Source organism: Hydrogenophaga sp., assembly GCF_019635465.1.
Taxonomy (GTDB): Bacteria; Pseudomonadota; Gammaproteobacteria; order Burkholderiales; family Burkholderiaceae_C; genus Hydrogenophaga.
The window spans coordinates 114,803-169,777 of the sequence record NZ_JAHBZK010000008.1; the positions used below are offsets into that span (position 1 = coordinate 114,803).

Sequence of the window (54,975 nt, forward strand, 5' to 3'; positions counted from 1 at the left end):
GTGGCTGTCCACCGAAAGCCACTGCCTGATCCTGATGGGCGCGCTGGTGATGGCCTCGCTCGGGCCACAGCGCGCAAGACCCGGGTCCGCCGTCATCGCCGCCTAGTGTTCTGTCCCGCAAATAACGGGCATTTCGCTGCGCCGAATCGGGGCGCAGGCTAGGCGTGGGCGCAGGTCAAGCCTGGGCGGCTTGACCTGTGGCCGCAACGACGCATGCGCCCCGATTCGACGCAGCCCGGAGGGTTCGGCGCCTGCGGGGCTCTCGCCGGGCGCCCATAGGGGATCAAGACGTCCAGTCTTGACCCCCTTTGAGCACCCACCGATAGCTCCCGCATCCATCGAACGAAATGCCAGTTATTTGCGGGACAGAACACTAGCGCCGCGCAAGCACCTGCCCCGCGCCCAGGCGGTCGTAGCGCAAGGCCGCGTAGCGGAAGAAGCACTCCAGCGCGATGAAAAAGCAAAACAGAAAGCCTTCGGCACCGCACAGGAAGCCGCGGCGGAAGATGTAAAGCCGCACGAAGATGGCAAACGCGGAGGCCATGCCCCGCAGCACGCCACCCCGTTTGCCTTGTTCGGCGCGCTTGGAGGCACCGAGCTGCACATACTGCGCAAGCTTGAGCAGGCTGTCATAGACCGTCTCGCGGGAGTAGTGCAGCAGCCGGTTGCGAAACCGGTGGCAAGGCACCTGCGCACGGCGCAGCACGCCGTCTTCGTGCACCACGCCAGCAAAGTGGCTCAGGTTGTCGGCGCGAAACAGGCGTCGAATGCCACCGGTGGACTTCATCAAGGTCAGCGCCCGGCCATAGGCCACCTGGTTCCACTGCACCTCCCACACCGCGTCTTCGCCTGACTGCACGGCACGCGAGATCTCGTCGGCCAGTTCAGGGGGAACGATTTCGTCGGCGTCGAGAAAGAACACGTAGTCGCAGCGCACGTGTTCGAGCAGCCGGTTGCGCTGCACCGCGAAGCCCTGCCAGTCGGCGTTGAGATGCACCTCGGCGCCCGCCTCGGCCGCCACCTCGCGCGTGCCGTCGGTGCTGCCGCTGTCAAAGACGATGATCTGGTCAGCAAACCTTGCCGACGCAATGCACGCCGCAATGCGGCGCGACTCGTTGACCGCCAGAATGCCCACACACAGGGTGGGCCGCGTTTCAGGAACGGGGTTCATACGGTCTCCATTGCGCCAGGCCCATCCAGCGGCCGGCCATTCGCGCCAGCAGGCGCGGCGACCAGGCAATGGCACGCAGTGGCAAGGCCAGCGAGGTGGTCAGCAACACACGCCAGCGCTGGCTGCGCGCCAGGGCAAGCGATCGGTGCTTGACGGTGTAGGTGAGTTTGGACTGCGCGTGGTGATAGCCACGCAGGTACTCGCTGCGCCAAGGGGTGTTGCCCTTCACCGAGCCCCGGGAGCGGTGGATCGCTTGCACGGCCGGCCACACGATCATCGGTCGCTGGTTCTGGAACAACCGCAGACAAAGGTCGTCGTCCTCGTAGTAGAGAAAGAAGCGCTCGTCGAAGAAACCCAGGTCACTGAAGCGCTCCATACGAAACAGCATGGCCGCACCCACCACGAAGCCGACACAGGCCGGCGCGTCGGCGCCCGGCCCCCTGGACGCCCACACCGTGCCCGGCCAGCGGTAGTTCGCTTCGGGTTGGCCCGAGGCGGCGCACAACTGCGGCGCGACGATGGCAGCGTCCGGCATGTCGTCGGCCACACGCACCAGTTCGCGCAGGCCATCGGGGGTAACTTCGCAGTCGGGGTTGAGCAAGAAGGCGTAGGGCGTCTTCACCTGCGCCAGCGCACGGTTGTTGGCGGCGCCAAAGCCGAGGTTGCGGCCATGCTCGAGCACCTGCGCCTGCGGCCAGCGCGAGCGAACCTGCCCGGGCGTACCGTCGCTGCTGCCGTTGTCGGACACCACGATGTGCGGGCAATGCGCCAGCAACGCGTGCAGCGCATCCAGGCAGTGGGCGCTGTGGAAGGTCACCAGCACCACGGTGACGCGATCAAGCGGATCGGGCATCGACATGTTCAGTGCGCGCTCGCGCCCACCACCGCGTCCGGCTTGGCCTGCTTGAGCAACGCCAGCATGGCGGCCTCGATGCGATGCAGGGCCTCGGGCGTGTGGCCTTCAAATCGCAACACCAGCACCGGCGTGGTGTTGGAGGCGCGAATCAAGCCGAAGCCATCGGGCCAGTCCACCCGCACGCCGTCGATGGTCGAGACCTTGGCGGGTGCGTCGAATCGGGCCAGTTCCACCAAGGTCTTCACCACAGCGTGCGGCTCGCCCTCGGCACAGCTCACGTTGAGTTCGGGCGTGCTGTGACTTGTGGGCAGCGCGTTGAGCACCGCGTTGGCGTCTGGGTGGCGACTGAGGATCTCCAGCAGACGCGCGCCGGCGTAAGTGCCGTCGTCGAAGCCGAACCAGCGCTCCTTGAAGAAGATGTGGCCGCTCATTTCACCGCCCAGAGGGCTGTCGAGCTCCTTCATGCGCGCCTTGATCAGCGAGTGACCCGTCTTGTAAATGTGCGGCACACCACCGGCAGCCTCGATGGCCGGGCCCAGGCGCTGCGAGCATTTCACGTCGTACAGGATGGCACCGCCGGGCACGCGCGAGAGCACGTCCTGCGCGAACAGCACCATCTGGCGGTCGGGGAAGATGTTCTGGCCGTCCTTGGTGACGATGCCCAGCCGGTCGCCATCGCCGTCAAATGCCAGTCCCAGTTCGGCGTCGGTGCTGGCCAGGGTGCGGATGAGGTCGCGCAGGTTCTCGGGCTTGCTGGGGTCGGGGTGGTGGTTGGGGAAATTGCCGTCGACTTCGCTGAACAGCTCGATCACCTCGCAGCCCAGCGCGCGAAACAGCGCGGGCGCCGAAGCCCCCGCCACACCATTGCCGCAATCCACGACGATCTTCATCGGTCGCGATAGGGTCACATCGCCGAGGATACGGTCGCGGTACGGGCCGGTTACGTTGACGTGGCGCACGCGCCCCCCCTCGGCACGCTCGCCGCCGTCGCGCTCGATCAGCTGGCGCAAGGCCTGGATGTCGTCGCCGTAGATGGCACGTCCCGCCATCACCATCTTGAAACCGTTGTAGTCCTTGGGGTTGTGGCTGCCGGTGACCTGGATGCCGCTGCTGCACAGCGTGGCAGCGGCGAAATACAGCATGGGCGTGGTCACCATGCCGACGTCGATCACGTCCATGCCCGCCGCCACCAGGCCCCGGATCAGCGCGGCCGACAGCGCCGGACCGCTCAGTCGCCCATCGCGCCCCACCGCCACGCTGCGCTCACCTTGCTGGCGCGCCACCGTGCCGAAGGCCAGGCCCAGCGCCTCGGCCACACGCTCATCGAGGGTGTTGGGCACCACGCCGCGGACGTCATAGGCCTTGAAGATGGAGGCGGACACTTGCATGCAGGAACTCCTGTTGGCTGGCAAAGCGGGCATTGTAGAAAGGGCCCGACATCCGGCCACGGGGATGATGTCCGGAAATGGCGAGTCGGGCCGTCCGATCGGACCTACCATGCCGCCCATGGACAGCGCACCCACGCCCACCCCGCTCGACGACGACGCCCGCTACCTTGCGCTGTGCACCCGCGACGCGCGCTTTGACGGCCGCTTTTTCACCGGGGTCACCTCCACCGGCATCTACTGTCGCCCGGTTTGCGCGGTGCGCACCCCCAGGCGCGCCAATTGCCGCTTCTTCGACCACGCCGCGCAGGCCGAGCGCGCGGGTTTCCGACCCTGCATGCGCTGCCGCCCGGAGCTGGCCCCCCTGTCGCGCACCTGGTCAAGCCAGGACGCGGCGGAATTGCTGGTGCAGCACGCCAGCCGATTGCTCGACGACCCGGCGCACTGGCTGGGCGAGGACGGACCTGCGATGCAACGCCTGGCGGCCCGGCTGGGGGTGAGCGACCGCCATCTGCGCCGCGTGTTTGAAGCCCGACTCGGCGTCTCTCCCTTGCAAGTGCTGCACACCCGCCGCCTGCTGGCGGCCAAGCAGTTGCTCACCGACACCCGCCTGCCCATCACGGCGGTCGCGCAGGCCGCCGGCTTTGCCAGCCTGCGCCGCTTCAATGCGGCACTGCGCGAGCGCTACGGTCTCAGCCCGATGGCCCTTCGTCGCGGCGGCGAGCTACCGGCGAACGGCCGCGCCATTGCCCTGGGTTGGCGCCCACCACTGGATGCGCCGGCCCTGCTCCGCTTTCTGGCCGATCGCCTGCTGCCCGGCGTCGACGCGATCGACATCACCGCCTTGCGCTACTGGCGCACCCTGAGGCTGAACGTGGGCGGCACCGAACACCACGGCTGGTTCGGCCTGCAGTTCGAGCCCGCACGCCAACGCGTCTGGCTGCACGCCAGCGACAGCCTGCTGCCGGCACTGCCCGCGCTGATCTGGCGCGTGCGGGCGCTGTGCGATCTGGACGCCGACCCGCAAGCCATCGACGCGGTGCTGGGTGCGCACTTTCCCGGTGGCACGGCCTTGCGCGTTCCCGGCGCGGTCGACGGATTCGAGCTGGCGGTGCGTGCGGTGCTGGGCCAGCAGGTGACGGTGGCCGCGGCACGCACCCTGGCTGGCCGTCTGGTGACGCGCTTTGGCGAGCTCATCGACACGCCCGACCCCACGCTGAACCGCATGTTTCCCACGCCACAGAGCCTGGCGGGCGCCGATCCGGATGCGCTGGGCAGTCTGGGCATCGTGCGCCAGCGCCAATCCGCCATCCGGGCCTTGGCCGAGGCCGTGGCCAGCGGCGTGCTCGATCTGGGTCCGCACGCCGATCCGGTGGCCACCACCGCCGCACTGCAGGCCTTGCCCGGCATTGGCGCCTGGACCGCGCAGTACATCGCCATGCGGGCCCTGCGCTGGCCCGACGCCTGGCCGGCGGGCGACATCGCGCTGCACAACGCGCTCCAGCTCAGTGGCAGCCCGCGCGAACGCGAGCGTGCCTGCGAGGCTCTGGCACAACCCTGGCGCCCCTGGCGCAGCTACGCCGTGCTGCGCACCTGGGCGGGCTTCTACCAGCCCACCCCCCACCACCTGTGAGATCGACATGCCTTTGCCCAAACACCTGGTGCGCTCGCGCATCGACACCCCGCTCGGCCCCATGACCGCTGCCGCCAGCCCGCTCGGTCTGGTGGGTCTGTGGTTCGACGACCAGCGTCATGGCCCTGCCGCCGAGCTCGTTGAGGGCTGGTCACTCGCCCCCGATCACCCCGTGCTCGTCCGCACGCGGGAGCAGTTGGCGGCGTACTTCGACGAAGCCAGCGGCGCGTTCGATCTGCCGTTGGACCTGTCGCATGGCACGCCCTTCCAGCGTTCGGTGTGGCAGGCCCTGCTGGCACTGCCCTATGGCGCCACCTGCTCGTACGGTGCCGTCGCCGAACGCTTGCAGGCTCCGCAAGCGGTGCGCGCCGTCGCGGCGGCCATCGGCCGAAACCCGATCGGCATCGTTGTGCCCTGCCACCGGGTGCTCGGCGCCAACGGCGCGCTCACCGGCTATGCTGGCGGGCTTCACCGAAAGGCCGCGCTGCTGCAACTCGAGGCGCGCGCGCACTGACCATGCCCCCCTCACTCCTGCTCGAATTCTTTGCCCTGGCTGCGCTCTGGGGCGCGTCCTTCCTGTTCATGCGCCTGGGCGCGGCCGAGTTCGGCCCGGTGCCCACTGCCGGTCTGCGCGTCGGCCTGGCCGCCCTGTGCCTTCTGCCGCTGCTGCTGCGCCCGCGCGTGCGCGCCGACTTTCGCGCGCGTTGGGGTCGCATCCTGTTTGTGGGCCTGCTCAACTCGGGCATCCCGTTCCTGCTGTTCGGCTTTGCGGTGCTGCACATCGCTACCGGGCAGACATCCATCCTCAATGCCACCGTGCCACTCACCGGCGCCCTGGTGGCTTGGTTGTGGCTCAAGGACAAACCCGGCGGCTCGCGCGTGCTCGGCCTGGTGATCGGCTTCGTCGGCGTGGCACTGCTGGTGCTGGGCAAGGCCGGCGTTAGCGCCCAGGGCATGGTGGGCAGCGGGGCCAACGCGGCTTCGCTGCTGGCCATGGGCGCGTGTCTGCTGGCGACGTTGTGCTACGGCATTGCGGCCAGCTTTACCAAGCGCTACCTCAGCGGTGTGGATCCCCTGGCCTCCGCCACCGGCAGCCAGATCGGCGCCACCCTGGGTCTGGCCTTGCCCATGTGGTGGCTCTGGCCCGAGCACCCGGTGAGTGCAGGCGCCTGGGGCGCCATCGCCGCGGTCGCCGTGCTGTGCACCGCCATCGCCTACATCCTGTATTTCCACCTGATCGAGCGCGCAGGGCCGGCACGCGCCCTGACCGTGACCTTCCTGATCCCGGTGTTCGCGCTGGGCTATGGCGCGGTGTTTCTGGGCGAGACCATCAGCGCGTGGATGGTGCTGTGCGGGCTCGTGATCATCAGTGGGACCGCCCTGTCCACGGGGCTGGTGAAACTGCCGTTTCTGGAGCGGCGGCACGCCTGAGTGCACCCACGGCGCCACCAGCAGGCATGAAAAAACCGCCGGACCTTGCGGCTTCGGCGGTTTCTGGTATCTGGCGGAGTGGACGGGGCTCGAACCCGCGACCCCCGGCGTGACAGGCCGGTATTCTAACCAACTGAACTACCACTCCTGGCAGGCGGCTTTCGTTCTTGCGAACCAAGTGCCACGACTTGTGCCTACTTGCCTTGCGGCTTGTTTGGCGACCCTACGGGGATTCGAACCCCGGTACTCACCGTGAAAGGGTGATGTCCTAGGCCTCTAGACGATAGGGTCATAACCTGGACGGAAGCCTCGCATTGTATCAGCGGCAGAAGCTTGATTTCTGCCGTCGCCACCATGCGCGACTTCGAATCTGTGGTGGAGGTAAGCGGGATCGAACCGCTGACCTCTTGCATGCCATGCAAGCGCTCTCCCAGCTGAGCTATACCCCCACAGGGTTCACTGCCTACCCCGTTGACCTGAATCACCGGTGCGTCGCAGCGAGCCTCGCATTATATGTCAGAAATTCAGGCTTTTTGGAGACGTGCGAGAACGACGTCACGCGAATGCAGTTCCAGCACGGCATCCAGCGATGGCGTCTGCGCGGTGCCCATCACCAGCACGCGCACCGGCATGGCCAGTTGGGGCATCTTCAGGCCGTGGCCGGACAGCACTTGCTTGAGGGCCGCGGCGATGGCTGCCTTGTCCCAACTCACGTCACTCAAGGCCTGCGCCAGCGCCGCCAGCGCGGGCCGCACGGCGTCGGTGATGTGCTGGCCGCGCTCGGCTTCGTTGGGCACCACGTCGGTGTAGAAAGCAGCGGCCCAGTCGGCCAGCGCCACCGTGGTATCGCAGCGGTCCTTGAACAAACCACAAATGCGCGGCAGGCGGTCGTCGACCGCGATGCTGCGCTTGGCCAATTGCGCGGCCACCAATGGCGCGAGCACGTCATCGGTCAGCGCCTTCAGGTGCTGGGCATTGACCCAGCGCAGCTTGGCTTCGTCGAACTGCGCCGCGCTGCGACCGAGGTGATCCAGGTCGAACCACTCGAGGAACTGCGCACGACTGAAGATTTCGTCGTCGCCATGGCTCCAGCCCAGGCGTGCCAGGTAGTTGACCATCGCATCGGGCAGGTAGCCCTCGTCGCGGTATTGCGTGACCGGCTTGGCGCCGTTGCGCTTGGACATCTTCTCGCCCTGCTCATTGAGCACCGTGGGCAAGTGCGCGTATACGGGCGGCTCCTTGCCGAGCGCGCGGAAGATGTTGATCTGGCGCGGGGTGTTGTTGACGTGGTCGTCGCCGCGAATCACGTGGGTGATGGCCATGTCGATGTCGTCCACCACCACGCAGAAGTTGTAGGTGGGCGTGCCATCGGGGCGCGCAATGACGAGGTCGTCGAGCTCGTGGTTGCTGATCTCGATGCGGCCTTTGACCTTGTCGTCCCAGGCCACCACGCCGTCCTGCGGATTTTTGAAGCGCAGCACCGGCTTGGCATCGGCGGGAACAGGCGGCAACACCTTGCCGGGCTCGGGCCGCCAGGTGCCGTCGTAGCGCGGCTTTTGCTTGGCCGCCATCTGGCGCTCGCGCAGCGCGTCGAGTTCTTCCACGCTCATGTAGCAGGGATATACCAGGCCCTGTGCCCGCATCTCTGCCAGCACCTCCTTGTAGCGCTCCATGCGCTGCATCTGGTAGTACGGCCCTTCATCCGGGTTCAAGCCCAGCCAGGCCATGCCTTCCAGGATGACGTCGACCGCTGCTTGCGAGGACCGCTCCAGGTCGGTGTCTTCGATACGCAGGATGAAGTCGCCCTGCTGCGAGCGCGCAAACGCCCAGGGATACAGGGCCGAGCGGATGTTGCCGAGGTGGATGAAGCCGGTCGGCGACGGTGCAAAACGGGTACGGACTTTCATGGGAGCGTTTCCAGCCCGCGCGACAGGTCGGCCTGGATGTCAGTGATGTGTTCGAGGCCCACGGCTACGCGGATCAGGCCTTGCCCGATGCCGGCGGCCTGGCGTTGCGCTTCGGTCAGACGCCCATGGGAGGTACTGGCCGGGTGCGCGCAGAGCGTCTTGGTGTCACCCAGGTTGGTGGACAGCGACAGCACGCGCAGCGCGTCGAGCACATGAAACGCGCGCTGGCGGGCCTGCTCGGGCGACGAGGCCTTGACGTCGAAGGACAGCACCGCCCCACCCACGCCCGATTGCTGGCGCATGGCCAGCGCGTGCTGCGGGTGGCTCGCCAGCCCCGGGCAGAACACCCGCGACACGCCCGGGTGGGCCTCGAGCCACTGCGCCAGGGCCAGGGCATTGGCGCTCTGCGCGCGCATGCGGATGTCCAGCGTCTCCAGACCCTTGAGCATCACCCAGGCATTGAAGGGCGACAGCGTCATGCCGGCGCTTTTGAGCACAGGCAGAAACTTCTCGGTGACCAGTTGCTGCGAGCCGCACAAGGCACCTGCCATCACGCGGCCTTGCCCGTCGAGGTACTTGGTGCCTGAATGCATCACGATGTCGGCACCCAACGCGATGGGGCGTTGCAACGCGGGCGTGGCAAAGCAGTTGTCCACGCACAGCAGCGCGCCGGCGTTGTGGGCCAGGTCGGCCAGGGCGGCGATGTCGCACACCTCGGTGAGCGGGTTGGTGGGCGTCTCGGCAAACAACAGCCGCGTGTTGGGTTGGATGGCGGCGGCCCAGGCGGCCACATCCGATTGCGCCACGAAGCTTGACTGCACGCCAAACTTGGCCAGATCGCTGCCGATGAGCTTGATGGTGGAGCCGAACATGGACCGCGAACACACCACGTGGTCGCCCGCCTTGAGCAGGCCCAGGCACATCAACAGGATGGCGGACATGCCCGAGGCGGTGGCCATGCAGGCCTCGGCCCCTTCGAGTGCGGCCAGGCGTTGCTCGAAACTGGCCGTGGTGGGGTTGCCGTAGCGCCCGTAGGTGAAGCCCTCCTCGTCGCCGGCAAAGCGCTGCGCTGCCGATTCGGCCGACGGCTGCACATAGCCGCTGGTGAGGTACAGCGCTTCGGAGTTTTCGCCAAAGGGCGAACGCTCGACCGCCTCGCGCACGGCGAGCGTGTCGCGGTGCAATGTCTTTCTCAACGCGTCGTCCACGGCTCAGCTCTCCTGCGCGTTGGGCAGCGCCAGGCGCGAGGTATCGGTGTCGCCCTCTTCGTCCTGTGGTCGGCCGGCGTTGAGGCGCGCGATGTCGTCGGCGGTAATGTCGCCGGTGACGTACACCCCGTCAAAGCACGAGGCATCGAAGCCGGCCAGCGCGGTGTTGAGCGAACCCACGGCCTGCTTCATGCCCTCGACGTCCTGGTAGATCAGCGCGTCGCAGCCGATGATCTGGCGCACCTCTTCGACCGTGCGGTCGTGGGCCACCAGCTCGTCGGGTGTGGGCATGTCGATGCCGTAGACGTTGGGGTAGCGCACCGGCGGTGCGGCACTGGCCAGATAGACCTTGCGCGCGCCGGCATCGCGGGCCATCTGCACGATCTCGCGGCTGGTGGTTCCGCGCACGATGGAGTCGTCGACCAGCAGCACGTTGCGGCCCTTGAACTCACTGCCGATCACATTGAGCTTCTGGCGCACGCTCTTCTTGCGCACCGCCTGGCCCGGCATGATGAAGGTGCGGCCCACGTAGCGGTTCTTCACGAAGCCTTCGCGGTAGGGCAGACCCAGCAGACGGGCCAGCTCCATGGCGCTGGGGCGTGACGATTCGGGGATCGGAATGACCACGTCGATGGCGTTGGGCGGCACGGTCGAGATCACGCGCTTGGCCAACGTGGTGCCCAGGTTCAGGCGCGCCTGGTACACCGAGATGCCGTTGATGGTGGAGTCGGGCCGGGCCAGGTACACGTACTCGAAGATGCAGGGTTTGAGCGCTGCATTCGATGCGCACCGCTCGGTGTGCACATCGCCCTCCAGATTCACGAACAGCGCCTCACCCGGCTCCAGGTCGCGCTCGACGTGGTAGCCCGTCCCTTCCAGCGTCACCGACTCGCTGGCCACCATGACATTGCCATCGCTGTGCCCAAAGCACAGCGGACGGATGCCATAGGGATCGCGAAAAGCCAGCAGACCATGGCCGGCGATCAGTGCCACCACCGCGTAGGAACCTTTGACGCGCGCATGCACCCCGCGCACCGCCGCAAACACGTCAGCGGGCTTGAGCGGCCCGCCTCGCGTGGCCTTCTCCAGCTCGTGCGCCAACACGTTGAGCAGCACCTCGGAATCGCTCTCGGTGTTGATGTGGCGGTGGTCGGTCTGGAAGAGCTCCTGTTTGAGCGCCTGTGCGTTGGTGAGGTTGCCGTTGTGCACCAGCACCAGACCGAAGGGTGCGTTCACATAGAACGGCTGCGCTTCTTCTTCGCTGTAGGCATTGCCCGCCGTTGGGTAACGCACCTGGCCGAGACCGCAGTTGCCCGGCAATGCACGCATGTTGCGGGTACGGAAGACATCGCGCACCATGCCTTTGGCTTTGTGCATGAAGAACTTACGACCGAGCTGGGTGACGATGCCCGCGGCGTCTTGCCCGCGGTGCTGCAACAGTAGCAAGGCGTCGTAGATCAGCTGGTTGACCGGTGTCTGACTGACGACACCAACGATTCCGCACATGGTGTGCTCCTTGGACCTGGAAACGGGTAACTGGAAACGGGATTCAGGGTATGTGCCGCGCCAACGGATCGGGCAGCAGCGGCTTGACGTTGTGCAAGGTGTGGCTGAGCAAACCCGCTGTGGGCGAGCCCTGCCACCACTGGGCGCTCTGCATCTGGGTCATGGTGATCACCAGGGCGATGGCCAGCAGGATGACCGCACCCCGCACCAGGCCAAACGCGCCACCCAGGACGCGATCGACCGGGCGAAGCCCGACCGAGGCCACCAGCTTCTGCACCAGCCAGGCCACCAAACCCCCCAGGAAAGCCACCGCGATGAACACCAACGCAAAGCCGATGGCCAGTTGCAGCGGAGGCGACACCCGCTCGATCGGCAACCAGGGCACCACGTCATCGGCCAGGGCCTGCGCCACGAACAGCGCCGCCACCCAGCCGGCCACCGAGAGCACCTCGAACATGAGGCCGCGCCAAACGCCCAGTGCCACGGACAGCACCAGCAAGGTCAGCAACACCCAGTCGGTCAGCAACATGGCGGGGACGCCTACAAGGTAAGAATGGCCGCCGGCAGACCCAGGGCTTTGATGCGGGCGGCTGCCTTTTCGGCCTCGGCGCGGCTGTCGAACGGCCCGACACGCACGCGCACCCGGCGACCCTCGGCCGTCTGTGCCACGTGCACATAGGTCTTGAGCCCGGCGCGCTCGAGCTTGAGCCGCGTTTCACGGGCCCTGGCCTCGTCTGCGAAAGCACCCACCTGCACCACGACACGCTCGGCCACCGCGGGTGGCTGTTTGCCCTGCAGGATGGCCTGCGCGCGGGCCGCTTCGGCGGCCGCGCTGGCGGGCGCCGGTGCTGGTGCGGGCGCCGGTGCTGGTGCGGGCGCCGGTGCTGGTGCTGGTGCTGGTGCTGGTGCGGGCGCTGGCGTGGGTGCCGGCGCAGGTGTCGGAGCCGGCGCGGGTGCGGGTGATGGCGCAGGCGCAGGCGCCGGTGCCGGCGTTGGCGCCGGTGTGGATGGCACTGGCGTTGCCGGCAAGGTCGGCGCAGGACTGCTGCGCGACGGGATGTCGATGGGAAGATCGATCGCCACCTGGCGGGGCTGGCTGTCAAACAGCAGCGGGAAGCCGACCACACCGGCCACCACCAGCACACTGGCGCCGATCAGGCGGTGGCGGGCGCGCCGTCGCACGGCTTCGACGGTGGGTGGCGATGCCGACGGGCTGCCCTGGGAACCTGAGCGGGGGCTGGACATGGGTCTCGGGGGGCCTGGACGGCGGTGTTCAACGGGGTTCAGGTCGCCAGGTGCTTGGCAACCCGTTTCGGCAGACCGTTCTGCAGCACACCACCCACGGTGTAGAACGAGCCGAAGGCGAGAATTCTATCAGCGGGGTCTGCCACCGCCGCCGCTGCGGCCAGGGCATCCCCGGGGCTGGCATAGGTACCCGCGACCTTGTCCGCACAGCCGGGCATGGCGGCCACCAGCTCGGCCAAAGCCCTCGCGCCGATGGCGCGCGGCAACGGCAAATCGGTGAGGTACCAACGGTCCACCAAAGGGGCCATGCGCGCGAGCATGGCCGCCAGATCCTTGTCGGCCATGGCACCGAACACCGCGTGCGTGCCCGGGTAGAAGCCCATGGCGTCGAGGTTCTCGGCCAGGGCCGCCACCGAATGCGGGTTGTGGGCGACGTCGAGCACGATGGTGGGGTTGCCCGGCAGGATCTGGAAGCGGCCGGGCAGGTTCACCAGCACCAACCCGGTTCGCACCGCCTGCGCGGTCACCGGCAGGCGCGCGCGCAAGGCCTCGATGGCGGCCAGCGCGCCCGCGGCATTGAGCAGCTGGTTGGCGCCCCGCAGCGCCGGGTACGGCAGGCCGCTGTAGCGCCGGCCGCCGCGCGAAGGGTGCATGGCCCAGCCCCACTGCTGCTGATCGCCTGCAAAGTGGAAATCGGCACCCACCCGCCACAGCACGGCGTCAATCTCGCGCGCGTGGTCCAGCAGGCTCTGGGGTGGCGCCGGGTCGCTCACCACCACCGGGCGGCCGGTGCGCATGATGCCGGCCTTCTCGCGCCCAATGGATTCGCGATCCGGCCCCAGCAGCGCGGTGTGGTCGAGGTCGATGCTGGTGATGACGGCGCAATCGGCGTCGATGATGTTGACCGCGTCGAGCCGGCCGCCCAGACCAACTTCGAGGATGGCCACGTCCACGCCCGCGCGGGCAATGGTGCGCAGGATGGCCAGGGTGGTGAATTCGAAGTAAGTCAGGCTGATCTCGGCGTCACCACCCTGCCCACGGCGAGCCACCTCGACCTCGGCCAGCGCGGGCACCAGTTCGTCGGCGGCCACTGGCGCGCCGTCGATGCGGCAACGCTCCTCGAAATCCACCAGGTGCGGCGAGCTGTACACCCCGGTGCGGTACCCGGATTCGCCGTAGATGCTCTCCAGCAGGGCGCAGGTGCTGCCTTTGCCATTGGTGCCGGCCACCGTGATCACCGGGCAGTTCAGCGTCAGCCCCATGCGGCGGGCCACCGTCTGCACGCGGTCCAGGCCCATGTCGATGGCCTGCGGGTGCAGCCGCTCGGCGTGGTCAAGCCAGTCGGCCAGCGTCGTTGGGTGGTTGGGCACAGGAATGTCAAGCATGGGGCGGATTGTCCCATCGGCCTTTCGGCCTTACCCCCTGACCGACAATGGCGCCCATGATCACGCTGCACGGAATCCCCAATTGCGACACGGTGAAAAAGGCGCGCGCATGGCTTGACGCCCATGACCGGCCCTACCAGTTCCACGACTTCAAGAAACTCGGCGTGCCCGAGGCGGCGCTGGATCGCTGGCTGGCCGCCGCGGGCTGCGACAAGGTGCTCAACCGCAAAGGCACCGCCTGGCGCGCACTGGACGAGGCCACCCGCAACGCCGTCGTCGACGCGGCGTCGGCCAAACCCGTCATGTGCGCGCACCCCAGCGTCATCAAACGCCCCGTCGTGGTGTGGAGCGACGGCGCCATCACCGTCGGCTTCGACCCGGCCGACTGGGCACAGCGCGCCTGAGCCGCTGCGCCAGCGGTGGCGGCCTAAAATCCGCGTTTCGCCGCGCGGCACCCTCTTCCATTCCCACCTCCATGAGCACCACCCAGATCAGCGGCGTGAGCGTCGCCACCCAGGCCAACGTGTATTTCGACGGCAAGTGCGTGAGCCACGGCCTGACACTGGCCGATGGCACCAAGAAGTCGGTCGGCGTCGTGCTGCCCGCCACGCTCACCTTCAACACCGGCGCACCGGAAATCATGGAATGCGTGGCCGGCGCCTGTGAATACCTGCTGGCCGGCAGCAGCACCTGGGCGCAGTGCGGCCCGGGCGAGCGCTTCAGCGTGCCCGGCAACAGCAGCTTCCAGATCCGCGTGAGCAACGCCTTCCACTACATCTGCCACTTCGGCTGAGCCCGCACCAGGACACCCCCATGGCCACCATCCTGCAAAGCCTCCCCACCCAACAGAAAGTCGGCATCGCCTTCTCCGGCGGCCTGGACACCAGCGCGGCGCTGTTGTGGATGAAGAAAAAGGGCGCCGTACCCTATGCCTACACCGCCAACCTCGGCCAGCCCGACGAAGACGACTACGAGGCCATTCCGCGCAAGGCCATGGCCTATGGCGCCGAGAAGGCCCGCCTGATCGACTGCCGCTTGCAACTGGCGCACGAAGGCATTGCCGCCCTGCAGTGCGGCGCGTTCCACATCAGCACCGCCGGCATCACCTACTTCAACACCACGCCGCTGGGGCGCGCCGTGACCGGCACCATGCTGGTGGCCGCCATGAAGGAAGACGACGTCCACATCTGGGGCGACGGCTCGACCTTCAAGGGCAACGACATCGAGCGCTTCTACCGCTACGGCCTGCTTACCAACCCCAGCCTGAAGATCTACAAACCCTGGCTGGACCAGACCTTCATCGACGAGCTTGGTGGCCGCAAGGAGATGAGCGAGTTCCTCATCGCCAACGGCTTCGACTACAAGATGAGCGTCGAGAAGGCCTACAGCACCGACAGCAACATGCTCGGCGCCACGCACGAGGCCAAGGACCTGGAGCACCTGAACTCGGGCATCCGCATCGTCAACCCCATCATGGGCGTGCCCTTCTGGCGCGAGGACTGCGCGGTCAAGGCCGAAGAGGTCACCGTACGCTTCGAAGAAGGCCGCCCGGTCGCGCTCAATGGCCAGACCTTCGACAGCCCGGTCGACCTCATCCTCAAGGCCAATGAGATCGGTGGCCGCCACGGCCTGGGCATGAGCGACCAGATCGAAAACCGCATCATCGAAGCCAAGAGCCGCGGCATCTATGAGGCCCCCGGCCTGGCGCTGCTCTACATCGCCTACGAACGCCTGGTCACCGGTATCCACAACGAAGACACCATCGAGCAGTACCGCATCAACGGACTCAAGCTCGGTCGGCTGCTCTACCAGGGCCGCTGGTTCGACCCGCAGGCCATCATGCTGCGCGAGTCCGCGCAACGCTGGGTGGCGCGCGCCGTCACCGGCGAGGTGACCGTCGAGCTGCGCCGCGGCAACGACTACTCCATCCTCAACACCGACAGCCCCAACCTCACCTATGCGCCCGAGCGCCTGAGCATGGAGAAGGTCGAAGACGCGCCGTTCTCGCCGCTGGACCGCATCGGCCAGCTCACCATGCGCAACCTCGACATCACTGACACGCGCGGCAAGCTGGGCGTGTATGCCCGCACCGGGCTGCTCTCGCTCGGCGACGGCGCCGAGATGCTCAAGCTCGAAGGCGAATGAACAGCTGCGTTCAGTGTTGAGCTTTCGGCGCTGAGCGCACCTTGCGCAGCTAGGGATGATCTGCGCGACCCCCGCCCTGCGCGTTCGGGTCCACAACGGGATGGATGGCGTGCCTGCTTGGCGCCGTGTGTGCCGGTGGCACACACAAACCAACAGGTGCGTCAGACGCCCGTTGTGGGCCGAACCCGAAGGGCCGCGATCTGGCGGGCGATCCGCTGCGTTGCGAATGCGGGCAAGCCGTCCAGGCTTGCCCTGGCATTCGCGCCTTGCGGCTCATCCCGCCAGATCGCGGCGCGCACGGCGCGGGTCGCGCAGAGCATCCCTAGGCGTGCAGCCGCGACGTCTTGGGCAAGTGCGCCATCAGAAACTCCATCTGGTCCGCCAGGATGCGGCGGTTGCGCAAGATGAAGTCCTCCCAGAGGCTGGGCACGTAGGGCGTGTACAGCAGCGGCATGTGCGCCTGCTCCGGCGTGCGGTTGGCCTTGCGGTGGTTGCACGACTTGCACGCCGTCACCACATTCATCCACACATCGCGCCCGTTCTGTGCCAGCGGCACGATGTGCTCGCGCGTCAGGTGCTCTTCGTGAAAGTGCGCGCCGCAGTAGGCGCACACATTGCGATCGCGCGAGAACAACTTCTGGTTGGTCAGGGTCGGGCGCAGATCGAAGGGGTTGATGCGGGGCACCCCTTGCGTGCCGATGATCGAATTGACCGTGACGATCGACTGGCGCCCGGTGACCGCGTTGTGGCCCCCGTGAAAAACCGCGATTTCGGCGCCCATCTCCCAGCGCACCTCATCGGCCGCGTAATGCAACACGGCTTCTTCGAGGCTGATCCAGGACTGAGGCAGCCCCTGGGCCGAGAGCTTCAAGACCTTCAAAACCGGCTCCTTCGTGCAGTCAAGACATCGGAAGTGCCCGTGCCAACTGGGTTGGCGCGGGGCCTGCGTTTTCGTGTGCCAATATAACAAGGTCTTGCGACGATTGACTTACGGTCGGGCAAGACAGATAACCCACGGCTATCAGAGGGCATGTGTTGGGGAGCAACGACACGTGAGGCGAGTAACTCGCATGCCTCAAGGCACAGCCGAGGCTTTAACCGGTTGCTGTCACCACCAATGCACACAAACACACGGAGCCACTGGCAGACTCCGGTGACTCATCGTGAAAGACGCTGTGGGTAGGGAAGCCCGACAAGCGCACTGCGCTGACGGGAACTGCAGAAAGATTCAGAGGGAGCGACTCATGCTTAGAAGGCTGCTTATCGGGCTGACGATAGGGTTCTATGTGCTTTGTGCGGGGGCCGCATCTCCTGAGGCAACGGTAACCCCAGCCCCGCCCGACAAGTTGATCCCACTTCTGAAGGCCGACCGCTTTGAGGAGGTCTCAAGACTGCTTCGGGAATCGCACGATAGATACGAAGCCGATCGGAGAACCGAGGATGAGTTTCACAGGCTTGCATCGGAATTCTCTCGAGCAGATTGGCAAATTACCGGCCCCTTGCAAAGGTGGGTCAAAAAGAGTCCAAACGACCCGTTCGCACATCTGGCACTAGGAATTCACTTTGCAGCAACTGGCTGGTCCGTTCGAGGATCCGACTGGGCAAGCAATACCAACGAACGCCAATTCACCCTGATGAGGAAGTGGTTCGACTCTGCCAAGGCAGGTCTCCTACGCGCGATCGAACTCAACCCGAGACTTGTGGAGCCCTACGTCTACCTGATTGACATCGACATGACCGAAGGGAGCCGTAATACGTCCAAGCTCTTCAATGCAGCTCTAAAAATCAACCCGTCAAGCCTTATTGCCCGCGAAGCCATGCTGCAATCGCTTTTGCCAAGGTGGGGCGGAAGCTACGAAGCAATGGCAAGATTGCTTGAAGCCTCTCAGCGCTACTACAAACAGATGCCTCGGCTTGAACTGCTTGAGAGCAAACTTTACGCAGACGCAGGCTCTGTCTACTTCGCTCAGCGCAACCTCCCTATGGCGGAAAAAATGTTTCGCCAGGCGCTGGCGAAAGGAGACTTCTGGTTCGCGAATAACGAGTACGGGCATTTTCTTTACCGGAACGGCAAGTACGAAGAGGCTGCTGAGCAGTTCACCAAAGTCATTGATGCTCGCCCGGCGTACATGCATGGATGGCGAATGCGAGCCAATGCGAATATTGCGACCAGACGACTCGACGAAGCGTATCGGGACGCAAGTCGAGCGATTCAAATTGAACCGGATGATGAATGGGCCCTCGCCGCCCGAGGGGGTGTCTATTTTGCCAGAGGGGATCTCGAACTGGCATTGCAAGACTACAAAAAGGCCTTGAACACCAGCCCAAATGATTTCTTTCGAGAGCGCACCATTACCATCGGAAATCAACTGCAGGAAAGCAAAAACCGCTCACAAAAGCTCCAAAAGTGAGGCCAGGATGCCTTGAAAACTTATCAAGGTCTTGCGACGATTGACTTACGGTCGGGCAAGACAGATAACCCACGGCTATCGGGGGTCATCTGTTTGCGTTGCGCGACACTCCAAAGGGGTGTCAACGCCCGTCGAGGCTCGACGTGTAGTGACCAGATGACGCCTATCGGCCAGGAGCGGACCTTCTCAAACACGGTGACCGATGCATCAAAAAACCCAGAATCGCGCAGTTCGAGATGCAATCCAAGCGGGAGACATTGAGCGCTTCGTGCAGCTCGTTGGTGCCAATCCGGAAGTCATACAGCAAATGACGCCGTTTGGGACGTGGCTTCATGTTGCCGCAAGCTACGGGCACGTTGACATTGCTAAGTACCTCGTAGAGGCTGGCCTCGATGTCAATCAACGAGGAGGAACATTCGAGGGCACCGCCTTGAAGTTGGCAGCTTCAGCGGGGCACTTAGAGATGGTCAAGTTCCTTGTAGCGTGCGGCTCTGTACTTGACGTTAGCGAGCCAGAGAAGAATCCGTTGTTTGGAGCGATTTTCGGTGGGCATGCGTCTGTTGTGGAGTTCCTCCTGCAGCAAGGCATAGACTACTCTGCAACATACAGCGGGCAGTTCATGCAGCACTTGGACGCCAAGGCGTTTGCGAAGGAACGCGGTCAATTGGCTATCGCTGACTTGATTCAGCGCATGGGATAGCCCGTCATCGGTTTTTCTGCGGGGCCACTGACTGTCCGCTCAGGGCCCGTAGCGGACGCCGAGGACTCTGGCCTCGCACAGTCAAGTAGACAATTTTTGATGACACCCAGCGTTCATGCGGGACATGGCCCCGCGATGTGACAAGGCAGACTCGCAAACATGCAGATCATCCGCGGCCTCTGGAACCGCCCCCACGGCACCCCCGACAGCTTGCGCGGCTGCGCACTGACCATCGGCAATTTTGACGGTGTGCACCGTGGCCACCAGGCCATGCTGGCGCTGCTGCAAAGCGAGGCACGCCACCGGGGCGTGCCCAGTTGCGTCATGACTTTCGAGCCGCACCCGCGCGACTACTTTGCAGCGCTGCACCGCAAGCCCGAGCTGGCGCCCGCGCGCATCGCCACCTTGCGCGACAAGCTCGAAGAACTGGCGCGCTGCGGCGTTGACCGCTGCGTGATCCTGCCGTTCAACCAACGCCTGGCCGGTCAGCGCGCCGAATCCTTCATCCAGGACACGCTGATCGGCGCGCTGGGGGTGAAGTACGTGCTGGTGGGTGACGACTTCCGCTTCGGCGCGCAACGCGTCGGTGACTACGCCATGCTGGACGCTGCCGGTGCGCGAGCGGGCTTCGACGTGGCTCGCATGCAGAGCTACGAGGTGCACGGTCTGCGCGTGTCGAGTTCGGCCGTGCGCGAGGCGCTGGCTGAAGGCCGGATGGACGACGTGGCGGCACTGCTTGGGCGCCCCTACGCCATCAGCGGCCACGTGGTGCACGGGCGCAAGCTGGGCCGTGCGCTGGCCGAGAGCGCGCCTGGTCGCGGCGACGGCTTTCGCACCCTCAACCTGCGGTTTGCTCACTGGAAACCCGCAGCCAGCGGCATCTTCGCGGTGCTGGTCCACGGTCTGTGGACGGCGCCGCTGGCCGGGGTGGCCAACCTGGGCGTCAGGCCATCGCTCGATCCCGACGACGTCAACGGCGGGCGCGTGCTGCTCGAAACCCATTGCCTGGACTGGCCAGCGGGCCTGGCGGCCAGCCTGCCCGGCGGGGAGGCCTACGGTAAAATCGTGCGCGTGGAACTGCTGCACAAACTGCACGACGAGCTCAAGTACGACAGCCTCGATGCCCTCACGCAAGGCATCGCCAAGGATGTCGCTGACGCGCGTGCCTACTTCGAGTCGCTGCACACGCGCACGCACCGCCAGACCACCCGCGACCGAATTTGACGACCGCCCACCCGGCGGTCGTTGCCCTTTCACCGGCTCGGGGCACGCGCCCGTCGTCACCCTCTTGTCCGCCCACCCTGGGCTGAGCTTGGCCAAGCCACCACGGAACCACCATGTCCGAGACGAAGAACAACTACCCCGTCAACCTGCTTGACACCCCATTCCCCATGCGCGGCGATCTGCCCAAGCGCGAGCCAGGCTGGGTCAAGCAGTGGAACGAACAGGGCCTGTACCAACGCCTTCGCGACGCGCGACGCGGAGCGCCGCTGTTCGTGCTGCACGACGGCCCGCCCTATGCCAACGGCCAGATCCACATGGGTCACGCGGTCAACAAGGTGCTCAAGGACATGATCGTCAAGAGCCGCCAGCTCGCCGGCTTTGACGCGCAATACATCCCCGGCTGGGACTGCCACGGTCTGCCGATCGAGAACGCCATCGAGAAAAAGCATGGCCGCAACCTCAGCCGCGACGACATGCAGGCCAAGAGCCGCGCCTACGCGACCGAGCAGATCAACCAGCAGCGCGAGGACTTCAAGCGCCTGGGTGTGCTGGGCGACTGGGAGCGCCCCTACCTGACCATGGCGCCGGGCAACGAAGCGGGTGAGATCCGCGCGTTCAAACGTGTCATCGAGCGCGGCTTCGTGTACCGCGGCCTCAAGCCGGTGTACTGGTGTTTCGACTGTGGCAGCTCGCTGGCAGAATTCGAAATCGAGTACGCCGACAAGGGCAGCGACACGCTGGACGTGGCGTTCGAGACCGACGACGCGGCCAGGCTCGCCGCGGCCTTCGGGCTGAGCGCGCTGCCCACGGGCAAGACCGGCTTTGCCGTCATCTGGACCACCACGGCCTGGACCATTCCGGCCAACCAGGCGCTCAACGCACACCCCGAGCTGCAATACGCCCTGGTCGATACACCCAAAGGCTGCCTGGTGCTGGCAGAGACGCTGGTCGAGCAGTGCCTTGAACGCTTTGGCCTCGAAGGCACGGTCATCGCCACCACCACGGGCGACAAGCTCGGCGGCCTGAACTTCCGCCACCCGCTGTACGACGCGGACGCCGGCTACCGGCGCCTGTCGCCGGTCTACCTGGCCGACTACGTCAGCGACACCGACGGCACCGGCATCGTGCACTCCTCGCCAGCCTATGGTCTGGACGACTTCAACTCCTGCATCGCGCACGGCCTCAAGGTCGACGACGTGCTCAACCCGGTGCAGGGCAACGGCGTGTACGCGGCCGACTTCCCGCTGTTCGGCGGCCAGCACATCTGGAAAGCCATCCCCACCATCATTGCGGCGCTCAAGGCGGCGGGCCGGCTGATGAGCACGGTCGGCATCACCCACAGCTACCCGCACTGCTGGCGCCACAAGTCACCGGTGATCTACCGCGCCGCGGCGCAGTGGTTCATCCGCATGGACGAAGGCGTGGGCGTGTTCACCAAGGACAAGGCGCCCAAGACGCTGCGCCAGCTGGCGCTCGATGCGATCGAGCACACCGGCTTCTACCCCGAGAACGGCCGCGCGCGCCTGCGCGACATGATCGCCAATCGACCCGACTGGTGCATCTCGCGCCAGCGCAGCTGGGGCGTGCCGCTGCCCTTCTTCCTGCACAAGGCCACGGGCGAGCTGCATCCGCGCACCATGGACATCCTCGACCAGGCCGCCGACATCGTCGAACAGGGCGGCATCGAGGCCTGGAGCCGCGTCAGCACCGAAGACATCCTGGGCGCCGAGGACGCGCCGCATTACGACAAGAGCAGCGACATCCTCGAGGTGTGGTTCGACTCGGGCTCCACCTTCTGGCATGTGCTGCGCGGCAGCCATGCGCACGCCTACCCCAACGGCGCCCACCACTCGCAAGGTCCCGAGGCCGACCTCTACCTCGAAGGCCACGACCAGCACCGCGGCTGGTTCCACAGCTCGCTGCTGCTGGGCTGCGCCATCTTCGACCGCGCGCCCTACCGCGGCCTGCTCACGCACGGCTTCACGGTCGACAGCCAGGGCCGCAAGATGAGCAAGTCGCTCGGCAATGGCATCGACCCGCAAGACGTCAACAAGAAGCTCGGCGCCGAGATCATCCGACTGTGGGTGGCGGCCAGCGACTATTCCGGGGACATCGCCGGCGACGACAAGATCCTCGCCCGCGTGGTCGACGCCTACCGCCGTATCCGCAACACGCTGCGCTTCCTGCTGGCCAATCTGAGCGACTTCGACGCAGCACAACACGCCGTACCGCTGGGCGAGCTGCTCGAGATCGACCGCTGGGCACTGGCACGCGCCGCGCAGTTCCAGGGTGAGGTCACGGCCCACTTCGATCGCTATGAGTTCCATCCGGTTGTGGCCAAGCTGCAGGTGTTCTGCTCCGAAGACCTGGGGGCGTTCTACCTGGATGTGCTCAAGGACCGGCTCTACACCAGCGCCCCCGACAGCCGCGCGCGCCGCAGTGCGCAGACTGCCTTGCACCAGATCGCCCACGCCATGCTGCGCTGGATGGCACCCTTCATGAGTTTCACCGCCGAAGAGGCCTGGCCGATCCTGGCCGGCGCGCAGAACCAGGGCTCCATCTTCTTCGAGACCTGGGCCGACCTGCCGCCGGCCGAAGAAGGGCTGCTGGCCAAGTGGTCGCGCATCTGCGAGATCCGCGATCTGGCCAACAAGGAGATCGAGAACGTGCGCACCCAGGGCACGGTGGGCTCTTCGCTGCAGGCCTTGCTGACCATCACCGCCCCGGCCGACGACGCGGCGCTGCTGCGCTCGCTGGGCGAGGACCTGCGCTTCGTCACCATCACCTCGTCCGCGACCGTGGTCGATGGCGATGACCTGGCGGTGCAGGTGACGCCGGCCACCGCCGCCAAGTGCGAACGTTGCTGGCACTACCGCGACGACGTCGGCCACGATGCCGCGCACCCCACCCTGTGCGGGCGCTGCACGAGCAACCTGTTTGGCGCCGGTGAAGCGCGCGCGGTGGCCTGATGCCCCGCCACGCATCCCGTATCGTCCCGTGGCTGGCGCTGGCGCTGGCCATCGTCGGCCTCGACCACCTCACCAAGTGGCTGATCCTGAGCAACTTCCAGCTCGGTGACAGTGTCGAGGTCACCGCCTTCTTCAACGTCGTGCGCGTGCACAACAGCGGTGCCGCCTTCTCATTCCTGGCCGGTGCCGGCGGCTGGCAACGCTGGTTCTTCACCGCCATCGGCGTGGCCGCAGCAGTGTTCATCGTCTGGATGCTGCGCAGCCACCCCGGACAGAAACTGTTCGCGCTGGCGCTGTCGCTGATTCTGGGCGGCGCCATCGGCAACGTCATCGATCGCCTGGTGCACGGCCACGTGGTCGACTGGCTGGACTTTCACTGGGCATTCCTGGCCGGCCTGTTTCCCGGGGGGCACTTCCCGGCCTTCAACCTGGCCGACTGCGCCATCAGCCTGGGCGCGGTGTTGCTGGTGATCGACGAAATCCGCCGCATGCGCCGCGGATGACGCATGACGCCGCCGCTGCGCGGCGGGCATGACAAATGACCGGTGCGTGCGCAGCAGCACCGCGGCAGTGCCAGAATGCGGCGGTCATCCGTCATCAAGCGGCGCAGCCGCGAAGTCATCCGTCATTCCACCAAGAGGAGAACACCATGCCCGGCCTGCTGCCCGACGTCGATCCCGACGGTCTGTACGAGTTCTCGGTGGTCTACACCGATCGCGCCCTCAACCACATGTCCAAGCGCTTTCAGGGCGTGATGACCGGCATCTCGGCCATGCTCAAGCGCGTCTACGGTGCGCACTCGGCGGTGCTGGTGCCGGGCAGTGGCACCTTCGGCATGGAGTCGGTGGCGCGCCAGTTCGCGCACGGCAAACACGTGCTCGTCATCCGCAACGGCTGGTTCAGCTACCGCTGGACGCAGATCTTCGACATGGGCGCGATTCCGGCCAGCCACACCGCGATGAAGGCCCGCCCGGTCAGCAGCGGTGCGCAGGCCCCCTGGGCACCCGCGCCGATCGACGAGGTGGTGGCCACCATCGCGCGCGAAAAGCCCGCCCTGGTGTTCGCGCCTCACGTGGAAACCGCCGCCGGCATGATGCTGCCCGACAACTACCTCAAGGCCGTGGCCGATGCGGTGCACGCTGTGGGCGGTCTGTTCGTGCTCGACTGCATTGCCTCGGGCGCCATGTGGGTGGACATGCGTGCGACCGGTGTCGACGTGCTCATCAGCGCGCCGCAAAAAGGCTGGAGCAGCTCGCCCTGCTGCGCCATGGTCATGCTCAGCGAGCGCGCCCGCCAGGCCATCGACGCCACGCAAAGCACCACCTTCGCCATGGACCTGAAGAAGTGGCTGCAGATCATGGAGACCTACGAAGGCGGTGGCCACGCGTACCACACCACCCTGCCCACCGACGCACTGGCTCGCCTGCACGCGACCATGCTCGAGACCGAGGCCTATGGCTTTGCGAAAGTGCGTGACGAGCAGATTGCCCTGGGCAAAGCGGTGCGCGCGCTGGTGGAGCGCCACGGCTTTGCCAGCGTGGCGGCCGATGGCTTCAAGGCGCCTGGCGTGGTGGTGAGCCACACCACCAACGCAGAGGTGCAATCGAGCAAGGCCTTCCTGGCCCTGGGCCTGCAGACCGCCGCCGGCGTGCCGCTGCAGTGCGACGAAGGTGCGGACTTCAAGACCTTCCGAATCGGCCTGTTCGGTCTGGACAAGTGGCACGACGTGCCGGCCACGGTGGCGCGGCTCGAAGCTGCGCTGCAGCAGGTCGCGCCGATCGCCGAAGCCCACACCGCCTGAAACGCCTGCCCTCTACCGGACCGCCATTCACAGGGCCGGTAGAGAGCCGCTGCGCGTCAGGGCAACAACACCGTGCAGCCGGTGGTGGCGCGTGCCTCCAGGCTCTCGTGCGCCTTCTTCACGTCGGTCAGTGCAAAGTGCTGATCGATGCGGATCTTGACCGCGCCGCTGGCCACCACGCCAAACAAGTCATCGGCCATGCGCTGCGTGCGCTCGCGGCTGGTGATGTGGGAGAACAGCGTCTGGCGGGTCACGTAGATCGAACCCTTGGGCCCGAGGATGCCCGGCGCAAACGGCGCCACCGGGCCCGACGCGTTGCCGAAGCTGGCCATGAGCCCGAAGGGCCGCAGGCAGTCGAGCGACTTGTCCCAGGTGTCCTTGCCTACCGAGTCGTAGACCACCTTCACGCCCTTGCCGCCGGTGATCTCCTTGACTCTGGCCGCGAAGTCGTCGGTGCGGTAGTTGATGGCGTGGGCCGCGCCGTGGTCGAGCGCCAGTTGGCATTTGTCGTCGGAGCCTGCGGTCCCGATCAGGCGCAGGCCCAGGTGCTTGGCCCACTGGCAGGCAATCAGGCCCACACCGCCGGCCGCGGCATGGAACAGCACATGGTCGCCGGGCTCCAGGCCCTCGACCGGCTTGCAATGCTTGAGCAGGTACTGCGCGGTCAAGCCTTTGAGCATCATGGCCGCGCCGGTCTCGAAGTCGATCGCGTCCGGCAGCTTGCACACATTCATGGCCGGCATCACGCGCACGTCGCAATAACTGCCGGGCGGGTTCGACGCATAGGCCGCGCGGTCACCGGCCTTGAGGTGCGTCACCCCTTCGCCCACCGCCTCGATCACGCCGGCGCCTTCCATGCCCAGCGACAGCGGCATGGGGAACGGGTACAGGCCGGTGCGCTGGTAGACGTCGATGAAGTTCAGGCCCACCGCGTGGTGGCGGATGCGGACCTGGCCCGGGCCTGGCTCGCCCACCTCGACGGTGTCGATGACCAATTGATCGGGGCCGCCGGTGGCGTGAATGCGCACGGCGCGACTGGTGCTGCTCATGGGGTCTCCTCTTGTGTTGCTCGGGGGTGTCGATGACGGATGACAAATGATGTCGCGGCTGCGCCGCTGGATGACTGGCGCATTCTGGCATCGCCCGCGCAACGGCGTGCGTGGCCCGGTCATTGGCCGTTCTGTGGCATGCGATGGCATGCGATGACGGATAACCAATGACTTCGCGGCGGCGCCGCTCGATGACTGGCGCCGCCTGGCCGCGCCATGACGACACCCTAGGACCACCGGTCATCCGTCATCCCCGCCGCGAAGCGGCGAAGTCATTCGTCATCCGCCAAGGTCATTCCTTGCCGCGATGCCTGAGAGCGGCGCACAGCGCTACAGTCGCGCCCCATGTCCGCTGCACCCGCGGGACGGCTGAGCCCGTCCACCATCGCCCTGCTCACGCTGCCGCCCCTGTTCTGGGCCGGCAACGCCGTTGTTGGCCGATTGATGAACCAGACCGTGCCGCCGAGCACGCTGAACTTCCTGCGCTGGGGCCTGGCCCTGCTCATCCTGTTGCCCGTCGCGGGCTGGGTGTTGCGACCGGGCAGTTCCCTGTGGCCGCAATGGCGCCGCTTTGCCCTGCTGGGTGCGCTGGGCGTGGGCAGCTACAACGCCTTGCAGTACCTGGCGCTCAAAACCTCCACACCCTTGAACGTGACGCTGGTGGCCTCCAGCATGCCGGTGTGGATGCTGCTGGTGGGACGCATCGGCTTCGGCGCGCCGGTGACACCGCGCGCGGCGCTGGGCGCGGCCTGCTCGCTGGCCGGTGTGGCCGTGGTGCTCTCGGGGGGCAGCCTGGCGCACCTGCTGGCGGTCAAGCTGGTGCCGGGCGACGGCTGGATCCTGCTCGCCGCGCTGGTCTGGGCCTGGTACAGCTGGCTGCTGGTGCGCCCACCACAAGGCGGCTACGCGCCGGACATCAAGGCCGACTGGGCCGCCTTTCTGATGGCGCAGATGGTCATGGGCCTGGTCTGGTCGGGCGGCTTGGCGGCGGCCGAATGGCTGTACCTGCCGAGCGACACCCGCATCGTCTGGGGCTGGCCATTGGCCGCAGCGCTGCTTTACGTGGCCATCTTCCCGTCGCTGCTGGCGTATCGGTCCTGGGCGGCCGGCGTGGGCCGGGTCGGGCCGGCCGTCGCCAGCTTCTTCGTCAACCTCACGCCGCTGTTTGCCGCCGTACTGTCGGGCGCCATGCTGGGTGAGTGGCCACAGTGGTTCCATGTGGCCGGCTTTGGCTGCATCGTGGCCGGCATTGTCATCTCCAGCCCGCGCAAGTCGCGCTAGCCGGTGAGCGCCTTGCGCGCCAGCGCCAGGAAGGTGGCGCTCTCCTTGGCGGTCAGCGCGCCCACGATCTCCGCCTGCAGCGCCTCGACCACCGGGCGGCACGCGCGAAGCACCTGTTGACCGGGCTTGGTGAGCTCAAGCTGACGAGCGCGCCGGTCTTCGGCACTGACGCTGCGCAGCACCAGGCCCTTTTGTTCCAACCGGTCGACCACGCCGCCGATGGTGGCGCGGTCAAAGCCGATGGTGGCGGCCAGACTGGCCTGGTCGACGCCCGGCTGCTGGGCAATCGCATCCAGTGCAGCGAACTGCACCGAGGTCATGTCGAACCCCGCCGCCTGCATGCGGGTCTGGAACACCTGCGTCGACTGCTGGTGCAGCCGCCGGATCAGGTGACCCGCCATTTCCATCCTGTCCATCCGTACCTCCATCGCGCCGCATCATGCCCCACCCGCACCGGTGGCCGCTGATCGGTGGGCTTGACGATTTTAATATGTATACATACGATATGCATGCATATTTGATTCGCACTCACATCCACGCCAGGAGACACGCATGCAGTACCACGTCAACGGTTTCATCCCCGGCGACCCCGATGTGCAACCGGCCACGCCCGGCCACCGCCAACCGGGTGACCCACTGCCCAGGACGGTCGACGTGCTGATTGCCGGCTCCGGCCCCGCCGGACTGTGTCTGGCCGCCCAACTGGCGCGGGTGCCGCAGATCCGCACCATGCTCGTGGAGCCCAAGATGGGCCCTATGGAAAAGGGCCAGGCCGACGGCATCAGCGTGCGCACCATGGAGATGTTCCAGGCCTTCGGCTTTGCCGAGAAGGTCATGCGCGAATCGGTCTGGATCAACGAGACCACCTTCTGGTCGCCCGCCGAGGCCAACAGCCTGTCGCGGGTGGCCCGTGTGCAGGACGTGCCCGACGGCATTTCGGAGATGCCGCACGTGCTGATCAACCAGGCACGCGTGCACGACATGTTCCTGGACGTGATGCGTCAGTCGCCCACGCGGTTGGTGCCCGACTACGGCCTGAAGGTGGCCACGCTGACGGTGGACCCGACGACCACCGAGTACCCCGTGACCGTCACGCTGGCCCACACCGCGCCCGGGCGCGAAGGCCAGACCGAAACGGTGCGCGCCAACTACGTCATTGGCTGCGACGGTGCCCGCTCCAACGTGCGCACGGCCATTGGCGGCAAGCTGCACGGTGACGCCGCGCACCAGGCCTGGGGCGTGATCGACCTGCTGGCCGTCACCGACTTCCCCGACTGGCGCATGAAGTCCTTCGTGCGCTCGCAAGGCGACGGCATCCTGATGGTGCTGCCGCGCGAGGGCGGCCACCTGGTGCGCCTGTACGTCGAGCTCGATCAACTGGGCGAGCAGGAGCGCGCCGCGGACCGCGGCCTCAACGCCGACGACATCATCGCCAAGGCCCAGCGCATCTTTGCGCCCTTCACGCTGGACGTGAAGGAAGTGGTGTGGTGGTCGATCTATGAAATCGGCCACCGCCTGACCGACAAGTTCGACGACGTGCCTGAGGCCGAGGTGGCCACCCGATCACCGCGCGTAATGCTGGCCGGCGACGCCTGCCACACCCACAGCCCCAAGGCCGGGCAAGGCATGAACGTGTCCATGGGCGACACCTTCAACCTCGGCTGGAAGCTGATCTCGGTGCTCACCGGCCGCGCCGATGCGTCGCTGCTGCACAGCTACTCCGGCGAGCGCCGCGCCGCCGCCAAGGGCCTGGTGGAGTTCGACCACAAGTGGTCGCGCGTGGTGGGTGCCCGCGCCGAAGACGACGCCACCACCGACGGCCTGCCCCGCGTGGCGCGCGAGTTCGTCAACAACCTGCCCTTTACCTGCGGCCTGACCATCCAGTACGAACCGGGCACGCTGACCGGCGACGCCGCGCACCAGTCACTGGCCACCGGCTTCGACATCGGCAAGCGCTTTCACTCGGCGCCGGTGGTGCGCCTGGCCGACGCCAAACCGATGCAACTGGGGCACGCGATCGACGCCGACGCACGATTCCGCCTGTTCGTCTTTGCACCCGCCAACGATGCAGGCGCACCGGGCGGCGCGGTGGCGTCGCTGTGCGACTGGCTGTCCAATGACCCAACTTCGCCGATCCGCCGCCACACGGCTGCAGATGAAGACATCGACGCGGTGATCGACACACGCGCCGTCTTTCAACAAGGCTTCCGCACGCTGGACCACAACACCCTGCCCGCGCTGTTGCGTCCGGCGGTGGGCCGCTACGGCTTGTGCGACTACGAAAAGGCCTTCTGCGCCAACCAGCAGAACGGTCAGGACATCTTCGATCTGCGCGGCATCCACCGCGCCGACGGGTGCATCGTGATCGTGCGGCCCGACCAGTACGTGGGCGCCATCCTGCCGCTCACGGCGCGCGAAGCGCTGACCCGCTACTTCGCAGGCATCCTGCGCGTGCGCGGCTGAGCTGCCGCGCACGGGGCGTCAAAACGTGCCCGGGTAGGCGCCACCATCGGCCAGGATGTTCTGGCCAGTGATGTAGCCCGCCTGCACGCTGCACAAAAACGCGCAGACCGCGCCGAACTCGGCCGAGTTGCCGAAACGCTTGGCCGGCACGCCCTGGCGGCGCCCGGCCGCCACGTCTTCGTAGGTCTTGCCCTGCTTGCTGGCCAGGCCGCCCAGCGTGGTGCGCAGGCGGTCGGTCTCGAATGCGCCCGGCAGCAGGTTGTTGACCGTGACGCCCTGCGCCGCAATTTCGCTGCGCGCCAGACCGGCGACGAACCCCGTGAGCCCGGTGCGCGCACCGTTGGACAGGCCCAGCACTTGCAGCGGCGCCTTCACCGCGCCCGAGGTGACGTTGACCACCCGGCCAAAGCCGCGCGCGGCCATGCCGTCCACCGTGGCCTTGATCAGCTCGATGGGCGTGAGCATGTTGGCGTCGAGCGCGGCGATCCAGGCATCGCGGTCCCATTGGCGGAAGTCACCCGGCGGCGGACCGCCAGCGTTCGTGACCACGATGTCGAACGCGGTGCCCGGGCCACCGGCCACGGAAAACACCGCCTCGCGCCCCGCCGGGGTGGTGATGTCGGTGGCCACCGTCAGCACCTTCACCGCCGGGCACGCGCCGCGCAAGGCCTGCGCAGCCGCCTCCAGCGCCTCGGCGCCGCGGGCCACCATGACCACGTTCACACCCTCGGCGGCCAGCGCCTGTGCGCAGCCCAGGCCAAGGCCCTTGCTCGACCCGCCCACCAGCGCCCACTTGCCTTTGATACCCAGATCCATCGATCAATCTCCCGTCTTGTCCAACACCTTGGGCGCGCCGAAGCGCGTCACCAGATACACACCCGACAGCACGAGCACCGTGCCTGCCACGATCCAGCCATTGAAGGGTTCGCCCAGGATGAGCACGCCCATGACGATGGTCGACATCGGGCCGATCATGCCGGTCTGCGCCGTCAGGCCCGAGCCGATGCGCTCGATGGCCATCATTACCAGCAACACCGGCACAAAGGTGCACAGCGAGGCGTTGAGCAAGGACAGCCAGACCACCTCGGGCTGCACCGCCGCCGACGACAGCGGGCGCAGCACCACAAATTGCGCGATACACAGCACACAGGCCACGCTGGTGGCCAACCCCACCAACCGCAGCGAGCCCAGTCGCTTGACGAGTTCACCGCTGTAGACAAGGTAGATGGCGTAGCTGATGGCACTGGCGAACACCAGGCCCGCACCCAGTGCGGCGTGCGGCCCCTGCTGACCCGCCTCGCGACCAAACACCAGCAGCACGCCCGCATAGCTGATGCCCATGGCCACGGCCTGCAGCCGCGTGATGCGCCGGCCATACAGCAACCAGCCCAGCACCAGCACGATGGTGGGGTTGAGATAGAGGATCAGCCGCTCCAGGCTGGCACTGATGAACTCCAGCCCCCAGAAGTCGAGAAAGCTCGCGAGGTAATAGCCCGTCACCCCCAGCCCGATCACTCCCAGCCAGTCGCGCCGCGTCAGCGGCGGCGGCGTGTGCCCGTTGCGGGTTCGACTGGCCCACCAGGTGAGCGCCAGGAACAGCGGCAACGCAAACAGCATGCGGTACATGATCAGCGTGACCGCATCGACGCCGTAGCGGTACGCGAGCTTGACGATGATGGCCTTGCCACTGAAGGCAATGGAGCCGAGCGAGGCCATGAGCAGGCCGGAGGCCAGGTGGGGGTGGGGGTGGGCGGCGGACATGAAGCGCTGGATTATCGATCTCGGCCTTCATGGGTGGCGTTTGCGGGGCTTTGTGGGGGTCGGTGCACCCCACTCGTGGCGCCTCGCGCGCTCGCGGTCGCGGGGTATTCCACTCCGCGGCTGTCCCCCGGCCCGGCTGCGCCGGGCCTCCTCCTTTATGCCGCTGCGTGAAGCACCCTACACCCGCGAGCTCAAGTGGTGAATAGGCAAGCCGGCACAGCGAAGACGTTCAAACGCATCTGACGACCGAAGCACACTGTCGCTGGATATAGTGCTGCGAATCCTCGGCCGCTTCCGGCTAGGAGCGGACATGGGAGTGGCGATGCCAGAAGCGTCGGGATTGAAGTTGGCGGACTTGCCCGCAGCAGATGACCGGCGGGCCGTCTTTGCATTTGCAATGACATTCAACGGCTATGAGCACTACGGCTCATTGGAGGCGTCGGCGTCGTCCGCGCGAGAGAAGAAGCGAGAGTCAATCGCCGACCTGCGCAATGAATTGTTCATTTCCGCCAGAGCCTCGCGACACTCCGACAGTGACGCGTACCTAACGCGATACGCCGAACTCTTGCCGTACTTTCGCAAGCTCATCGTCGCTTAGCGATGTCTGCAAGGGGCCCGAAGCCGAACCTGGATGCCCTCACCGCCACCAGGTCACTGGTGATCGGGGTGTCCGATGTAGCGAAGTAAAGGAGGAGGATCGGGCTGCAAGCCCGATCCGGGGGACATGAGCGGAGTCGGATGCCCCGGTCGCCGGTGACCGCCGCAGCCGGAGACAAGCTCAAGCCAGCGGCGGCGTAGCCGCCAACACCTCATCGAGCGTCGTCACCCCTTCGGCCACCTTCGCCGCCCCCGCCAAGCGCAGCGGCCGCATGCCGTCGGCCACGCCCTGCGCGCGCAGGGCCTCCATCTTCGGCTCCCGGCTCACCTTGTCCTTGAAGGCCTCGGTCACGCTGAGCAGTTCGTACAGGCCCATGCGGCCGCGGTAGCCGGTCATGCGGCAGTCCACGCAACCCACGGGCTGGTAAGGGCGGTAGCCGCCCGAGACCTGCCAGGGCTTGACGATGTCGGCGAGTTGCTCGCGGCTGCTGGCCACCTCTTCTTTCGGCAGGGGTTGCTTGCAGGCCGGGCACAGGGTGCGCACCAGGCGTTGCGCCAGCACGCCCAGCACGGTGGCGCTGATGAGGTAGGGCGGAATGCCGAGCTCCATCAGCCGCATCACGGCCGAGGGCGCGTCGTTGGTGTGCAGGGTCGAGAAGACCAGGTGACCGGTGAGTGCGGCCTGCACTGCCATCTCGGCGGTGGCCAGGTCGCGGATCTCGCCGACCATGATGATGTCCGGGTCCTGGCGCATGAGGGCGCGCAGGCCCTGGGCGAAGTCGAGGTCGAGCTGCGGCTGCACCTGGGTCTGGTTGAAGGCCGGCTCGATCATCTCAATCGGGTCTTCCACCGTGCTCACGTTCACCTCTTCGGTGGCCAGCCGCTTGAGCGTGGCGTAGAGCGTGGTGGTCTTGCCCGAGCCGGTGGGGCCGGTGACCAGCACGATGCCGTGCGGGCGGCGCGTCAAGGCCTCCCAGCGTTGCGCGTCGTGCGCGGCAAAGCCCAGGGCCGACAGGTCTTTCACCGTCGACTCGGGGTCGAAGATGCGCATGACCAGCTTTTCACCGAAGGCGGTGGGCAGCGTGGACAAACGCATCTCCACCTCGTCGCCGCGGGCCCCGCTCGCGCCGCCGGCGCCAGGCTTGACCGTCTTGATGCGCCCGTCCTGCGGGCGGCGGCGCTCGACCACGTCCATGCGGCCCAGCAGCTTGATGCGCGCCGTCATGGCGTTCATCACGCCCAGCGGCAGCTGGTAGACCGGGTGCAGCACGCCATCGATGCGAAAGCGGATCACGCCCTGCTCGCGTCGCGGCTCCAAGTGGATGTCGCTGGCGCGCTGGTCAAACGCGTATTGCCACAGCCAATCAACCACCTGCACCACGCCCTGATCGTTGGCGTCGAGCTGTTTGTTGCCTTTGCCCAGCTCCACCAGTTGCTCGAAGCTTTGCAGGCCGGCCGACCCGCCGGCTTTGTTGGCCGCGCGCACCGACTTGGCCAATGCAAAAAACTCGCCCGTGTAACGCGCGATCTCGGCCGGGCTGGCCAGCACCAGTCGCACGCGCTTGCGCGTTTGCCGTTCGACCTCGCTCACCCAGTCGCGCACAAAGGGCTCGGCCGTGGCCACCACCACCTCGGCAGCGGTCACCTGCACCGGCAACACGCGGTGGCGCTCGGCGTAGGCCGCACTCATCACGTCGGCCACCTTGCCCACCTCGACCTTGAGCGGATCGATGCGGAAGTAGTCGAGCCCGCTGCGCTGCGCCAGCCACTCCGCCAGCGCCTCGGCGTCGAGCAAATGCCCGTCCGCCGCGCGTGTCACGCCCACCACCGCCAGGCGCTGCAGCGGGTGTTGCGCGCTGTGGGCCGAGGCGATGCGGGTCTCGGTGCGGCGGGCTTCGTCCTCGCTGATGAGTCCGTCCTCACGCAACCACTTGAGCAGATGGCGCCATTCGATGGGACCCTGGTGCGCCGCAGCGGCGTGGTGGGGAGCGGCAGATTTCATGTCAGGACACCTGGGTGGACACACGCTGCATGTTGCGCAGCCACTTGGGGGCGGGCAGTCCCCAGCGTCGCTTGATCTCGCTGGCGCGCGCCGCCAAGGTGGCCGAGCCCGGGCGCTCGGCGTGGCGCTGCGCCAGCACGATGGTGTTGCCGTCGCGCGTGGGGCGAAATGCCCAGACCGCGTCGTCGCCAAAGGCCTCGCACAGGCTGGCCAGCGAGCGCTCGTAGCTGGCGTCACGCCCGAACAGGTTGACGGTGAGGCAGCCTTCGTCGGTCAGCGCGTCGCGGCAGTCGGCGTAGAAGCCGGGCGAATCGAGCACCGGAGCCGCGGCTTCGTGGTCGTAGAGGTCCACCTGCAGCGCGTCGTAGCGGCCCTGGTGTTCCGGGCGGCGAATGGCCTGCCCGGCGTCGTCCAGGATGATTTGCAGCCTCGCGCTCGGCGCGGGCAGCTTGAACCAGCGCCGACACACGGCCACCACTTGCGGGTTGATTTCGATCACCGTGGTGTCCATGCGCAGCCGCTTGAAGCAGAACTTGGTGAGCGTGGCCGCGCCCAGCCCCAGCTGCAGCGCGCGCCGCTTGGGCACAAAGTCGGGCTCGACGAACAGCAACCAGGCCATCATGCGCTGCACGTACTCCAGGTGGATATCGAACGGCTGGTCGAGCTGCATCGACCCCTGTACCCATTCGGTGCCCAGGTGCAGGTAACGCACCTCGTCGAGTTCGGAGATGTTGACTTCGGGCAGCGCGGGTGGGGTCTTCATGGGCACGGCCGATTATCAACACCTCGGTTCAGGCCACGCCGTGTGCGCATAGAACCGCTTGCCATGCCTGCAGTTTGCGATCGAAGGACCAGCCGGCGTTGGCCGGGCTGGTCGAGGGCAGGGAGTGCACCGGCAGGCCCAGGGCGCGGGTGTGGCGCGCGTGGCGAAAGCTCTCGCCGCCGTTGTGCGCGATGGCCTGCAGTTGCGGGCAGCGCTGGCGCAGCGAGGCCAGGTCGTTGAGCTCGGCGTCGCGGATGGCCGTGTCCAGGCTGCCCTCGCGTTCGCAGCTGGCGTAGACGTCCCAGATGCCCAGGCCATGGTCGCGCGCCGCGTCCAGGCGGGCGGCGTAGCTGAACTCCATCAACGGCAAGGCCCACAGGGTGCTCAGGATCTTCCAGAACGCGTTCTGCGGGTGCCCGTAGTACTGCTGCGCCCGCAAGGACGCCACACCCGGAAAGCTGCCCAGCACCAGCAGACGTGTGCGGGCATCGATGACCGGCGCCAGGCCTTGCAGACGCGTCATGCCAGCGCCGCCAGCCGGGGCAGCACCCGCCGGGCGTTGGCGGTGGTGGCCTGCGCCAACTCGGTGGGGTGCAGCCCGCGCAGCGCCGCCAGCACGGCGCCAATGCGCGGCAGCTCGCGCGGGTGGTTGATGCCTTGCGCCCGCCCGGCCGCCCGCTCGGCCGCCGGCACGTACAGCCATTGCGGCGGGATGTCGGGCGCATCGGTCTCAACCACCAGGGCCTGCAGCGGCAGGTCGCTGGCCAGGCGGCGCAACTGCCGCGCAGGCTCGAAGGTGAGCGCGCCGCCAAAGCCCAGCGCGAAGCCCAGATCGACAAACGCCTGTGCCTGCTGGGCACTGCCGTTGAAGGCGTGCGCGATACCGCCGCCCGTGGGCAGTTCGCGCAGGCCCTTGAGCAAGGCGTCGGCGCTGCGCCGCACGTGCAGGATCACCGGCAGGCCATGCTTGCGGGCCAGGCGCAGCTGCGCGCGGTAGAAGTGCTGTTGGCGCTCACGCATGGCGGGCTCGGTGAGCGCCGGCACAAAGAAGTCCAGCCCGATTTCGCCCACCGCCACCAGACGGGGGTCGCTTCGATGCTCGCTCAGGGTGGCGTCCAGCGCGTCAAGGTCGTCTTCGCCAGCGCGCGGCACGTACAAGGGGTGGATGCCCAGCGCGTAGGCGTCATCGAAACGGTGGGCCAGGGTGCGCACCGCGTCCCAGTTGGCGCGCTCCACCGCCGGCAGCACGCAGCGGCCCACGCCATGCTCGCGGGCCTGGGCGCGCCAGCTGATCGCGGTGGTCGCGTCGAACTCCGGCGCGTCGAGATGGCAGTGCGTGTCGATCCACATCGGGGGTATAAGGCGTGTCGCTGCGCATTGTCACCGCCAGAGGAGGAACCGCATGAGCCCGCTTCGCATTGCCCTTGCCCTGCCATTGCTGTGCACCCTGTTCGCCTGCGCCATGCCGGGCGGGTCAGCGCCCGACGTGGTGGGCACCGAATGGCGGCTGCAGGACCTGCATGGTGTGAAGGTGGTCGATGGCGTGCAGGCCACCCTCGCCTTCCCCGAGGCGGGCCGGGTGGCGGGCTTCGGGTCGTGCAACCGATTCTTTGGCACCTACACCCAGGTGGGGCACCGCATGGCGTTCGGGCAACTGGGCATGACGCGCATGGCCTGCCCGGGGCCGATCGGCGAGCAGGAGACGCGCTACCTGGCGGCCTTGCAGCAGGTCAAGGGCCTGCGCCTGGAGCGCAACGAACTGCTGCTGGAGGTGGAGGGCCAGATCTGGCCGCTGCGCTTCGCGCCTGTGGTTCGCTGACGCGCCGACCCTGGCAACGCCTGGTCAGCCGAGGCGCCCGCCCGCCAGACGCAACACGCGGCCGCAGCGCGCTGCCAGACCTTCGTCGTGGGTCACCAGCACAAAGGCCGTGCCCTGGTCGCGCGCCAGATCGAGCATGAGCTCGAACACGCCATCGGCGGTGGAGCGATCGAGGTTGCCGGTGGGCTCGTCGGCCAGCACGCAGGCTGGCTGCGTGACCAGGGCGCGCGCGATGGCCACACGCTGGCGCTCGCCGCCCGACAGCTCTGCCGGCCGGTGCATCAGGCGCGCCGACAGACCCACGCGGTCGAGCACCTTTGCAGCCTGGTCGGCGGCTTGCTCGCGCGGCAGGCGCCGGATCCACAGCGGCATGGCCACGTTGTCGCGCGCGGTGAACTCGGGCAACAAGTGGTGGAACTGGTAGACAAAGCCGAGGTGGCGGTTGCGCAGCACGCCCTGTTGCGTGGCATCGAGCGCCGAGAAGCGCTGGTCCATCAGGCGCACGTCGCCCGCGCTGGGGGCATCGAGCCCACCCAGCAGGTGCAGCAAGGTGCTCTTGCCGGAACCCGAGGCGCCGACGATGGCCACGGTATCACCGCGGCGCACCTCGAGGTCGACACCGTCGAGCACGCCAACGTCCAGGCGGCCCTCTTTGAAGCGTTTGCGCAGGCCCTGCGCCGCAAGCACCACTTCACTCATAGCGCAGCGCCTCCGCCGGGTTGACGCGGCTGGCGCGCCAGCTGGGATACAGCGTGGCCACGAAGGCCATGAGCAGCGAGATGAGCGCCACCGGCACGATGTCGGCTTGCTGCGGGTCGCTGGGCATGCGGCTGATGAGGTAGACATCCTGCGGCAAAAAGCTGGTGCGCAACAGGTGCTCCAGCGCAGGCACGATGGTGTCGATGTTGAAGGCCACCGCCAGCCCGAACAACAGGCCCAGCCCAGTGCCGATCACGCCGACGGCTGCGCCCTGCACCACGAAGATGCCCATGATGCTGCGCGGGCTGGCGCCCAGCGTTCGCAGGATGGCGATGTCGGCGCGCTTGTCGGTCACCGTCATCACCAGCGTGGACACCAGGTTGAACGCTGCCACCGCAACGATGAGCGTGAGGATGATGAACATCATGCGTTTCTCGAGCTGCACGGCGGCAAACCAGGTGCGGTTCTGGCGCGTCCAGTCGCGCACCACCAGGCCCTGATCCAGGTCGCCTGCCATGCGCACCGCAACCTCGCGCGCGGTGTGCAGATCGCGCAGCTTCACGCGCACGCCGGTCGGCCCCTCGACGCGAAAGATGCGCGCGGCGTCGTCGATGTGCAGCATGGCCAGCGAAGCGTCGTACTCGTAGTGGCCGGAATCGAAGGTCCCCACCACCGTCATGGTGCGCACGCGCGGCACCACACCGGCGGGCGTGACCTGGCCCGTGGGCGCGATCAGCGTCACCGTGTCGCCGGCGATCACGCCCAGGCTGCGCGCCAGCGCGCCACCCAGCACGATGCCGAATTCGCCCGCGTGCAGACGCGGCAGCACGCTGTCGGCCAGTTCGGCGGCCAACGGCGTCACGCGCGGCTCCAGCGCGGGGTCGATGCCGCGCACCTGGGCGCCGCGCATGTCTTCGCCGCGGGCGATGAGCGCCTGGGCGCCCACAAAGGGCGCGGCACCCACCACTTCAGGTTGCGCCTCAATGGCGGCCAGGGTCTTGGGCAGGTTCACGATGGCCTGACCGTCGGCCTCGAACACCTCGATGTGCGACAGCACGCCCAACATGCGGTCACGCACCTCCTTCTGGAAGCCGTTCATGACCGAAAGCACGATGATCAACGCAGCCACCCCCAGTGCAATGCCCAGCATGGACACGCCCGAGATGAAGGAGATGAAGCCGTTGCGGCGGGTGGCGCGACCAGCGCGGGTGTAGCGCCAGCCCAGCAGAAGTTCGTAGGGGGTTTGCATGAAAGTTCGGCGAGCGGCGGGCATTGTGGCATCCCCGACAATCGCCCGATGCCTGCCCTGCCCCTGAACCTGGATTCCGATCACCACTGGGTGGTTCCTTTCGCCAGCTTCGGGCAAGGCGGCCAGCGCCCCGACATCCCGCCGCTGCCGAATCTGCAGCGGCTGTTGGCGATCCTGCGCGAGGCGCATTGCATCGAGACCGAGTCCACCGCCTTTGACGCGCCACACGAGCTGGCCCTGGCCTGGGCGCAGGGTGTGCCAGCGTCGACAACGGGCTGGCCCGGGGCCGCCCTGGCCAGCGCGCAGCCCGGCACGCCGCAGGCCTGGGTGCATCCGGTGCACCTGCAGGTCGGCATGGACCAGGTCCAGTTGCAGCCCGGCGAAGGGCTGGCCCTGAGCGAGGCCCATGCCCGTGCCCTGTTCGACGCCCTCCAACCCCTGTGCGCAGAGGATGGCGTTGAACTGCGCTTTGACAGCCCCACGCGCTGGCACGCCCAAGGCACGCGACTGGGCCGGCTGCGCTGCGCCAGCCTGGACCGGGTGGCCGGCCGCTCGGTGGCCGCCTGGCTGCCCCAAGGCGACGAGGCGCGCTGGCTGCAGCGCCTGATGAGCGAAGCGCAAATGCTCTTCTACACCCACCCCGTCAACGACGAACGCGAGGCATCGCGCCAGCTCGCCATCAACGGCATCTGGGTCGATGCCGCCGGCGCGGTGCCGACCACGACGTCCGGCCGGCCGGCGCCGCATTGCGTCGACAGCCTGCGCGCCAGCGCCCTGCAAGGCGACGTGGCGGCCTGGCAAAACGCCTGGAAAGCGCTCGACGCCACGCTGATGCGCGACCTGCTGGCGCGGCACAACAGCGGGCAGGCCCTGACCTTGACCCTGTGCGGCGAACAAGCCGCACTCACCCTGACCGCCTCGCGGCCGGGCCCATGGCAACGCCTGGGCGCGGCACTGGGCATGGTCCGCGCAACGACGCCGACCCAACTGCTGAACACGCTATGAAGATCATCACCCGCGACGTCCCACCGCGCGCCGCCTGGGCGCTGGAGCAAAGCGGCCTGCACCCCTTGCTGGCCCGGCTGTTTGCTTCGCGCGGCATCGTCGAGCGCGACCAGCTTGACGACGGCCTGGCCCAGCTGCTGCCACCGACCGACCTCAAAGGCGCGGCCGAAGCCGCCACCGCTCTGGCCGACGCCATGGCCGCGAAGCAGCGCATCTGCATCGTGGCCGACTACGACTGCGACGGCGCCACCGCGTGCGCCGTGGCCGTGCGTGGCCTGCGGCTGCTGGGAGCACCCCTGGCTTTTGACGATGTGCATTACCTGGTGCCGGACCGGGTGGTCGATGGCTATGGCCTCACACCCGCCATCGCACAGCGCGTCAAGGCCACCGGCGCGCAGGTGCTGGTCACAGTGGACAACGGCATCGCCAGCCTGGACGGGGTGCGGGTGGCGCGCGAACTCGGGCTGTCGGTCATCGTCACCGACCACCACCTGCCGGCCCAACAAGGCGGGCAGACGGTGCTGCCTGCCGACTGCCTCATCGTCAACCCCAACCAGCCCGGCTGCCCTTTCGAGAGCAAGAGCATTGCCGGGGTGGGCGTGATGTTCTACGTGCTGCTGGCCCTGCGCGCCGAGTTGCGTGCGCGCGGTGTCTTCACGCCCCAGACGCAGCCCCGCATCGACGCCTTGCTGCCACTGGTGGCACTGGGCACAGTGGCCGATGTCGTCAAGCTCGACACCAACAACCGCCGCCTCGTGGCGCAGGGGCTCAAGCGCGTGCGCGCGGGCGCGCTGCCCGCCGGCATGGCGGCCTTGTTCACGGCGGCCGGCCGCCGCACCGAGACGGCAACCACCTTCGACTTCGGCTTTGCGCTGGGCCCCCGGCTGAACGCCGCCGGGCGCCTGGCCGACATGACCCTCGGCATCGAATGCCTGCTCACCGACGAGCGCGCGCGCGCCGACGAACTGGCGCGCACCCTGGACGGCATCAACCGCGAGCGCAAAGCCATCGAGGGCGAGATGCGCGAGCAGGCCCTCATGCTGGCCGAAGAGATGTTCGACGAGAGCGAACAACCGCCGCCTGCGCTGGTGGTGTTCGACCCCGACTTTCACGAAGGCGTGGTCGGCATCGTCGCCTCACGCCTGAAGGACAAGCTGCACCGGCCCACCTTCGTGTTTGCCTCCAGCACCGCGCTGGGCAAGGAGCACGAACTCAAAGGCTCGGGCCGCTCCATCCCCGGGTTTCACCTGCGCGATGCGCTCGATCTGGTGGCCAAGCGTCATCCGGGCGTGCTGCTGCGCTTTGGCGGCCACGCCATGGCGGCGGGTTGCACCATCGAAGAAGAACACCTCGACACCTTTGAGCAAGCCCTGCAACAGGTCGCACACGAGTGGCTGGACGCAGCCACGCTGCAACGGCGCATCGAAACCGATGGCCCGCTCGATCGCCAGTACCGCCGACCCGATCTGGTGGACACCCTGCACCAGCAGGTGTGGGGTCAAGGCTTCGCGCCCCCTGTGTTCAGCGAGGAGGTGCGCGTGGTCAGCCAGCGCATCGTGGGGGAGAAGCACCTGGCTCTGAAGCTGCAGCACCAGGGCGACGCGGTCGACGGCATCTGGTTCGGCCACACCGAGCCACTGCCCGAGCGCGTGACGATCGCCTTTCGCCTGGACGCAGACGAATGGCAGGGGCAGCGAAGGGTGCGGTTTCTGGTGGAGGCGGCGGACGTCTGAGTCTGCGCCACGGCGGCCGGGTCGGCCGGGGCGTCAGGCGCCGATCAACCCATCAGGGCTTCGCGCACCGCCGCCAGCTGACGGCGCGAGACGGCCAGGCGTTCTTCGCAGCCGTCCAGGCGCACCGTCCAGCCTTCGCCTTCCACGGGGTCGCTGTGCTTTTCGACCGCGCGCACAGCCCGGCGCGACACCAGCGCGTTGCGGTGCACACGCACGAACAGGTGGGAATAGCGCGATTCCAGGTCGCTGAGCGCGCCGTCGTAGATGTGCTCTTTCTCGGCCGTGCGCACGGTGATGTACTTGAGTTCGGCCTTGAGGTAGATGATGTCCGACAGGGCCACGCGCTCGCTGCGACCGCGCTCCTGGATGATGAGCGCCTCGGGCGGGCCGGCGTCGGGGTTGCCTTCCTTGCCAGCGCGCGTCTTGACCACTTTCTGCAGGGCTTGCTGCAGCCGCTCGCGGCGCACCGGCTTGGTGAGGTAATCGATGGCCTCAACCTCGAAAGCGCTCACGGCGTGTTCCGGGTAGGCCGTGACAAACACAATCGAGGGCGGCGCGGGCATCTGGCGCAAGGTGTTGGCCAGGGTGATGCCATCGACTCCGGGCATGTGCACGTCCAGCAACACCAGTTCGCAGTGCGAGCGCTGGATCATGTCCATCGCCTGCACCGCGTTGCTGGCCTCGCCCACCACATCGGTGCGGGGCTCGGTGCATTCGGCCAGCAGGGTGCGCATGCGCGACCGCGCCAGGGTTTCATCGTCGACGATCAGAACCTTCAATGCCATGTCTCGCTCCGTGCTCAGGCGTGTGCCATGTCGCGCTTATACCGGGATTTCGAGCCGAACCTGAAACACGCCGTTGACCAGCGCGCTCTGGAAGCGACCCTGCACATCATGCAGCAAGGACAGCCGCTGCCTCACATTGTCGAGTGCCAGGCCGTTGCCTTTGCGCCCGGAGCCCGCTGGCACAGTGTTGGTCACCTTGATCACCACCACCCCGCCGCGCCGCTGCGTGCTGATACGCACCGTGGCGCCCGTGGGGCTGGGCTCCACCCCATGCTTGATGGCGTTTTCCACCAGCGGCTGCAGGATCAGGGGCGGCAAGCGGGCCCGGGAGGCCGACTCGTCGATGGCCCACTCGATCTGCAGCCGGTCGCCAAAGCGCACATGCTCGATGGCCAGGTAGTGCTCGGCCAGCTCCAGTTCCTGCCACAGCGGCACGGCCTCCTTGGGGTCGGCCAGGGCGTGGCGAAACAGTTCGCTCAGGTCCTCGAGCAGGCTTTCGGCCTTGGCCGGCTCCTCGCGCACCAGCGCAATGGCGCTGTTGAGGGTGTTGAACAGGAAGTGGGGGCGGATGCGGGCCTGCAACTCGGCCAGACGCGCCGTGGTGCTGGCCGGCATGCGCGCCTTGGCCCGCCACACCAGCCCGGCCACCAGCACCGCCGCAACCAGGGCACCCGCCGCCGCACTCGCCACCCACAGCGGCTGCTGCACGATGTCCAGCCAGGCCATCATGCCGAAGCCATACACACCCGCCAGTGCCCCCAGGGACACGCCGACACCCCACTGGGCGGGCGCCTCCAGCCGGCCCATGAAACGTTTGAGCGCACACACGGCCAGCAACCAGGTCAGCACCGCCGGCAAGGCTGCGCCCGTCAGCACCGCCATTGAAATGGCCCAGGAGACAAAGCCGTCCGCGATGAACAGGGCGCCCACGGCGACCACCGCTTCGACAAACAGCACGGCGCGCAGCACCACGCCCACCTGGCAGGTATCGAAGACCTGCACGCGCGCCCGCACGTACTCGGGCATCTCGGTCAGGGGCCGCGCACCTGCCGCGTGGGGCAGTTCCTGGAAGGTCGATAAAATCCGCGAATCTTTCATGGGAAGCGATGCCGTTTTCCGTTCGGTCGGCCACCCAGGCCCGCGCATGGTTGCCCAGGCGCTTGATAACCCCCTCATCCAGCCGCTGACAACACCATGTCATCCAACCAACTCGACAAGAAATCCGAAGCCTGGTCCGCCCTATTCTCGGAGCCGATGAGCGAGTTGGTCAAGCGATACACCGCCAGCGTCTTCTTCGACAAACGCCTGTGGCAAGCCGACATTCAGGGCAGTCTCGCACACGCCGAGATGCTGGCGGCGCAGAACATCATCGGCCAATCGGACTACGCCGACATCCAGCGCGGCATGGCGCAGATCACCCAGGAGATCGCCTCCGGCGCGTTTGACTGGAAGCTCGACCTCGAGGACGTTCACCTCAACATCGAAGCGCGCCTGACCCAGCTGGTCGGCGACGCCGGCAAACGACTGCACACCGGGCGCAGCCGCAACGACCAGGTGGCCACCGATGTGCGCCTGTGGCTGCGCAGCGAGATCGACCTCATCACCGACTTGCTGGTCGATCTGCAGCGCGCGCTGGTGGACGTGGCAGAAGGCAATGTCGATGTCATCCTGCCGGGCTTCACCCACCTGCAGGTGGCGCAACCCGTGAGCTTCGGGCACCACCTGCTGGCCTATGTCGAGATGTTCGCGCGCGATGCCGAGCGCATGGCCGATGTGCGCCGACGCACCAACCGTTTGCCGCTGGGCAGTGCGGCGCTGGCCGGCACCACCTACCCACTCGACCGCGAACGCGTGGCGCGCACGCTGGGCATGGAGGGCGTGAGCCAGAACAGCCTCGACGGCGTGAGCGACCGCGACTTCGCCATCGAATTCACAGCGGCGGCATCGCTGTGCATGGTGCACATCAGCCGTTTCAGCGAAGAGCTGATCCTGTGGATGAGCCAGAACTTCGGCTTCGTGAAGATCGCCGACCGCTTCACCACCGGCTCGTCGATCATGCCCCAGAAGAAGAACCCGGACGTGCCCGAACTCGCACGCGGCAAGACCGGTCGGGTGGTGGGCCACCTCATGGGCCTGATCACCCTCATGAAGGGTCAGCCCCTGGCCTACAACAAGGACAACCAGGAAGACAAGGAACCCCTGTTCGACACCGTAGACACCCTCAAGGACACCTTGCGCATCTTTGCCGAGATGGTGGGTGGCCAGGCCGATCCGGCCACTGGCGTCAAGTCGGGCGGCATTACCGTCAATGCCGCGGCCATGGAAGCCGCCGCCAACAAGGGCTACGCCACCGCCACCGACCTGGCCGACTACCTGGTGAAAAAGGGCTTGCCCTTCCGCGATGCGCACGAAACCGTGGCCCACGCCGTCAAGGCCGCCACCAGCCACAACTGCGACCTGTCCGAACTGCCGTTGACCGTGCTGCAAGGCTTTCACGCCAGCATCGACAAGGACGTCTACGACGTGCTCAGCCTGCGCGGCTCGCTGTCGGCGCGCAACACCCTGGGCGGCACCGCGCCGGCGCAGGTGCGCGCGCAGATCGAGCGGCATCGTCAGCGGCTGGCCACTGCGGGTTGAGGCGCCACGCCACCCGCTTGACCTTCGTCAAGGCCGCACTGCCCGCCCGCCCTTAGTCTGCGGGCCATGGACACCACCCTGGCTTCACCCGCGGACACCTGGCGCACCGGTGACGTGCGCATGGACGACACCCACGAAGAATTCCTGGCGCTGGTCGACGACCTGCGCCAGGCGTCGCCCGACACGCTGCTGCCTCTATTCGAGCGGCTCATCGCACACACCGAGGCGCACTTTGCCCAGGAGGAACGCTGGCTGCAGGCCATCGGCTTCTCGGCGCAGAACTGCCATGCCATGCAGCACGCTGCCGTGCTGGACACCTTGCTCGAGGTTTTCAAGCGCGCAGGGCAAGGCCAGACGGGTCTGGTGGCACAGATGCTCGACGCCCTGGCCGAATGGTTTCCGCAGCACGCGGCCAGCATGGATGCCGGTCTGGCCCAGCTCATGCGGCAAGCCGGCTTCGACTCGGCCAGCGAGTCGTTCGCTTCGGGCGCGGCCTTCACGCCCGCCAACCCTGGTGGGTGCGGCAGCCTGCACTGCAGTTGAAACGCAGCCCCGCCGGACCACGGGCGCGGTGCTGACATCGACCCGGCGGGCCGGCCTTGCACCTGCCGAGCGGCTCACTCAAGAATTTTCAATCGGCGCTGTCTCGCTTTCACGTGCCGCCGCGGCCGTGCCTCGCTACCATCGCGGCCAGGCAACAGGCGCACCCGAGGAGACAAAGCCATGACCGTGATCACCAACATCGAAGACCTGCGCGTGCTGGCGCAAAAGCGCGTGCCGCGCATGTTCTACGACTACGCCGATTCCGGCTCGTGGACCGAAGGCACCTACCGCGCCAACGAGAGCGACTTCCAGAAGATCAAGCTGCGCCAGCGCGTGGCGGTCAACATGGAGAACCGCAGCACCCGCACCACCATGGTGGGCGTGGACACCGCCATGCCGCTGGCCATCGCGCCCACCGGCCTGACCGGCATGCAGCACGCCGACGGCGAGATCCTCGCCGCACGTGCGGCCCGCAAGTTCGGCATTCCGTTCACGCTGTCGACCATGAGCATCTGCTCGATCGAGGACGTGGCCCAGCACGCCGGCGAAGGCTTCTGGTTCCAGCTCTACGTGATGAAGGACCGAGCTTTCATCGAGCGCCTCATCGACCGTGCCAAGGCCGCCAACTGCGGCGCGCTGGTGCTCACGCTGGACCTGCAGATCCTCGGCCAGCGCCACAAGGACCTCAAGAACGGCCTGTCGGCACCGCCCAAGCTCACGCTGGCCAACATGATCAACATCGCCACCAAGCCGCGCTGGGCGCTGGGCATGCTGGGCACACCGCGGCGCCAGTTCGGCAACATCGTCGGCCACGTGCAGGGCGTGACCGACATGGCCAACCTGGGCGCCTGGACCGCGCAGCAGTTCGACCCGGCGCTCAACTGGGGCGACGTCGAGTGGATCAAGAACCGCTGGGGCGGCAAGCTCATCCTCAAGGGCATCCAGGACGTGGAAGACGCGCAACTGGCGGTCAAGTCGGGCGCCGATGCCCTGATCGTGAGCAACCACGGCGGGCGCCAGCTCGACGGCGCGCAAAGCAGCATCGAGGCACTGCCCACCATCGTCGACGCGGTGGGCTCGCAGATCGAGGTTCACATGGACGGCGGCGTGCGCAGCGGGCAGGATGTCTTCAAGGCGCGCGCCCTGGGTGCGCGCGGCGCGTACATCGGCCGCGCCTTCCTCTACGGCCTGGGCGCCATGGGCGAGGCCGGCGTTTCAAAGGCGCTGGAGATCATCCACAAGGAGCTCGACCTCACCATGGCCTTCTGCGGCCACACCAACATCGAGACGGTGGACAAGTCGGTGCTGTTGCCCGGCACCTTCCCGACCGCCTGAGCCAGATTCGGCGCTGCCTCAGCGCAGCTCGTACACGAAGGTGCTGACCACGCGCAAGCGCTTCATGCGCGAGCCGTCGCTGTCGTGGTCCAGCCCATCGGCACCGCTGATGGAAATAACGCCCTGGTTGGCGATCTTGAGCGGCCCGAGCGTGGCACCGGCTTCGGCGGCGAATTTCTGCGCCTGCTCACGTGCATTGCGCGTGGCCTCGCTGAGCAGCGGGGCCTTCACGTCGTTGAAGCCGCGCAACTGAAAGCTCGGCCCGCCACTGTCGCCACTGAGCTGCACACCCGACTGGATCAGCGGGTCAACCGCCAGCGCCGCGCCCTGCACCTCGGCCACCCGGGCCGACTTCACCATCACCTGCCCGTTGCCCTGGTAGCGCAGCGCCTGCTGGCCGCTGCCGTACTCGCGCGCAAACAAGTCCTGCACGGCCAGTGGCCGGACCTCGATCTCGTCGTCCTTGAAGCCGCGCTTGTGGAGAAAGGCAACGACCGCGTCGCGGTCACTGGCCAGCGCCTTCTGCACATCGCCAAACGCGTTGCCGCCGCGCCGAAACGACAGCGTCCAGACCGCGAAATCACTCTCCACATCTTTCTCGGCCAGGCCTTTGACCGTGACCGTGCGGTCGGCCAGCCGGAAGCGCTCCAGGCCCTGGCTCACGGCCAGGCCAGCAACCGCCACGCCAACACCCACCAGGGCGGCGGCCAGCAAACGGGTCAGCGGATGGGTCATGGGGTTCTCCTCGGGCAGGTGCGATACCGGTCATGGTAAGCGGGCTACGATCGCCGGGTGCATCCGACGCGCCGCATCGCCCACCTCGACATGGACGCTTTTTTTGCGTCCGTCGAACTGCTGCGCTACCCCCAGCTCAAGGGCTTGCCAATGGTGATCGGCGGTGGCCGGCGGCGCGAGGACGAGATGTTCGAACGCCTGCGACAGACCCACCCCGACATCGAATGGGGCCCCGGGACGCTCGACCGCATCCCGCCCGACGCCTTTCCGCGCCTGGCCGACTACGTGGGCCGGGGTGTTGCCACCACCGCCACCTACGCGGCGCGACAGTTTGGCGTGGGCTCGGCCATGGGGCTGATGAAAGCCGCCAAACTGTGCCCGCACGCCATCCTGCTACCGGTGGACTTCGATGAGGTGCGGCGCCTGTCGCGCACCTTCAAGCAGGTCATCACCGAGATCGCGCCGGTGATGGAGGACCGCGGCGTCGACGAGGTCTACATCGACTTCACCGACGTGCCCGGTGGCCAGCGCGAAGGTGGTCGCGTGCTGGCGCGGCTCATCCAGAAAAGCATCCACCAGGCCACTGGCCTGACCTGCTCGATCGGCGTGGCGCCCAACAAGCTGCTGGCCAAGCTCGCCAGCGAGTTCAACAAGCCCAACGGCATCAGCATCGTGCAGCCCGACGACCTGCAGCAGCTGATCTGGCCGCTGCCCTGCCGCAAGCTCAACGGCATCGGCCCCAAGGCCGACGAGAAGCTCAAGGCGCACGGCATCCAGACCCTGGGTGAGCTGGCTGCGCGCGAGCGCGACTGGCTGATCGCCACCTTTGGCAAGAGCTATGGCGCCTGGCTGCACGAGGCCGCCTGGGGACGCGACGAGCGCGCCGTGGTGACCGAGAGCGAGCCGGTGAGCATGAGCCGCGAGACCACCTTCGAGCGCGATCTGCACGCGGTGCACGACCGCGCCGAGCTCGGCGCCATCCTCACCCGCCTATGCGAGCAGGTGGCCAGCGACCTGCAACGCAAGGGCTACCTGGCGCGCACCATCGGCGTCAAGCTGACCTACGTGGGCTTCACCAAGGTCACGCGCGACCTGACGCTGGATGCCCCGACGGCCGACGCCGCCGCGATCCGCCGAGCCGCAGGCCAATGCCTCAAGCGGGTGGACCTGAGCAAGCGCTTCCGGCTGCTGGGTGTGCGCGCGAGCAAGCTCGTCAAACCCGGGACACCCGAGGCGCAGGAGGCCGCCTACAGTGGCCCCGCCCGCCCCAAGCCACGAGACAAGGCCCACCCCGATGAACGCACCGACCTGCTTTTCCCTGAGCTGGACTGACCACGTCGCCCACCTGTCGCTCAACCGGCCCCAGGCGATGAACACCATGGGCCCGACCTTCTGGCGCGAGCTCGACGCCTTGCTCACGCAGTTGCACCAGGAGGGCCGCGCGCGGGCGCTGGTCATCAGCAGCACCGGCAAGCACTTCAGCGCCGGCATGGACCTGGAGACCTTCGGTGGCGCCATCACCATGGACGACGCCAGCCCGCAGGGGCGCGCCGCCATCTTCGACCTGCTCACCGACATGCAGGCCACCTTTACCAAGATCGAGCGCCTGCGCGTACCGGTGATCTTCGCCATCCAGGGTGGCTGCATCGGCGGCGCGGTCGACATGGTCACCGCCGGCTGCATCCGCTACGCCAGCACCGACGCCTTCTTCTGCATCCAGGAGATCAACATCGGCATGGTGGCCGACGTCGGCACTCTGCAGCGCCTGCCCAAGCTGGTGCCCCCTGGCGTGGTGAAGGAGCTGGCCTACACCGGCCGCCGCATGAGCGCGCAGCGTGCCATGGCCGTCGGCCTGGTCAACGAGGTGTTCGACTCGCACGCAGCGACCGTTGACGCGGCGCTTCAGTGCGCGCGCGAGATCGCATCGAAGCCGCCGGTGGCCATCTGGGGCAGCAAGCAGGCCATCGACTACGCCCGCGAGCACAGCACCGAAGACAGCCTGCGCCAGATGGGCTGGCTGCAGGGCGCGGTCTGGAGCAACGCCACCGTGCGCGAGGCCATCACCGCCATGAAGGAACGGCGCCAGGGGCAGTTCGACCCGCTGGCGCCATTGGTATCGTTTCGCGACGCCGGCTGAGGCCCTGCGCGACGGGCGCCTGGCGGGCGCCTCAACAGCGCCGCGTCGCCTGGCTGCCCTCGGACTCCAGCGGCGCGGGTGGCACAAAGTGCCGTGCATGCTCGACCTGATCGCGCGAGCGCAGTCGCGCAAAGAAACGGAAGCTGCGCTGCCCGGCAGAAGAAATCTCCTTGAGATCGACGCGCACGCCGTCGGTGGTCAGGCGGCGATGATCCGCCCCGTTGGGGATCTGCAGATGCAGCTTCACGGCCCGCAGTGAACCGGGAAAGATGTCGCCGAGGTCGGTGATCACGTGCCAGTAGCGGCCGTCGTCCAGGCGCGAGGCCTGTGCGCCGGTGAAGCTTTCCAGGATCACCCCGATGTCGAGCTCACCCTTGCGCACCACGCGCTCGCTGTCGTTGATCACGTCGATCTGCAACACCCGGCTGAGCACGCCGCTGCCTTCGTCGCTGTACTCCACGATGTCGGTCTGCACATCGTCGGCCACTTGCACGCCCTGGATGCTGTAGCGCACCGAGTGGCGCGATGTACCAGCACCACCGGCTTGCGCCAGCGCCCAGGCAATGCGCCGCCCCAGTTCGGTGGCGAGATCGGCTATGCGCCCGCCGTAGACGATGTGGTGGTAGTGCCGCAGGTCAAAAGGGATGTCCTCCTGCCGCTGCGTCAGCAGGATCACCCGCTTGCCCAGCCCGTGCGCGTAGCCGGTCTCGTAGAAGACGTTGGCATTTCGACCGGTGAGGTCGGCCACCACCACGTCAGCGCTGCGGATCTGGTGGTAGATGCGGTCCAGAATGCTGCCGTCGAACATCTGTTCGTCCACGCGCTCGCAATAACAGCCCTGTTCCTCGCAGGCACGCTTGATGCCGTAGCGGTAGATGTCGTCGAAGGCCGAATCGAACGGCATGAGCACGAACACGAAGGGCTTGGCGCCCGGCTGGATGGACATCGTCGACACCTCCCGGTGCCCGCAGTGGCACCTTTGTCGAGGCGGGTTTGTAGTTCAATGGTGGGCTTCTGACATCACGAAAGGCTTGCGGCAACACCATGCGGATCTGGCACAACACCGAACACGCCTTGCACGCCGGGCGCGAAGAGATGTACCGCGGGCGCATGGTGCCCTGCCACGAGGTGCCCGAGCGCCTCGGCTTCGTGCTTGCCGAGCTGCTGCGGCGCGGCGCCGGCCCGATCGAAGCGCCCACGGTGGCCGATGCCGAGCTGGACGCCGCCATCGCCCGCATCCACGACCCGCGCTACCTGCACACACTGGCCACGGCCTGGGATGACTGGGTCGCCATGGATCCGGCCAACGCCGGGCGCGACGCCCTGCCCTCGGTGTGGCCCCTGCCCAATGCACATGGTTTTCGCGCCGACCGACTGCCCGAGAACGCCGCGGCGCGCCTGGGTCTGTTCGCCTTCGACTCGGGCAGCCCGCTGATGGCGGGCACCTGGCGCGCGGCCCGCGCCGGCGCGGCCTGCGCGCTGGCGGCGGCGCGCACGGTACTGGTCGGGCAACGCAGCGCCTTTGCGCTGACGCGTCCCCCCGGTCACCACGCCGGGCCCGCCTTCTTTGGTGGTTACTGCTTTTTGAACAACGGCGCCATCGCAGCCCAGGCGCTGCGCGATGGTGGGCACGACAAGGTGGCGGTGCTCGACATCGACTACCACCACGGCAACGGCACCCAGACCATCTTCTATGAGCGCGCCGACGTGCTCACGCTGTCCATCCACGGCGATCCGCGCACCGAGTACCCGTTCTTCCTAGGCCATGCCGACGAGACCGGTGCTGGCGAGGGCACGGGCTTCAACCGGAACTGGGCACTGCCGCGCGGCACGGGCTTGCCGGCCTGGCGCCAGGCGCTCGACGAGGCGATGGCGGCGGTGCGCACCCATGGCGCCACCGCGCTGGTGGTGCCCATGGGGCTGGACACCTTCGAGGGCGATCCGATTTCGGGCTTCCGGCTCAGGACCACCGACTACGCCGGCATCGGCGCCGCCCTGGCCGGGCTGTCTTTGCCGACGGTGTTCACCTTCGAAGGCGGCTACGCCGTGAGCGAGGTGGGCGTCAACGCGGCCGAACTGCTGGGCGGCTTCGAGCGCGCCGCCTGAGCCAGTGAAGGCCGGGCTCGCCTCGGCCTATTGCCGCGCGGTGCGGATATTGACCGGCGGCTGCTGCGGGTGGCTGCTGCGCCAGGGGTTGATGTCCAGCCCGCCGCGGCGTGTGTAGCGCGCGTAGACGCTCAGCTTGGCCGGCTTGCAGCGCGTCCACACGTCCATGTAGATGCGCTCGACACACTGCTCATGAAACTCGTTGTGGTTGCGAAAGCTCACCAGGTACTGCAGCAGACCGGCCTGGTCGATCTGCGGCCCGCTGTAGGCGATCTGCACGCTGCCCCAGTCGGGTTGCCCGGTCACGAGGCAGTTGCTCTTGAGCAGGTGGCTCACCAGTGTCTCGCTCACCGGTTGCTCGTCGAAGGCGGCGCCCAGCAGCTCGGGGGCGGGCTCGTAGCGCGTGCACTCGACATCAAGTCGGTCGAGGCTGAGGCCGTCAAGCTCGTGGATGGGTTCGGCATCAAAGCGGTCGGGCGCGACCAGGCGCACGCCCACCGAGGCCTGCACAGCCTGCCCGTGCCACACGGCGGCGCTCAGGTCACCGCGCAGTTGGTCGCGCACCGCATCGGCGCTGTCAAAGGCTGTGTTGTTGAAGCTGTTCAGATAGAGCTTGAAGGACTTGCTCTCGACGATGTGCGTGCTCTCGCACGGCACGGTGATGTGCGCGATCGCCACCTGCGGCTTGCCACGCCGGTTGAGCCAGGACAGCTCGTAGGCGGTCCACAGGTCGCAACCCACGAAGGGCACACTGCCGGCGATGCCGATCTCGCGCCGCTTGGCCTCGCGCGGCAGCGGAAACAACAGGCTGGGGTCGTACCGGTCGATGTAGGCCGAGGCCTTGCCCAGCTGGGACTGTTCGGGCGTGTTGGCCATCACTTGGACTCGATCACTTGAACTCGTTGAGGCGCAGCCACTTGGTGGCCACCCATTTTTCGCCCTCGATCACGGGCGCGCCGCCGTGCAGGGTGCGCGTGCTCGGGTGCGGGCGGTCGTAGCTGAAGAACACGGCGCTGCCGCGCACCGGCGCCACCTCCAGCCCCACATCGGGGAAGGTGGTGCCGCCGCCGCGTGTGGGCTCGTTGAGGTACATCACCACCGTGGCCACGCGCTGGCCACCCCGCTTGAGGATGGTGGGCGTGCCGGGTTCGTCGGGCGCGAAGTAGTCGTAGTGCGGCTTGTACTCGGCGCCCGGGCGGTAATGCAGCACCTGCACGCCCTCGCCGTTCTCGACCGGCCAGCCCACCAGGCGGGCGATGCGCGCCTCGATGGCGGCCACCTCGGGCGTCTGGCCGCGGGTGAAGAACATGCCATTACTGGTGCGGTCGGGGTTGAGCTCCTCACCGCCGGTAGTGGTCTGCACGGTCAGCGAACGCGCCATGCGCGGCTTGGCCGACTCGATCACCGCGTCGCATTCGTCGGCGCTGAGCAGGTTGCCCAGCACCACCACGCGCGGATTGGTCATGTGGCTGATGACGTCGACCCAGCGGTCGCCGGCGTCGATGCGGCGCGGCGAACCGGTGAGGTCGATCGTGGGCACCCGGGTGGCGATGCCCACCGCGCCCAGCACCTCGTCGCGCAGCTCGCTCGGCATGGCCGCCAGCTGCTGAGCGGGCATGCCGCGCAAATGGTCCTTCATGGTCTGCTCGAGCGCCTTCTCGGCCACGCCCGCCTGCCAGCCGGCCTCGACCATGGCCTTGATGACCGCGTCGGGCGAAAAGCCGGCACTGGCCTGCTCGATGATCCAGCGCCGCAAATCGGGGGTGATCGTCTGTGCCATGGGGTCTCCTCTCAGGTCTGCGCGTCGCGTCGAAATACGTAGCGATCGGGTCCCGACACCGTGGGCTCGAATCGGTAGCCTTCGATGTCGAACGCCTTGAGCTGCTCCGGCGTGGCCGCGCGGTGCTTCAGCGCCCAGCGCACCATCAGGCCGCGCGCACGCTTGGCGTTGAAGCTGATGATTTTGTACCCCACACCCTTGCGTTCTTCAAACACGCAGGTGACCACCCGGGGCTGGAGCACCTTGAGGTCCACCGCCCTGAAGTACTCCTCGCTGGCGAGGTTGACCAGCACCGGGCTCTTGTCGGCGCGGGCGCGCTGGTTGAGGTACTCGGCAATGCGGCTGCCCCAGTAGGCATAGAGGCTGTTGCCTTGCGCCGTCTTCAGGCGCGTGCCCATCTCCAGCCGGTAAGGCTGCATGCGGTCCAGGGGACGCAACACGCCGTACAGCCCGCTGAGGATGCACAGGTGCTGCTGCAGCCAGTCGAGTTCGTCGGCGTCGAGCGATTTGGCATCCAGCCCCCCGTACACGTCGCCATCGAAGGCCAGCACCGCCTGCTTGCTGTTCTTGGCGGTAAAGCTGGGCCGCCAGGCTTCGTAGCGCGCCGCGTTGAGTGCGGCCAGCTTGTCGGACAGGTCCATCAGTTCGGCGATCTGCTGCGGCGACTTGCGGCGCATGACCGCCACCAGCTCAGAGGCTTCGGGCACGAACAGCGGGCGGCTGTGTTGGTCGATGTGGGGCGGCGTCTCGTAGTCGAGCGCCTTGGCGGGGGAGATGACGAACAGCATGGGTGGCAAAAAGAAGGGGCTTCCCGCAGGAAGCCCCCGATTATCGTGGCCGCCGGCTCAGCGGAAATCACCCGCCAGACTGGCCAGTGTCTCGGGCGCAATCTGCACGTGCGCCGGGTAGTTGGTGTGGTCACAGCCCAGCTTGACGCTGGCGCCGGCGCGGATGGCCGCGACCATGGCTGGGGTGAACTCGAAGCGCACGAAATGCACGGCGGAGGTCTTGTCGTCGTTCTCGCGATCAAGGTCTTCGTCGGCAATGGCGTACACGCGCTTCATGCCTTCGACCTCGACGAACAGGCGGTCCTCGATGCCGATCAACCGGGCCAGTTCGCGGCGGCGCTCGTTGATGTCGGTGTATTCCAGCAGCATGGTGGCCTTCCAGTTGCTGCCATCGGGCACCAGCGGCGCATAGGCCTCGATCTCCTGCGCAATGCCCTCTTCCTCGAAGATCTTCTCGACCCGCAACATCTCCTGGATCTGGTAGCGGATCGTCAGCTCGCTCTCGAACTGCAGGTTGAGGTGTTCGCCCAGATGCACCGAGCGCAGCTTGCGGTGCGCGATGACCTCGGGCTTGTGGGCCTTGCGCCACTTGCTGTAGGCCTCCAGCGTCATGAGGCTGTCGGCGGTGATGTGTCCGGTCAGTTGCATGGTGCGAAGCCCCTCACTTCAGGCCATAGGCCTTCGCAATGAGGCTCAAGGGGTGTTGCAGGTCGGGGCTGCCCAGGCCGTTG

At 67.1% G+C, this 54,975-nt stretch carries 53 protein-coding genes and 3 tRNA genes (2 of these 56 only partly in view); 24 read left to right on the forward strand and 32 right to left on the reverse strand.

Annotation, left to right across the window (positions count from 1 at the left end):
- A protein-coding gene (locus KF871_RS09125) for an O-antigen ligase family protein (protein WP_291141045.1) crosses the window boundary here: on the forward strand, positions 1 to 106 show its end. Its footprint begins 1,142 nt before the window's first position; 106 of the gene's 1,248 nt are visible here — the last part of the coding sequence; the start codon falls outside the window, past its left edge; its stop codon occupies positions 104 to 106.
- 267 nt (positions 107 to 373) lie between these two features.
- Here KF871_RS09125 and KF871_RS09130 read toward each other — a convergent pair whose 3' ends face one another.
- From KF871_RS09130 to KF871_RS09140, 3 genes are read right to left on the reverse strand one after another with little or no spacing between them, the layout of a single operon-like run.
- Entirely contained in the window at positions 374 to 1,171 is a 798-nt protein-coding gene (locus KF871_RS09130; RefSeq protein ID WP_291141048.1) for a glycosyltransferase family 2 protein, read from the reverse strand.
- Positions 1,155 to 2,024: a glycosyltransferase family 2 protein gene (locus KF871_RS09135; RefSeq protein ID WP_291141051.1), complete on the reverse strand. Its 870-nt coding sequence runs from the start codon at positions 2,022 to 2,024 to the stop codon at positions 1,155 to 1,157. Before KF871_RS09135 ends, KF871_RS09130 begins: the two co-directional genes overlap by 17 nt.
- Positions 2,025 to 2,032: 8 nt before the next feature.
- On the reverse strand, positions 2,033 to 3,415 hold the full coding sequence (locus tag KF871_RS09140) for a phosphomannomutase/phosphoglucomutase (RefSeq protein ID WP_291141054.1): 1,383 nt from the start codon (positions 3,413 to 3,415) through the stop codon (positions 2,033 to 2,035).
- A gap of 118 nt (positions 3,416 to 3,533) precedes the next feature.
- Here KF871_RS09140 and KF871_RS09145 point away from each other — a divergent pair, with 118 nt between their 5' ends.
- Genes KF871_RS09145 through KF871_RS09155 form a run of 3 tightly spaced genes read left to right on the forward strand, consistent with a single transcriptional unit; the run spans position 3,534 to position 6,476 of the window.
- Positions 3,534 to 5,045 carry an Ada metal-binding domain-containing protein gene (locus KF871_RS09145; RefSeq protein WP_291141055.1) on the forward strand — a complete coding sequence of 504 codons (1,512 nt, stop codon included), beginning with the start codon at positions 3,534 to 3,536 and terminating at the stop codon, positions 5,043 to 5,045.
- Between the two features lie 7 nt (positions 5,046 to 5,052).
- Positions 5,053 to 5,559 (forward strand): methylated-DNA--[protein]-cysteine S-methyltransferase, encoded by a 507-nt coding sequence (locus KF871_RS09150; RefSeq protein ID WP_291141058.1) that lies wholly within the window; start codon positions 5,053 to 5,055, stop codon positions 5,557 to 5,559.
- 2 nt (positions 5,560 to 5,561) lie between these two features.
- Positions 5,562 to 6,476 (forward strand): DMT family transporter, encoded by a 915-nt coding sequence (locus tag KF871_RS09155; protein WP_291141060.1) that lies wholly within the window; start codon positions 5,562 to 5,564, stop codon positions 6,474 to 6,476.
- A gap of 71 nt (positions 6,477 to 6,547) precedes the next feature.
- Here KF871_RS09155 and KF871_RS09160 read toward each other — a convergent pair.
- The 9 genes from KF871_RS09160 to folC all read right to left on the reverse strand — a co-directional run bounded on the left by KF871_RS09160 (position 6,548) and on the right by folC (position 13,727).
- A tRNA-Asp gene (locus KF871_RS09160) sits at positions 6,548 to 6,624 on the reverse strand.
- A 67-nt stretch (positions 6,625 to 6,691) separates the two neighbouring features.
- Positions 6,692 to 6,767, reverse strand: a tRNA-Glu gene (locus KF871_RS09165).
- 82 nt (positions 6,768 to 6,849) lie between these two features.
- Positions 6,850 to 6,925: transfer RNA gene (locus tag KF871_RS09170), tRNA-Ala, on the reverse strand.
- 75 nt (positions 6,926 to 7,000) lie between these two features.
- Positions 7,001 to 8,383 (reverse strand): glutamate--tRNA ligase, encoded by a 1,383-nt coding sequence (gltX, locus tag KF871_RS09175; RefSeq protein ID WP_291141062.1) that lies wholly within the window; start codon positions 8,381 to 8,383, stop codon positions 7,001 to 7,003.
- Complete coding sequence (locus KF871_RS09180; RefSeq protein ID WP_291141064.1) at positions 8,380 to 9,591, reverse strand: O-succinylhomoserine sulfhydrylase; 1,212 nt, start codon at positions 9,589 to 9,591, stop codon at positions 8,380 to 8,382. Before KF871_RS09180 ends, gltX begins: the two co-directional genes overlap by 4 nt.
- Positions 9,592 to 9,594: 3 nt before the next feature.
- A complete protein-coding gene (purF, locus tag KF871_RS09185; protein WP_291141066.1) occupies positions 9,595 to 11,097 on the reverse strand; it encodes an amidophosphoribosyltransferase in 1,503 nt (500 codons plus the stop codon).
- Between the two features lie 43 nt (positions 11,098 to 11,140).
- A complete protein-coding gene (locus KF871_RS09190; RefSeq protein ID WP_291141068.1) occupies positions 11,141 to 11,626 on the reverse strand; it encodes a CvpA family protein in 486 nt (161 codons plus the stop codon).
- A gap of 11 nt (positions 11,627 to 11,637) precedes the next feature.
- Positions 11,638 to 12,342, reverse strand: coding sequence for an SPOR domain-containing protein (locus tag KF871_RS09195; RefSeq protein ID WP_291141070.1), 705 nt, complete (start codon positions 12,340 to 12,342; stop codon positions 11,638 to 11,640).
- A 38-nt stretch (positions 12,343 to 12,380) separates the two neighbouring features.
- Positions 12,381 to 13,727, reverse strand: a complete 1,347-nt coding sequence (gene folC, locus KF871_RS09200) for a bifunctional tetrahydrofolate synthase/dihydrofolate synthase (RefSeq protein WP_291141072.1) — start codon at positions 13,725 to 13,727, stop codon at positions 12,381 to 12,383.
- 56 nt (positions 13,728 to 13,783) lie between these two features.
- On the opposite strand from folC, the gene KF871_RS09205 reads away from it, so the two are divergent.
- From KF871_RS09205 to argG, 3 genes are all read left to right on the forward strand, one after another.
- Positions 13,784 to 14,131, forward strand: coding sequence for an arsenate reductase (locus KF871_RS09205; RefSeq protein WP_291141076.1), 348 nt, complete (start codon positions 13,784 to 13,786; stop codon positions 14,129 to 14,131).
- A gap of 71 nt (positions 14,132 to 14,202) precedes the next feature.
- Positions 14,203 to 14,520, forward strand: a complete 318-nt coding sequence (locus KF871_RS09210; protein WP_291141078.1) for a pyrimidine/purine nucleoside phosphorylase — start codon at positions 14,203 to 14,205, stop codon at positions 14,518 to 14,520.
- A gap of 20 nt (positions 14,521 to 14,540) precedes the next feature.
- Positions 14,541 to 15,872: an argininosuccinate synthase gene (gene argG, locus KF871_RS09215; RefSeq protein WP_291141081.1), complete on the forward strand. Its 1,332-nt coding sequence runs from the start codon at positions 14,541 to 14,543 to the stop codon at positions 15,870 to 15,872.
- A gap of 322 nt (positions 15,873 to 16,194) precedes the next feature.
- Here the strand turns inward: argG and KF871_RS09220 are convergent, their stop codons facing one another.
- A complete protein-coding gene (locus KF871_RS09220) occupies positions 16,195 to 16,752 on the reverse strand; it encodes an HNH endonuclease (RefSeq protein WP_291141084.1) in 558 nt (185 codons plus the stop codon).
- Positions 16,753 to 17,116: 364 nt separating this feature from the next.
- Here KF871_RS09220 and KF871_RS09225 point away from each other — a divergent pair, with 364 nt between their 5' ends.
- From KF871_RS09225 to KF871_RS09250, 6 genes are all read left to right on the forward strand, one after another.
- The gene (locus KF871_RS09225) at positions 17,117 to 18,283 is read left to right on the forward strand and encodes a DUF4034 domain-containing protein (RefSeq protein WP_291141086.1); all 1,167 of its coding nucleotides are present in this window, start codon (positions 17,117 to 17,119) and stop codon (positions 18,281 to 18,283) included.
- 202 nt (positions 18,284 to 18,485) lie between these two features.
- Positions 18,486 to 18,983: an ankyrin repeat domain-containing protein gene (locus KF871_RS09230; RefSeq protein WP_291141089.1), complete on the forward strand. Its 498-nt coding sequence runs from the start codon at positions 18,486 to 18,488 to the stop codon at positions 18,981 to 18,983.
- Between the two features lie 159 nt (positions 18,984 to 19,142).
- Complete coding sequence (locus KF871_RS09235) at positions 19,143 to 20,207, forward strand: bifunctional riboflavin kinase/FAD synthetase (protein ID WP_291141092.1); 1,065 nt, start codon at positions 19,143 to 19,145, stop codon at positions 20,205 to 20,207.
- 113 nt (positions 20,208 to 20,320) lie between these two features.
- Positions 20,321 to 23,176, forward strand: a complete 2,856-nt coding sequence (gene ileS, locus KF871_RS09240) for an isoleucine--tRNA ligase (RefSeq protein ID WP_291141095.1) — start codon at positions 20,321 to 20,323, stop codon at positions 23,174 to 23,176.
- Positions 23,176 to 23,679 carry a signal peptidase II gene (lspA, locus tag KF871_RS09245; protein WP_291141098.1) on the forward strand — a complete coding sequence of 168 codons (504 nt, stop codon included), beginning with the start codon at positions 23,176 to 23,178 and terminating at the stop codon, positions 23,677 to 23,679. The genes ileS and lspA overlap by 1 nt, the downstream gene beginning before the upstream one ends.
- 146 nt (positions 23,680 to 23,825) lie before the next feature.
- Entirely contained in the window at positions 23,826 to 24,977 is a 1,152-nt protein-coding gene (locus KF871_RS09250) for an aminotransferase class V-fold PLP-dependent enzyme (RefSeq protein ID WP_291141101.1), read from the forward strand.
- A 56-nt stretch (positions 24,978 to 25,033) separates the two neighbouring features.
- On the opposite strand, the gene KF871_RS09255 is transcribed toward KF871_RS09250, so the two are convergent.
- Entirely contained in the window at positions 25,034 to 26,026 is a 993-nt protein-coding gene (locus KF871_RS09255) for a quinone oxidoreductase (protein WP_291141104.1), read from the reverse strand.
- A gap of 345 nt (positions 26,027 to 26,371) precedes the next feature.
- On the opposite strand from KF871_RS09255, the gene KF871_RS09260 reads away from it, so the two are divergent.
- On the forward strand, positions 26,372 to 27,307 hold the full coding sequence (locus KF871_RS09260) for a DMT family transporter (protein ID WP_291141106.1): 936 nt from the start codon (positions 26,372 to 26,374) through the stop codon (positions 27,305 to 27,307).
- On the opposite strand, the gene KF871_RS09265 is transcribed toward KF871_RS09260, so the two are convergent.
- Entirely contained in the window at positions 27,304 to 27,723 is a 420-nt protein-coding gene (locus KF871_RS09265) for a MarR family winged helix-turn-helix transcriptional regulator (RefSeq protein ID WP_291141109.1), read from the reverse strand. The two genes, KF871_RS09260 and KF871_RS09265, sit on opposite strands and share 4 nt — an antisense overlap.
- Before the next feature lie 136 nt (positions 27,724 to 27,859).
- Between KF871_RS09265 and KF871_RS09270 the strand changes: the two genes are divergently transcribed.
- Positions 27,860 to 29,770 carry an FAD-dependent monooxygenase gene (locus tag KF871_RS09270; protein ID WP_291141113.1) on the forward strand — a complete coding sequence of 637 codons (1,911 nt, stop codon included), beginning with the start codon at positions 27,860 to 27,862 and terminating at the stop codon, positions 29,768 to 29,770.
- An 18-nt stretch (positions 29,771 to 29,788) separates the two neighbouring features.
- Here KF871_RS09270 and KF871_RS09275 read toward each other — a convergent pair whose 3' ends face one another.
- The 6 genes from KF871_RS09275 to KF871_RS09300 all read right to left on the reverse strand — a co-directional run bounded on the left by KF871_RS09275 (position 29,789) and on the right by KF871_RS09300 (position 36,243).
- Entirely contained in the window at positions 29,789 to 30,586 is a 798-nt protein-coding gene (locus KF871_RS09275) for an SDR family oxidoreductase (RefSeq protein ID WP_291141116.1), read from the reverse strand.
- Positions 30,587 to 30,589: 3 nt separating this feature from the next.
- Positions 30,590 to 31,531 (reverse strand): DMT family transporter, encoded by a 942-nt coding sequence (locus tag KF871_RS09280; RefSeq protein WP_291141119.1) that lies wholly within the window; start codon positions 31,529 to 31,531, stop codon positions 30,590 to 30,592.
- 778 nt (positions 31,532 to 32,309) lie between these two features.
- Complete coding sequence (locus tag KF871_RS09285) at positions 32,310 to 34,130, reverse strand: type II/IV secretion system protein (protein ID WP_291141122.1); 1,821 nt, start codon at positions 34,128 to 34,130, stop codon at positions 32,310 to 32,312.
- Position 34,131: 1 nt separating this feature from the next.
- Positions 34,132 to 34,893, reverse strand: a complete 762-nt coding sequence (locus KF871_RS09290; RefSeq protein WP_291141125.1) for a spermidine synthase — start codon at positions 34,891 to 34,893, stop codon at positions 34,132 to 34,134.
- A 28-nt stretch (positions 34,894 to 34,921) separates the two neighbouring features.
- The gene (locus tag KF871_RS09295) at positions 34,922 to 35,416 is read right to left on the reverse strand and encodes a DNA-deoxyinosine glycosylase (protein ID WP_291141127.1); all 495 of its coding nucleotides are present in this window, start codon (positions 35,414 to 35,416) and stop codon (positions 34,922 to 34,924) included.
- A complete protein-coding gene (locus tag KF871_RS09300; RefSeq protein ID WP_291141129.1) occupies positions 35,413 to 36,243 on the reverse strand; it encodes a TatD family hydrolase in 831 nt (276 codons plus the stop codon). Before KF871_RS09300 ends, KF871_RS09295 begins: the two co-directional genes overlap by 4 nt.
- A 52-nt stretch (positions 36,244 to 36,295) precedes the next feature.
- Here KF871_RS09300 and KF871_RS09305 point away from each other — a divergent pair, with 52 nt between their 5' ends.
- Positions 36,296 to 36,712, forward strand: a complete 417-nt coding sequence (locus KF871_RS09305) for an META domain-containing protein (RefSeq protein WP_291141132.1) — start codon at positions 36,296 to 36,298, stop codon at positions 36,710 to 36,712.
- 24 nt (positions 36,713 to 36,736) lie between these two features.
- Here the strand turns inward: KF871_RS09305 and lolD are convergent, their stop codons facing one another.
- The gene (lolD, locus tag KF871_RS09310; RefSeq protein ID WP_291141134.1) at positions 36,737 to 37,411 is read right to left on the reverse strand and encodes a lipoprotein-releasing ABC transporter ATP-binding protein LolD; all 675 of its coding nucleotides are present in this window, start codon (positions 37,409 to 37,411) and stop codon (positions 36,737 to 36,739) included.
- Positions 37,404 to 38,660 carry a lipoprotein-releasing ABC transporter permease subunit gene (locus KF871_RS09315; RefSeq protein WP_291141137.1) on the reverse strand — a complete coding sequence of 419 codons (1,257 nt, stop codon included), beginning with the start codon at positions 38,658 to 38,660 and terminating at the stop codon, positions 37,404 to 37,406. Before KF871_RS09315 ends, lolD begins: the two co-directional genes overlap by 8 nt.
- Before the next feature lie 48 nt (positions 38,661 to 38,708).
- Here KF871_RS09315 and KF871_RS09320 point away from each other — a divergent pair, with 48 nt between their 5' ends.
- A complete protein-coding gene (locus KF871_RS09320) occupies positions 38,709 to 39,665 on the forward strand; it encodes a phosphoglycerate mutase (RefSeq protein ID WP_291141139.1) in 957 nt (318 codons plus the stop codon).
- Positions 39,662 to 41,398 carry a single-stranded-DNA-specific exonuclease RecJ gene (recJ, locus tag KF871_RS09325; protein WP_291141140.1) on the forward strand — a complete coding sequence of 579 codons (1,737 nt, stop codon included), beginning with the start codon at positions 39,662 to 39,664 and terminating at the stop codon, positions 41,396 to 41,398. The genes KF871_RS09320 and recJ overlap by 4 nt, the downstream gene beginning before the upstream one ends.
- A gap of 44 nt (positions 41,399 to 41,442) precedes the next feature.
- Here recJ and KF871_RS09330 read toward each other — a convergent pair whose 3' ends face one another.
- The gene (locus tag KF871_RS09330; protein WP_291141144.1) at positions 41,443 to 42,183 is read right to left on the reverse strand and encodes a LytTR family DNA-binding domain-containing protein; all 741 of its coding nucleotides are present in this window, start codon (positions 42,181 to 42,183) and stop codon (positions 41,443 to 41,445) included.
- Positions 42,184 to 42,219: 36 nt separating this feature from the next.
- Positions 42,220 to 43,281, reverse strand: coding sequence for a sensor histidine kinase (locus KF871_RS09335; RefSeq protein WP_291141146.1), 1,062 nt, complete (start codon positions 43,279 to 43,281; stop codon positions 42,220 to 42,222).
- Between the two features lie 96 nt (positions 43,282 to 43,377).
- Between KF871_RS09335 and argH the strand changes: the two genes are divergently transcribed.
- From argH to KF871_RS09350, 3 genes are all read left to right on the forward strand, one after another.
- Positions 43,378 to 44,820 carry an argininosuccinate lyase gene (gene argH, locus KF871_RS09340; protein ID WP_291141148.1) on the forward strand — a complete coding sequence of 481 codons (1,443 nt, stop codon included), beginning with the start codon at positions 43,378 to 43,380 and terminating at the stop codon, positions 44,818 to 44,820.
- A 66-nt stretch (positions 44,821 to 44,886) separates the two neighbouring features.
- Positions 44,887 to 45,363 (forward strand): hemerythrin domain-containing protein, encoded by a 477-nt coding sequence (locus tag KF871_RS09345; protein ID WP_291141150.1) that lies wholly within the window; start codon positions 44,887 to 44,889, stop codon positions 45,361 to 45,363.
- Positions 45,364 to 45,543: 180 nt separating this feature from the next.
- On the forward strand, positions 45,544 to 46,698 hold the full coding sequence (locus tag KF871_RS09350) for an alpha-hydroxy acid oxidase (protein WP_291141152.1): 1,155 nt from the start codon (positions 45,544 to 45,546) through the stop codon (positions 46,696 to 46,698).
- An 18-nt stretch (positions 46,699 to 46,716) separates the two neighbouring features.
- Here the strand turns inward: KF871_RS09350 and KF871_RS09355 are convergent, their stop codons facing one another.
- On the reverse strand, positions 46,717 to 47,433 hold the full coding sequence (locus KF871_RS09355) for an SIMPL domain-containing protein (protein WP_291141154.1): 717 nt from the start codon (positions 47,431 to 47,433) through the stop codon (positions 46,717 to 46,719).
- A gap of 90 nt (positions 47,434 to 47,523) precedes the next feature.
- Between KF871_RS09355 and KF871_RS09360 the strand changes: the two genes are divergently transcribed.
- Both KF871_RS09360 and KF871_RS09365 read left to right on the forward strand, forming a co-directional pair.
- Positions 47,524 to 48,765, forward strand: coding sequence for a DNA polymerase IV (locus KF871_RS09360; protein WP_291141281.1), 1,242 nt, complete (start codon positions 47,524 to 47,526; stop codon positions 48,763 to 48,765).
- On the forward strand, positions 48,728 to 49,570 hold the full coding sequence (locus KF871_RS09365; RefSeq protein ID WP_291141157.1) for an enoyl-CoA hydratase-related protein: 843 nt from the start codon (positions 48,728 to 48,730) through the stop codon (positions 49,568 to 49,570). The genes KF871_RS09360 and KF871_RS09365 overlap by 38 nt, the downstream gene beginning before the upstream one ends.
- 31 nt (positions 49,571 to 49,601) lie before the next feature.
- Here the strand turns inward: KF871_RS09365 and KF871_RS09370 are convergent, their stop codons facing one another.
- Positions 49,602 to 50,516 carry a hypothetical protein gene (locus tag KF871_RS09370; protein ID WP_291141160.1) on the reverse strand — a complete coding sequence of 305 codons (915 nt, stop codon included), beginning with the start codon at positions 50,514 to 50,516 and terminating at the stop codon, positions 49,602 to 49,604.
- 98 nt (positions 50,517 to 50,614) lie between these two features.
- On the opposite strand from KF871_RS09370, the gene KF871_RS09375 reads away from it, so the two are divergent.
- Positions 50,615 to 51,676 carry a histone deacetylase family protein gene (locus KF871_RS09375; protein ID WP_291141163.1) on the forward strand — a complete coding sequence of 354 codons (1,062 nt, stop codon included), beginning with the start codon at positions 50,615 to 50,617 and terminating at the stop codon, positions 51,674 to 51,676.
- A gap of 27 nt (positions 51,677 to 51,703) precedes the next feature.
- On the opposite strand, the gene queF is transcribed toward KF871_RS09375, so the two are convergent.
- The 5 genes in view from queF to KF871_RS09400 are tightly spaced (at most 57 nt apart) and all read right to left on the reverse strand, a layout consistent with a single transcriptional unit that may run on beyond the window.
- Positions 51,704 to 52,552, reverse strand: coding sequence for an NADPH-dependent 7-cyano-7-deazaguanine reductase QueF (queF, locus tag KF871_RS09380; protein ID WP_291141166.1), 849 nt, complete (start codon positions 52,550 to 52,552; stop codon positions 51,704 to 51,706).
- Positions 52,553 to 52,565: 13 nt separating this feature from the next.
- Positions 52,566 to 53,456 (reverse strand): 2OG-Fe(II) oxygenase, encoded by an 891-nt coding sequence (locus KF871_RS09385; protein ID WP_291141169.1) that lies wholly within the window; start codon positions 53,454 to 53,456, stop codon positions 52,566 to 52,568.
- Positions 53,457 to 53,467: 11 nt separating this feature from the next.
- Positions 53,468 to 54,244 (reverse strand): peroxide stress protein YaaA, encoded by a 777-nt coding sequence (gene yaaA / locus KF871_RS09390; RefSeq protein ID WP_291141171.1) that lies wholly within the window; start codon positions 54,242 to 54,244, stop codon positions 53,468 to 53,470.
- Positions 54,245 to 54,301: 57 nt separating this feature from the next.
- Positions 54,302 to 54,892: a DUF3501 family protein gene (locus tag KF871_RS09395; protein ID WP_291141174.1), complete on the reverse strand. Its 591-nt coding sequence runs from the start codon at positions 54,890 to 54,892 to the stop codon at positions 54,302 to 54,304.
- 13 nt (positions 54,893 to 54,905) lie between these two features.
- Positions 54,906 to 54,975, reverse strand: the end of a protein-coding gene (locus tag KF871_RS09400; RefSeq protein ID WP_291141176.1) for a heterodisulfide reductase-related iron-sulfur binding cluster. 1,280 nt of this gene lie beyond the right edge of the window; 70 of the gene's 1,350 nt are visible here — the last part of the coding sequence; the start codon falls outside the window, past its right edge; it ends in the stop codon at positions 54,906 to 54,908.

What these genes read in the sequence shown, in the direction of transcription:
- KF871_RS09260 (WP_291141106.1), top strand. Translation starts at nt 26,372, where the DNA reads ATGTCCGCTGCACCCGCGGGACGGCTGAGCCCGTCCACCATCGCCCTG.
- KF871_RS09305 (WP_291141132.1), top strand. Translation starts at nt 36,296, where the DNA reads ATGAGCCCGCTTCGCATTGCCCTTGCCCTGCCATTGCTGTGCACCCTG.
- KF871_RS09280 (WP_291141119.1), bottom strand. Translation starts at nt 31,531, where the DNA reads ATGTCCGCCGCCCACCCCCACCCCCACCTGGCCTCCGGCCTGCTCATG.
- KF871_RS09300 (WP_291141129.1), bottom strand. Translation starts at nt 36,243, where the DNA reads ATGTGGATCGACACGCACTGCCATCTCGACGCGCCGGAGTTCGACGCG.
- folC (WP_291141072.1), bottom strand. Translation starts at nt 13,727, where the DNA reads ATGCTTGACATTCCTGTGCCCAACCACCCAACGACGCTGGCCGACTGG.
- recJ (WP_291141140.1), top strand. Translation starts at nt 39,662, where the DNA reads ATGAAGATCATCACCCGCGACGTCCCACCGCGCGCCGCCTGGGCGCTG.
- KF871_RS09265 (WP_291141109.1), bottom strand. Translation starts at nt 27,723, where the DNA reads ATGGACAGGATGGAAATGGCGGGTCACCTGATCCGGCGGCTGCACCAG.
- KF871_RS09370 (WP_291141160.1), bottom strand. Translation starts at nt 50,516, where the DNA reads ATGTCCATCCAGCCGGGCGCCAAGCCCTTCGTGTTCGTGCTCATGCCG.
- lolD (WP_291141134.1), bottom strand. Translation starts at nt 37,411, where the DNA reads ATGAGTGAAGTGGTGCTTGCGGCGCAGGGCCTGCGCAAACGCTTCAAA.
- KF871_RS09150 (WP_291141058.1), top strand. Translation starts at nt 5,053, where the DNA reads ATGCCTTTGCCCAAACACCTGGTGCGCTCGCGCATCGACACCCCGCTC.
- KF871_RS09355 (WP_291141154.1), bottom strand. Translation starts at nt 47,433, where the DNA reads ATGACCCATCCGCTGACCCGTTTGCTGGCCGCCGCCCTGGTGGGTGTT.
- KF871_RS09315 (WP_291141137.1), bottom strand. Translation starts at nt 38,660, where the DNA reads ATGCAAACCCCCTACGAACTTCTGCTGGGCTGGCGCTACACCCGCGCT.
- KF871_RS09320 (WP_291141139.1), top strand. Translation starts at nt 38,709, where the DNA reads ATGCCTGCCCTGCCCCTGAACCTGGATTCCGATCACCACTGGGTGGTT.
- KF871_RS09190 (WP_291141068.1), bottom strand. Translation starts at nt 11,626, where the DNA reads ATGTTGCTGACCGACTGGGTGTTGCTGACCTTGCTGGTGCTGTCCGTG.
- KF871_RS09135 (WP_291141051.1), bottom strand. Translation starts at nt 2,024, where the DNA reads ATGCCCGATCCGCTTGATCGCGTCACCGTGGTGCTGGTGACCTTCCAC.
- KF871_RS09195 (WP_291141070.1), bottom strand. Translation starts at nt 12,342, where the DNA reads ATGTCCAGCCCCCGCTCAGGTTCCCAGGGCAGCCCGTCGGCATCGCCA.
- KF871_RS09250 (WP_291141101.1), top strand. Translation starts at nt 23,826, where the DNA reads ATGCCCGGCCTGCTGCCCGACGTCGATCCCGACGGTCTGTACGAGTTC.
- KF871_RS09205 (WP_291141076.1), top strand. Translation starts at nt 13,784, where the DNA reads ATGATCACGCTGCACGGAATCCCCAATTGCGACACGGTGAAAAAGGCG.
- argG (WP_291141081.1), top strand. Translation starts at nt 14,541, where the DNA reads ATGGCCACCATCCTGCAAAGCCTCCCCACCCAACAGAAAGTCGGCATC.
- gltX (WP_291141062.1), bottom strand. Translation starts at nt 8,383, where the DNA reads ATGAAAGTCCGTACCCGTTTTGCACCGTCGCCGACCGGCTTCATCCAC.
- KF871_RS09145 (WP_291141055.1), top strand. Translation starts at nt 3,534, where the DNA reads ATGGACAGCGCACCCACGCCCACCCCGCTCGACGACGACGCCCGCTAC.
- KF871_RS09375 (WP_291141163.1), top strand. Translation starts at nt 50,615, where the DNA reads ATGCGGATCTGGCACAACACCGAACACGCCTTGCACGCCGGGCGCGAA.
- KF871_RS09350 (WP_291141152.1), top strand. Translation starts at nt 45,544, where the DNA reads ATGACCGTGATCACCAACATCGAAGACCTGCGCGTGCTGGCGCAAAAG.
- KF871_RS09210 (WP_291141078.1), top strand. Translation starts at nt 14,203, where the DNA reads ATGAGCACCACCCAGATCAGCGGCGTGAGCGTCGCCACCCAGGCCAAC.
- KF871_RS09290 (WP_291141125.1), bottom strand. Translation starts at nt 34,893, where the DNA reads ATGAAGACCCCACCCGCGCTGCCCGAAGTCAACATCTCCGAACTCGAC.
- KF871_RS09155 (WP_291141060.1), top strand. Translation starts at nt 5,562, where the DNA reads ATGCCCCCCTCACTCCTGCTCGAATTCTTTGCCCTGGCTGCGCTCTGG.
- KF871_RS09385 (WP_291141169.1), bottom strand. Translation starts at nt 53,456, where the DNA reads ATGGCACAGACGATCACCCCCGATTTGCGGCGCTGGATCATCGAGCAG.
- KF871_RS09345 (WP_291141150.1), top strand. Translation starts at nt 44,887, where the DNA reads ATGGACACCACCCTGGCTTCACCCGCGGACACCTGGCGCACCGGTGAC.
- argH (WP_291141148.1), top strand. Translation starts at nt 43,378, where the DNA reads ATGTCATCCAACCAACTCGACAAGAAATCCGAAGCCTGGTCCGCCCTA.
- KF871_RS09285 (WP_291141122.1), bottom strand. Translation starts at nt 34,130, where the DNA reads ATGAAATCTGCCGCTCCCCACCACGCCGCTGCGGCGCACCAGGGTCCC.
- KF871_RS09140 (WP_291141054.1), bottom strand. Translation starts at nt 3,415, where the DNA reads ATGCAAGTGTCCGCCTCCATCTTCAAGGCCTATGACGTCCGCGGCGTG.
- ileS (WP_291141095.1), top strand. Translation starts at nt 20,321, where the DNA reads ATGTCCGAGACGAAGAACAACTACCCCGTCAACCTGCTTGACACCCCA.
- KF871_RS09360 (WP_291141281.1), top strand. Translation starts at nt 47,524, where the DNA reads ATGGACGCTTTTTTTGCGTCCGTCGAACTGCTGCGCTACCCCCAGCTC.
- queF (WP_291141166.1), bottom strand. Translation starts at nt 52,552, where the DNA reads ATGGCCAACACGCCCGAACAGTCCCAGCTGGGCAAGGCCTCGGCCTAC.
- KF871_RS09295 (WP_291141127.1), bottom strand. Translation starts at nt 35,416, where the DNA reads ATGACGCGTCTGCAAGGCCTGGCGCCGGTCATCGATGCCCGCACACGT.
- yaaA (WP_291141171.1), bottom strand. Translation starts at nt 54,244, where the DNA reads ATGCTGTTCGTCATCTCCCCCGCCAAGGCGCTCGACTACGAGACGCCG.
- KF871_RS09395 (WP_291141174.1), bottom strand. Translation starts at nt 54,892, where the DNA reads ATGCAACTGACCGGACACATCACCGCCGACAGCCTCATGACGCTGGAG.
- KF871_RS09270 (WP_291141113.1), top strand. Translation starts at nt 27,860, where the DNA reads ATGCAGTACCACGTCAACGGTTTCATCCCCGGCGACCCCGATGTGCAA.
- KF871_RS09230 (WP_291141089.1), top strand. Translation starts at nt 18,486, where the DNA reads ATGCATCAAAAAACCCAGAATCGCGCAGTTCGAGATGCAATCCAAGCG.
- KF871_RS09275 (WP_291141116.1), bottom strand. Translation starts at nt 30,586, where the DNA reads ATGGATCTGGGTATCAAAGGCAAGTGGGCGCTGGTGGGCGGGTCGAGC.
- KF871_RS09235 (WP_291141092.1), top strand. Translation starts at nt 19,143, where the DNA reads ATGCAGATCATCCGCGGCCTCTGGAACCGCCCCCACGGCACCCCCGAC.
- KF871_RS09225 (WP_291141086.1), top strand. Translation starts at nt 17,117, where the DNA reads ATGCTTAGAAGGCTGCTTATCGGGCTGACGATAGGGTTCTATGTGCTT.
- KF871_RS09255 (WP_291141104.1), bottom strand. Translation starts at nt 26,026, where the DNA reads ATGAGCAGCACCAGTCGCGCCGTGCGCATTCACGCCACCGGCGGCCCC.
- KF871_RS09130 (WP_291141048.1), bottom strand. Translation starts at nt 1,171, where the DNA reads ATGAACCCCGTTCCTGAAACGCGGCCCACCCTGTGTGTGGGCATTCTG.
- KF871_RS09365 (WP_291141157.1), top strand. Translation starts at nt 48,728, where the DNA reads ATGAACGCACCGACCTGCTTTTCCCTGAGCTGGACTGACCACGTCGCC.
- lspA (WP_291141098.1), top strand. Translation starts at nt 23,176, where the DNA reads ATGCCCCGCCACGCATCCCGTATCGTCCCGTGGCTGGCGCTGGCGCTG.
- KF871_RS09330 (WP_291141144.1), bottom strand. Translation starts at nt 42,183, where the DNA reads ATGGCATTGAAGGTTCTGATCGTCGACGATGAAACCCTGGCGCGGTCG.
- KF871_RS09335 (WP_291141146.1), bottom strand. Translation starts at nt 43,281, where the DNA reads ATGAAAGATTCGCGGATTTTATCGACCTTCCAGGAACTGCCCCACGCG.
- purF (WP_291141066.1), bottom strand. Translation starts at nt 11,097, where the DNA reads ATGTGCGGAATCGTTGGTGTCGTCAGTCAGACACCGGTCAACCAGCTG.